60 protein-coding genes and 4 pseudogenes (2 of these 64 running past the window's edge) are annotated in these 55,143 nt (G+C 66.0%); 25 read left to right on the top strand and 39 right to left on the bottom strand.

Annotated features, from left to right (window positions below; genetic code table 11):
- Positions 1–1,425 carry the 3' portion of a glycogen debranching protein GlgX gene (gene glgX / locus M5I08_RS05220; protein ID WP_219066739.1) on the top strand. 693 nt of this gene lie to the left of the window's left edge, so only the last 1,425 of its 2,118 coding nucleotides appear in the window; its start codon lies beyond the left edge, outside the window; the stop codon is at positions 1,423–1,425.
- Between the two features lie 19 nt (positions 1,426–1,444).
- Here glgX and M5I08_RS05215 read toward each other — a convergent pair whose 3' ends face one another.
- On the bottom strand, positions 1,445–2,401 hold the full coding sequence (locus M5I08_RS05215) for an electron transfer flavoprotein subunit alpha/FixB family protein (RefSeq protein ID WP_219066674.1): 957 nt from the start codon (positions 2,399–2,401) through the stop codon (positions 1,445–1,447).
- Between the two features lie 49 nt (positions 2,402–2,450).
- The gene (locus tag M5I08_RS05210) at positions 2,451–3,251 is read right to left on the bottom strand and encodes an electron transfer flavoprotein subunit beta/FixA family protein (protein ID WP_219066675.1); all 801 of its coding nucleotides are present in this window, start codon (positions 3,249–3,251) and stop codon (positions 2,451–2,453) included.
- Between the two features lie 242 nt (positions 3,252–3,493).
- Here M5I08_RS05210 and M5I08_RS05205 point away from each other — a divergent pair, with 242 nt between their 5' ends.
- From M5I08_RS05205 to M5I08_RS05160, 10 genes are all read left to right on the top strand, one after another.
- Positions 3,494–4,282, top strand: a complete 789-nt coding sequence (locus M5I08_RS05205) for a class I SAM-dependent methyltransferase (RefSeq protein WP_219066676.1) — start codon at positions 3,494–3,496, stop codon at positions 4,280–4,282.
- A complete protein-coding gene (locus M5I08_RS05200) occupies positions 4,279–5,823 on the top strand; it encodes a 1,4-alpha-glucan branching protein domain-containing protein (RefSeq protein WP_219066677.1) in 1,545 nt (514 codons plus the stop codon). The genes M5I08_RS05205 and M5I08_RS05200 overlap by 4 nt, the downstream gene beginning before the upstream one ends.
- Positions 5,820–7,043 (top strand): glycosyltransferase family 4 protein, encoded by a 1,224-nt coding sequence (locus tag M5I08_RS05195; RefSeq protein WP_219066678.1) that lies wholly within the window; start codon positions 5,820–5,822, stop codon positions 7,041–7,043. The genes M5I08_RS05200 and M5I08_RS05195 overlap by 4 nt, the downstream gene beginning before the upstream one ends.
- Before the next feature lie 195 nt (positions 7,044–7,238).
- Positions 7,239–8,768 (top strand): phytoene desaturase family protein, encoded by a 1,530-nt coding sequence (crtI, locus tag M5I08_RS05190; protein ID WP_219066679.1) that lies wholly within the window; start codon positions 7,239–7,241, stop codon positions 8,766–8,768.
- Positions 8,765–9,727, top strand: coding sequence for a phytoene/squalene synthase family protein (locus tag M5I08_RS05185; protein ID WP_219066680.1), 963 nt, complete (start codon positions 8,765–8,767; stop codon positions 9,725–9,727). Before crtI ends, M5I08_RS05185 begins: the two co-directional genes overlap by 4 nt.
- The gene (locus M5I08_RS05180; protein ID WP_219066681.1) at positions 9,724–10,047 is read left to right on the top strand and encodes a lycopene cyclase domain-containing protein; all 324 of its coding nucleotides are present in this window, start codon (positions 9,724–9,726) and stop codon (positions 10,045–10,047) included. Before M5I08_RS05185 ends, M5I08_RS05180 begins: the two co-directional genes overlap by 4 nt.
- Positions 10,044–10,355, top strand: coding sequence for a lycopene cyclase domain-containing protein (locus M5I08_RS05175; protein ID WP_219066682.1), 312 nt, complete (start codon positions 10,044–10,046; stop codon positions 10,353–10,355). Before M5I08_RS05180 ends, M5I08_RS05175 begins: the two co-directional genes overlap by 4 nt.
- Positions 10,342–11,067: a class I SAM-dependent methyltransferase gene (locus tag M5I08_RS05170; RefSeq protein WP_249763137.1), complete on the top strand. Its 726-nt coding sequence runs from the start codon at positions 10,342–10,344 to the stop codon at positions 11,065–11,067. The genes M5I08_RS05175 and M5I08_RS05170 overlap by 14 nt, the downstream gene beginning before the upstream one ends.
- Positions 11,064–12,581, top strand: a complete 1,518-nt coding sequence (locus M5I08_RS05165; protein WP_219066683.1) for an FAD-dependent oxidoreductase — start codon at positions 11,064–11,066, stop codon at positions 12,579–12,581. Before M5I08_RS05170 ends, M5I08_RS05165 begins: the two co-directional genes overlap by 4 nt.
- Positions 12,578–13,576: a DUF5914 domain-containing protein gene (locus M5I08_RS05160; protein ID WP_219066684.1), complete on the top strand. Its 999-nt coding sequence runs from the start codon at positions 12,578–12,580 to the stop codon at positions 13,574–13,576. The genes M5I08_RS05165 and M5I08_RS05160 overlap by 4 nt, the downstream gene beginning before the upstream one ends.
- On the opposite strand, the gene M5I08_RS05155 is transcribed toward M5I08_RS05160, so the two are convergent.
- Positions 13,549–15,096, bottom strand: coding sequence for a DUF2867 domain-containing protein (locus M5I08_RS05155; protein ID WP_219066685.1), 1,548 nt, complete (start codon positions 15,094–15,096; stop codon positions 13,549–13,551). The two genes, M5I08_RS05160 and M5I08_RS05155, sit on opposite strands and share 28 nt — an antisense overlap.
- Before the next feature lie 323 nt (positions 15,097–15,419).
- Here M5I08_RS05155 and M5I08_RS05150 point away from each other — a divergent pair, with 323 nt between their 5' ends.
- Positions 15,420–15,908: a MarR family winged helix-turn-helix transcriptional regulator gene (locus M5I08_RS05150; protein WP_219066741.1), complete on the top strand. Its 489-nt coding sequence runs from the start codon at positions 15,420–15,422 to the stop codon at positions 15,906–15,908.
- 172 nt (positions 15,909–16,080) lie between these two features.
- Here the strand turns inward: M5I08_RS05150 and M5I08_RS05145 are convergent.
- A pseudogene (locus tag M5I08_RS05145) lies at positions 16,081–16,335 on the bottom strand (alpha-hydroxy-acid oxidizing protein); the annotation flags it as partial.
- A gap of 292 nt (positions 16,336–16,627) precedes the next feature.
- Between M5I08_RS05145 and M5I08_RS05140 the strand changes: the two are divergent.
- Positions 16,628–17,110, top strand: coding sequence for a TspO/MBR family protein (locus M5I08_RS05140; RefSeq protein WP_219066686.1), 483 nt, complete (start codon positions 16,628–16,630; stop codon positions 17,108–17,110).
- 16 nt (positions 17,111–17,126) lie between these two features.
- On the top strand, positions 17,127–18,146 hold the full coding sequence (locus tag M5I08_RS05135; RefSeq protein WP_219066687.1) for a cryptochrome/photolyase family protein: 1,020 nt from the start codon (positions 17,127–17,129) through the stop codon (positions 18,144–18,146).
- 6 nt (positions 18,147–18,152) lie between these two features.
- Here the strand turns inward: M5I08_RS05135 and M5I08_RS05130 are convergent, their stop codons facing one another.
- Positions 18,153–18,890: an acyltransferase gene (locus M5I08_RS05130; protein ID WP_219066688.1), complete on the bottom strand. Its 738-nt coding sequence runs from the start codon at positions 18,888–18,890 to the stop codon at positions 18,153–18,155.
- Between the two features lie 188 nt (positions 18,891–19,078).
- Between M5I08_RS05130 and M5I08_RS05125 the strand changes: the two genes are divergently transcribed.
- On the top strand, positions 19,079–20,338 hold the full coding sequence (locus M5I08_RS05125) for an outer membrane protein assembly factor BamB family protein (protein WP_249763299.1): 1,260 nt from the start codon (positions 19,079–19,081) through the stop codon (positions 20,336–20,338).
- A 104-nt stretch (positions 20,339–20,442) separates the two neighbouring features.
- Here the strand turns inward: M5I08_RS05125 and M5I08_RS05120 are convergent, their stop codons facing one another.
- The 11 genes from M5I08_RS05120 to ctaD form a co-directional block, all read right to left on the bottom strand.
- The gene (locus tag M5I08_RS05120) at positions 20,443–21,156 is read right to left on the bottom strand and encodes an esterase (protein WP_219066689.1); all 714 of its coding nucleotides are present in this window, start codon (positions 21,154–21,156) and stop codon (positions 20,443–20,445) included.
- A 158-nt stretch (positions 21,157–21,314) separates the two neighbouring features.
- Positions 21,315–21,503, bottom strand: coding sequence for a hypothetical protein (locus M5I08_RS05115; RefSeq protein ID WP_219066690.1), 189 nt, complete (start codon positions 21,501–21,503; stop codon positions 21,315–21,317).
- Positions 21,504–21,748: 245 nt separating this feature from the next.
- The gene (locus tag M5I08_RS05110) at positions 21,749–22,927 is read right to left on the bottom strand and encodes a class I SAM-dependent methyltransferase (protein WP_219066743.1); all 1,179 of its coding nucleotides are present in this window, start codon (positions 22,925–22,927) and stop codon (positions 21,749–21,751) included.
- A 98-nt stretch (positions 22,928–23,025) separates the two neighbouring features.
- The gene (locus M5I08_RS05105) at positions 23,026–23,373 is read right to left on the bottom strand and encodes a hypothetical protein (RefSeq protein ID WP_219066691.1); all 348 of its coding nucleotides are present in this window, start codon (positions 23,371–23,373) and stop codon (positions 23,026–23,028) included.
- 119 nt (positions 23,374–23,492) lie between these two features.
- On the bottom strand, positions 23,493–24,020 hold the full coding sequence (locus tag M5I08_RS05100; protein ID WP_219066692.1) for a hypothetical protein: 528 nt from the start codon (positions 24,018–24,020) through the stop codon (positions 23,493–23,495).
- A 241-nt stretch (positions 24,021–24,261) separates the two neighbouring features.
- The gene (locus M5I08_RS05095; protein WP_219066693.1) at positions 24,262–25,230 is read right to left on the bottom strand and encodes a class I SAM-dependent methyltransferase; all 969 of its coding nucleotides are present in this window, start codon (positions 25,228–25,230) and stop codon (positions 24,262–24,264) included.
- Entirely contained in the window at positions 25,217–25,969 is a 753-nt protein-coding gene (locus tag M5I08_RS05090; protein WP_249763136.1) for an enoyl-CoA hydratase, read from the bottom strand. The genes M5I08_RS05095 and M5I08_RS05090 overlap by 14 nt, the downstream gene beginning before the upstream one ends.
- Entirely contained in the window at positions 25,957–26,436 is a 480-nt protein-coding gene (locus M5I08_RS05085) for an NUDIX hydrolase (protein WP_219066695.1), read from the bottom strand. Before M5I08_RS05085 ends, M5I08_RS05090 begins: the two co-directional genes overlap by 13 nt.
- Entirely contained in the window at positions 26,433–27,266 is an 834-nt protein-coding gene (locus M5I08_RS05080) for an ABC transporter ATP-binding protein (RefSeq protein WP_219066696.1), read from the bottom strand. Before M5I08_RS05080 ends, M5I08_RS05085 begins: the two co-directional genes overlap by 4 nt.
- 117 nt (positions 27,267–27,383) lie before the next feature.
- Entirely contained in the window at positions 27,384–28,619 is a 1,236-nt protein-coding gene (gene serB / locus M5I08_RS05075; RefSeq protein ID WP_219066697.1) for a phosphoserine phosphatase SerB, read from the bottom strand.
- A gap of 22 nt (positions 28,620–28,641) precedes the next feature.
- A complete protein-coding gene (gene ctaD / locus M5I08_RS05070; protein ID WP_219066698.1) occupies positions 28,642–30,369 on the bottom strand; it encodes an aa3-type cytochrome oxidase subunit I in 1,728 nt (575 codons plus the stop codon).
- A gap of 205 nt (positions 30,370–30,574) precedes the next feature.
- On the opposite strand from ctaD, the gene M5I08_RS05065 reads away from it, so the two are divergent.
- Positions 30,575–31,621, top strand: a complete 1,047-nt coding sequence (locus M5I08_RS05065; protein WP_249763298.1) for an iron-siderophore ABC transporter substrate-binding protein — start codon at positions 30,575–30,577, stop codon at positions 31,619–31,621.
- Positions 31,622–31,715: 94 nt separating this feature from the next.
- Positions 31,716–32,756 (top strand): NAD(P)-dependent alcohol dehydrogenase, encoded by a 1,041-nt coding sequence (locus M5I08_RS05060; RefSeq protein ID WP_219066700.1) that lies wholly within the window; start codon positions 31,716–31,718, stop codon positions 32,754–32,756.
- Here M5I08_RS05060 and M5I08_RS05055 read toward each other — a convergent pair.
- From M5I08_RS05055 to nrdF, 3 genes are all read right to left on the bottom strand, one after another.
- On the bottom strand, positions 32,745–33,068 hold the full coding sequence (locus M5I08_RS05055) for a DUF3349 domain-containing protein (RefSeq protein WP_219066744.1): 324 nt from the start codon (positions 33,066–33,068) through the stop codon (positions 32,745–32,747). The two genes, M5I08_RS05060 and M5I08_RS05055, sit on opposite strands and share 12 nt — an antisense overlap.
- A gap of 290 nt (positions 33,069–33,358) precedes the next feature.
- The gene (locus M5I08_RS05050) at positions 33,359–33,904 is read right to left on the bottom strand and encodes a hypothetical protein (protein WP_219066701.1); all 546 of its coding nucleotides are present in this window, start codon (positions 33,902–33,904) and stop codon (positions 33,359–33,361) included.
- Between the two features lie 14 nt (positions 33,905–33,918).
- Positions 33,919–34,893, bottom strand: a complete 975-nt coding sequence (gene nrdF, locus M5I08_RS05045) for a class 1b ribonucleoside-diphosphate reductase subunit beta (RefSeq protein WP_219066702.1) — start codon at positions 34,891–34,893, stop codon at positions 33,919–33,921.
- Between the two features lie 159 nt (positions 34,894–35,052).
- Here nrdF and M5I08_RS05040 point away from each other — a divergent pair, with 159 nt between their 5' ends.
- The gene (locus M5I08_RS05040; protein WP_219066703.1) at positions 35,053–35,499 is read left to right on the top strand and encodes an SRPBCC family protein; all 447 of its coding nucleotides are present in this window, start codon (positions 35,053–35,055) and stop codon (positions 35,497–35,499) included.
- A complete protein-coding gene (locus M5I08_RS05035) occupies positions 35,483–36,022 on the top strand; it encodes a TetR/AcrR family transcriptional regulator (protein ID WP_219066704.1) in 540 nt (179 codons plus the stop codon). The genes M5I08_RS05040 and M5I08_RS05035 overlap by 17 nt, the downstream gene beginning before the upstream one ends.
- On the opposite strand, the gene M5I08_RS05030 is transcribed toward M5I08_RS05035, so the two are convergent.
- From M5I08_RS05030 to M5I08_RS04990, 9 genes and pseudogenes are all read right to left on the bottom strand, one after another.
- Entirely contained in the window at positions 36,012–37,562 is a 1,551-nt protein-coding gene (locus tag M5I08_RS05030) for a flavin-containing monooxygenase (protein WP_219066705.1), read from the bottom strand. The two genes, M5I08_RS05035 and M5I08_RS05030, sit on opposite strands and share 11 nt — an antisense overlap.
- 101 nt (positions 37,563–37,663) lie before the next feature.
- Positions 37,664–38,404, bottom strand: a complete 741-nt coding sequence (locus M5I08_RS05025; protein ID WP_219066746.1) for a TetR/AcrR family transcriptional regulator — start codon at positions 38,402–38,404, stop codon at positions 37,664–37,666.
- 136 nt (positions 38,405–38,540) lie between these two features.
- Positions 38,541–40,721 (bottom strand): class 1b ribonucleoside-diphosphate reductase subunit alpha, encoded by a 2,181-nt coding sequence (gene nrdE, locus M5I08_RS05020; RefSeq protein ID WP_370328577.1) that lies wholly within the window; start codon positions 40,719–40,721, stop codon positions 38,541–38,543.
- A complete protein-coding gene (gene nrdI, locus M5I08_RS05015) occupies positions 40,688–41,137 on the bottom strand; it encodes a class Ib ribonucleoside-diphosphate reductase assembly flavoprotein NrdI (protein ID WP_219066706.1) in 450 nt (149 codons plus the stop codon). Before nrdI ends, nrdE begins: the two co-directional genes overlap by 34 nt.
- A 35-nt stretch (positions 41,138–41,172) precedes the next feature.
- Positions 41,173–41,412, bottom strand: coding sequence for a redoxin NrdH (locus M5I08_RS05010; RefSeq protein WP_219066707.1), 240 nt, complete (start codon positions 41,410–41,412; stop codon positions 41,173–41,175).
- 401 nt (positions 41,413–41,813) lie between these two features.
- Positions 41,814–42,278: an NAD(P)H-dependent oxidoreductase gene (locus M5I08_RS05005; RefSeq protein WP_370328576.1), complete on the bottom strand. Its 465-nt coding sequence runs from the start codon at positions 42,276–42,278 to the stop codon at positions 41,814–41,816.
- A pseudogene (locus M5I08_RS05000) lies at positions 42,223–42,657 on the bottom strand (maleylpyruvate isomerase family mycothiol-dependent enzyme); the annotation flags it as partial. The pseudogene M5I08_RS05000 and the gene M5I08_RS05005, both read right to left, overlap by 56 nt.
- Before the next feature lie 37 nt (positions 42,658–42,694).
- Positions 42,695–43,072: a hypothetical protein gene (locus M5I08_RS04995; RefSeq protein ID WP_219066709.1), complete on the bottom strand. Its 378-nt coding sequence runs from the start codon at positions 43,070–43,072 to the stop codon at positions 42,695–42,697.
- A gap of 25 nt (positions 43,073–43,097) precedes the next feature.
- Positions 43,098–43,463 carry a hypothetical protein gene (locus M5I08_RS04990; protein ID WP_219066710.1) on the bottom strand — a complete coding sequence of 122 codons (366 nt, stop codon included), beginning with the start codon at positions 43,461–43,463 and terminating at the stop codon, positions 43,098–43,100.
- Between the two features lie 249 nt (positions 43,464–43,712).
- Here M5I08_RS04990 and M5I08_RS26580 point away from each other — a divergent pair, with 249 nt between their 5' ends.
- Complete coding sequence (locus tag M5I08_RS26580; protein WP_219066712.1) at positions 43,713–43,892, top strand: hypothetical protein; 180 nt, start codon at positions 43,713–43,715, stop codon at positions 43,890–43,892.
- 48 nt (positions 43,893–43,940) lie between these two features.
- The gene (locus tag M5I08_RS26575; RefSeq protein ID WP_219066713.1) at positions 43,941–44,558 is read left to right on the top strand and encodes a trypsin-like peptidase domain-containing protein; all 618 of its coding nucleotides are present in this window, start codon (positions 43,941–43,943) and stop codon (positions 44,556–44,558) included.
- On the opposite strand, the gene M5I08_RS04980 is transcribed toward M5I08_RS26575, so the two are convergent.
- Positions 44,532–44,942, bottom strand: coding sequence for a hypothetical protein (locus tag M5I08_RS04980; protein WP_249763133.1), 411 nt, complete (start codon positions 44,940–44,942; stop codon positions 44,532–44,534). The two genes, M5I08_RS26575 and M5I08_RS04980, sit on opposite strands and share 27 nt — an antisense overlap.
- Positions 44,943–45,000: 58 nt before the next feature.
- Positions 45,001–45,933, bottom strand: a complete 933-nt coding sequence (locus tag M5I08_RS04975) for a TetR/AcrR family transcriptional regulator (protein WP_249763132.1) — start codon at positions 45,931–45,933, stop codon at positions 45,001–45,003.
- A 13-nt stretch (positions 45,934–45,946) separates the two neighbouring features.
- Here M5I08_RS04975 and M5I08_RS04970 point away from each other — a divergent pair, with 13 nt between their 5' ends.
- Positions 45,947–46,192 (top strand): hypothetical protein, encoded by a 246-nt coding sequence (locus M5I08_RS04970; RefSeq protein WP_219066716.1) that lies wholly within the window; start codon positions 45,947–45,949, stop codon positions 46,190–46,192.
- 195 nt (positions 46,193–46,387) lie between these two features.
- Here M5I08_RS04970 and M5I08_RS04965 read toward each other — a convergent pair whose 3' ends face one another.
- Together M5I08_RS04965 and M5I08_RS04960 are read right to left on the bottom strand one after the other, a co-directional pair.
- A complete protein-coding gene (locus M5I08_RS04965; protein ID WP_219066717.1) occupies positions 46,388–47,257 on the bottom strand; it encodes an SDR family oxidoreductase in 870 nt (289 codons plus the stop codon).
- Positions 47,258–47,284: 27 nt separating this feature from the next.
- Entirely contained in the window at positions 47,285–47,944 is a 660-nt protein-coding gene (locus tag M5I08_RS04960) for a TetR/AcrR family transcriptional regulator (protein WP_219066718.1), read from the bottom strand.
- Between the two features lie 153 nt (positions 47,945–48,097).
- Here M5I08_RS04960 and M5I08_RS04955 point away from each other — a divergent pair, with 153 nt between their 5' ends.
- Positions 48,098–49,579, top strand: coding sequence for a cytochrome P450 (locus M5I08_RS04955; protein ID WP_219066719.1), 1,482 nt, complete (start codon positions 48,098–48,100; stop codon positions 49,577–49,579).
- A gap of 9 nt (positions 49,580–49,588) precedes the next feature.
- Here the strand turns inward: M5I08_RS04955 and M5I08_RS04950 are convergent, their stop codons facing one another.
- From M5I08_RS04950 to M5I08_RS04925, 6 genes and pseudogenes are all read right to left on the bottom strand, one after another.
- Positions 49,589–50,110 carry a 2-isopropylmalate synthase gene (locus tag M5I08_RS04950; RefSeq protein ID WP_249763131.1) on the bottom strand — a complete coding sequence of 174 codons (522 nt, stop codon included), beginning with the start codon at positions 50,108–50,110 and terminating at the stop codon, positions 49,589–49,591.
- Positions 50,111–50,300: 190 nt separating this feature from the next.
- Positions 50,301–50,705: a DUF302 domain-containing protein gene (locus M5I08_RS04945; protein ID WP_219066720.1), complete on the bottom strand. Its 405-nt coding sequence runs from the start codon at positions 50,703–50,705 to the stop codon at positions 50,301–50,303.
- A 14-nt stretch (positions 50,706–50,719) separates the two neighbouring features.
- Positions 50,720–50,989 (bottom strand): metal-sensitive transcriptional regulator, encoded by a 270-nt coding sequence (locus M5I08_RS04940; RefSeq protein WP_219066721.1) that lies wholly within the window; start codon positions 50,987–50,989, stop codon positions 50,720–50,722.
- Positions 50,990–50,997: 8 nt separating this feature from the next.
- Positions 50,998–51,357, bottom strand: coding sequence for a carboxymuconolactone decarboxylase family protein (locus M5I08_RS04935; RefSeq protein ID WP_219066722.1), 360 nt, complete (start codon positions 51,355–51,357; stop codon positions 50,998–51,000).
- A 32-nt stretch (positions 51,358–51,389) separates the two neighbouring features.
- The gene (locus tag M5I08_RS04930) at positions 51,390–52,313 is read right to left on the bottom strand and encodes a FadR/GntR family transcriptional regulator (protein ID WP_219066723.1); all 924 of its coding nucleotides are present in this window, start codon (positions 52,311–52,313) and stop codon (positions 51,390–51,392) included.
- A gap of 22 nt (positions 52,314–52,335) precedes the next feature.
- Positions 52,336–52,648 (bottom strand): annotated as a pseudogene (locus M5I08_RS04925) (thiolase C-terminal domain-containing protein); the annotation flags it as partial.
- Between the two features lie 34 nt (positions 52,649–52,682).
- On the opposite strand from M5I08_RS04925, the pseudogene M5I08_RS04920 reads away from it, so the two are divergent.
- Positions 52,683–53,045, top strand: a pseudogene (locus M5I08_RS04920) (ATP dependent DNA ligase); the annotation flags it as partial.
- A gap of 673 nt (positions 53,046–53,718) precedes the next feature.
- Entirely contained in the window at positions 53,719–54,765 is a 1,047-nt protein-coding gene (locus M5I08_RS04915; RefSeq protein ID WP_249763297.1) for a phosphatase PAP2 family protein, read from the top strand.
- On the opposite strand, the gene M5I08_RS04910 is transcribed toward M5I08_RS04915, so the two are convergent.
- Positions 54,757–55,143 carry the 3' portion of an NAD(P)-dependent oxidoreductase gene (locus tag M5I08_RS04910; protein WP_249763130.1) on the bottom strand. It continues 96 nt past the right edge of the window, so only the last 387 of its 483 coding nucleotides appear in the window; its start codon lies beyond the right edge, outside the window; its stop codon occupies positions 54,757–54,759. The two genes, M5I08_RS04915 and M5I08_RS04910, sit on opposite strands and share 9 nt — an antisense overlap.

Below are 55,143 nucleotides of genomic sequence, written 5' to 3'. Positions count from 1 at the left end.
GCTGATTCCAAGTACACCTCCAGCAGCACACCCGGCGGTCAGGTGCAGGAGTTCAAGACCATGGTCCGCGCACTGCATGCGGAAGGCATCGAAGTCATCCTCGATGTCGTCTACAACCACACCGCCGAAGGAAACCATCTGGGCCCGGCGTTGTCGATGCGTGGCATCGATAACGCCGCCTATTACCGGCTGGTCGATGACGACCGGCACTACTACATGGATTACACCGGGACCGGCAACAGTCTCAACGTCGGTCACCCGCACACGCTGCAACTGGTCATGGACTCGTTGCGGTACTGGGTGACCGAAATGCATGTTGACGGCTTCCGATTCGACCTCGCGGCAACCCTGGCCCGCGAGTTCTACGACGTCGACCGGCTGTCAGCGTTTTTCGAACTGGTGCAACAGGATCCGACGGTAAGTCAGGTAAAACTGATCGCCGAGCCGTGGGATGTGGGCCCAGGCGGCTATCAGGTGGGAAACTTTCCACCGCAATGGACGGAGTGGAACGGCAAATTTCGCGACACCGTTCGCGACTATTGGCGCGGCGAGCCGGCAACGCTCGGCGAATTCGCCTCCCGGCTGACCGGTTCAGCGGACCTCTACGAGCACACGGCGCGGCGCCCGGTGGCTTCGATCAATTTCGTCACCGCGCACGACGGGTTCACTCTGCGCGACTTGGTTTCGTACAACGAGAAACACAACGAGGACAACAAAGAAGGCAACAACGACGGCGAGAGCAACAACAAGTCGTGGAACTGTGGCATCGAAGGCCCAACCGACGATCCGGCGGTCAACGTGCGGCGTGCCCGCCAGCAGCGCAACTTTCTTGCGACGACGCTGCTGTCGCAGGGAGTCCCGATGATCTCACACGGCGATGAACTGGGCCGCAGTCAAAATGGCAACAACAACGGCTTCTGCCAGGACAACGAAATCACTTGGGTGCACTGGGATAAGGCGGATGTGGAGCTGATGGAGTTCACCCGGTCGGTATCCGCTCTGCGGGCCGGCCATCCGGTGTTTCGCCGCCGCCGGTTCTTCAAAGGTGTGCCGGTGCGCCGACGAGGCGCACAGGCACAGCCCGATATCTCGTGGTTCAGGCCGGACGGCTCCGAAATGAGCGACGAAGACTGGGATTCGGGGTTCGGTAAATCGGTCGCGGTCTATTTGAACGGCTTGGGCATCCCCGACCTCGACGCCCGCGGACAACGAGTAACCGACAACTCGTTTTTGCTGTGCTTCAACGCGCACCACGAGCCGATCGAGTTCACCTTGCCACCGCAAGAATTCGGCCGAGCGTGGATGCCCGTCGTCGACACCTCTGCCACAACGCCGAATTCAGAAGATCGCGAGCCGATTCGGGCCGGCAGTACCGTGCCGGTCGGTCCACGCGCAATGGTGGCGCTAGAGGCCGACAGCGAGTAACCGCCGCGCGACAGGCGGGTCAGCCCTTGCGGGCCTTCACCGCCTCGGTGAGCTGCGGCGCGACCTTGAACAAGTCGCCGACCACGCCGTAGTCGGCGATCTCGAAGATCGGCGCCTCCTCGTCCTTGTTGACCGCGACGATCGTCTTGGACGTCTGCATGCCGGCACGGTGCTGGATCGCCCCGGAGATGCCGAGCGCGATGTAGAGCTGCGGCGAGACCGTCTTGCCGGTCTGGCCGACCTGGAACTGGCCCGGGTAGTAGCCGGAGTCCACTGCCGCGCGGGACGCGCCGACCGCGGCGCCCAGCGAGTCGGCCAATTCCTCGACCACGCGGAAATTCTCGGCGCTGCCCACCCCGCGGCCACCGGACACCACGATCGTCGCTTCGGTGAGCTCTGGTCGGTGGCCGACGGTCGCAGGCTCGCGCGCGGTGACCTTGGCCGCGTTCGCCGCCGGCTCGGGCACCTCCACGGCGACCTGCTCGCCCGCGCCGTCGGCCGGTTCGGCGTCGATCGCGCCGGCCCGCACGGTGATCACCGGGGTGTCGCCGTTGGCCTGAGCCTCGACGGTGAACGCTCCACCGAAGATGGAGTGCACCGCCTTGGCGCCGGGCTGGACGTCGACCACGTCGACCAGCAGACCGGAACCGATCCGGGCGGCCAGCCGGCCGGCGATCTCTTTACCGTCTGCATTGGCTGCCAACAAAACGGCTGCCGGACTGGCTGATTCGGCCAAACCGGCCAGCACGTCGACGGCCGGGGTGATCAGGTAGTTCTCTGCGGCGTCGGATTCCGCGACGTAGACCTTGGCGGCGCCGGCCGCCTTCAGCGCGTCGACGAGCGGCGCGGCGGTGCCGGGCTTGCCCACCACAACGGCGGCTGGCTCGCCCAAAACACGTGCCGCGGTGATTAATTCGGAGGTGACCTTCTTCACAGCGCCTCCGGCGTGCTCGGCGAGCACCAGTACTTCAGCCATGGGTTATGCGGTTTCTTTTCTTTAACGGAATTGGTGTTGGATTTGAGACTTAGATGATCTTCTGCGAAACCAGGTACTCGGCGATCTTGCTGCCGCCGTCGCCCTCGTCGGCGACTTTCTCACCGGCGGTCTTGGGCGGCTTGGGATTTGCGCCCAGCACCGTTGACCCGGCGTTCGCCAGCCCAACCTCGTCAGCCTCGACACCGATTTCGGCAAGCGTCAGCTTGGTGACTTCCTTCTTCTTGGCGGCCATGATGCCCTTGAAGGACGGGAAGCGCGGTTCGTTGATCTTCTCGTTCACGCTGACCACCGCGGGCAGCGAGGCCTCCAGGGTGAACACGCCGTCGTCGGTTTCACGCTCACCGCTGATCTTTCCGCCCTCGAGCGACAGCTTGCGCAAATGAGTCAGCTGCGGCAGTCCCAGGTACTCGGCGACGATGGCCGGCACCGCGCCACCGACGCCGTCGGTGGACTCGTTACCCGCGATCACCAGCTCGGCGCCCTCGATGGTGCCCAGCGCACGCGCCAGCGCCCATCCGGTCTGGATGACGTCCGACCCATGCATGCCGTCGTCGAGCAGGTGGACGGCCTTGTCGGCGCCCATCGACAACGCCTTGCGGATGGCCTCGGCGGCGCGCTCCGGGCCCGCGGTCAGCACGGTCACCGATCCCTCGGTGCCGTCGGCGGCCTCTTTCTCCCGGATCAGCAGCGCCTCCTCGACGGCCCGCTCGTTGATCTCGTCCAGCACGGCGTCGGCGGCCTCACGGTCCAGCGTCCAATCGGCGTCGGTGAGCTTTCGCTCGGACCAGGTGTCTGGAACCTGCTTGATCAGGACCACAATATTCGTCATGAGTGTCGGTCGTCCTCCTAGGCAGAGCCCTGCAGCAGCCGGCGCAAGACTTAGGTCACGGCTTGTGCATCCCGCACACGCATGTTACTAGCGGGTAACTTTGCGCGGTTTGCCTTCCCACCATAGCGGGTCGTCCTGCAGGTTCTGCTCGCGCGTCCACCCAGCGAGCGGGAATACCGTCGGTGAACCATTCGCGACGACCGCCCCAGGGGCTAGCCTAGGAGGGCTAGCCTGCCTAATCAATGAGCGCATTTGTCCCCCGCCTTCCCCCCGCGCGTGTCGACGCCGAATTGACGTTGACCGGTGAACGCACGATCCCGGGCCGCGACGTGGAGAATTACTGGTTTCGCCGCCACGAGGTGGCCTATGAGCGGTTGTCGCCGCGCTGCGCGGGACGCGAGGTGCTCGAGGCGGGCTGCGGGGAAGGCTACGGGGCCGACCTGATCTCCCGCGTCGCGCGGCGGGTGATCGCGCTGGACTACGACGAGACCGCCGTGGCGCATGTGCGGGCCCGCTATCCGCAGGTAGAAGTGATGCACGGCAACCTGGCTGAGCTGCCGCTGGCCAACGCGTCGGTCGATGCGGTGGTCAACTTTCAAGTCATCGAACACCTGTGGGATCAGGGCCGGTTCGTCAGCGAGTGCGCCAGGGTGCTGCGCTCATCGGGTCTGTTGATGGTGTCCACGCCCAACCGGATCACGTTCTCGCCGGGCCGCGACACCCCGATCAACCCGTTTCACACCCGAGAGCTCAATGCCGACGAGCTGACCGGGCTGTTGGTCGACGCCGGCTTTGCGTTGGACGGCCTGTACGGAGTTTTTCATGGACCGCGGCTGGCCGAGATGGATGCCCGGCACGGCGGCTCTATCGTCGACGCCCAGATCGCGCGGGCGGTCGCTGACGCGCCCTGGCCGGCGGAGCTGCTGGCCGACGTCGCCGCGGTCAGCACCGCGGACTTCGACATCGTCGACGCTGATGCTCGCAGCATCGATGACAGCCTGGACCTCATCGCGATCGCGGTGCGCAGATGACACAGCCGACCGGTAGCCACGGTAGCCACGTGCCGGGTCTGTTCACCCTGGCGCTGCACACCCACCTGCCGTGGCTGGCCCACCACGGCCGCTGGCCCGTCGGCGAGGAATGGCTCTACCAGTCGTGGGCGGCCGCTTACCTGCCGCTGCTGCAAGTGCTGCGGAAGCTGGCCGGCGAGGACCGCCGTGGCCTGATCACCCTGGGCATGACGCCGGTGGTGGCCGCACAGCTCGACGACCCGTATTGCCTGGACGGGATGTATCACTGGTTGGCCAACTGGCAACTGCGCGCCGCCGAGGCAGCGACGTTGCCGGACTTGCGCTCGTTCGGGATTCGCGAGTTCGCTGAGGCCGAGCGGGCACTTGACGATTTCACCACCTGGTGGCGCCACGGCGGAAGCCCGCTGCTTCGCGGGCTGATCGACGCCGGCACGGTTGAGTTGCTGGGCGGTCCGCTGGCGCATCCGTTCCAGCCGTTGCTGACGCCGCGGCTGCGCGAGTTCGCGCTGCGCGAGGGTCTGGCCGATGCCCGGCAGCGGTTGGCGCACACACCGATTGGCATCTGGGCGCCGGAGTGCGCCTACGCCCCGGGGATGGAACACGACTACGCCGCCGCCGGAGTCGGCCATTTCATGGTCGACGGGCCGTCGCTGCACGGTGACACCGCGCTGGCCCGGCCGGTCGGCGACACGCACGTCGTCGCGTTCGGACGTGACCTGCAAGTCAGCTACCGGGTGTGGTCGCCGAAATCCGGCTATCCCGGCCACGCCGCCTACCGTGATTTCCACACTTACGACCATCGCACCGGCCTGAAACCCGCCCGGGTTACCGGCCGCAACGTGGCCTCGGATGCCAAGGCGCCCTACGATCCCGATCGTGCCGACCGCGCAGTCGATAACCACGTCGCCGATTTCGTCGACGTGGTCCGCGATCGGCTGCTGGCCGAATCCGAGCGCATCGGGCGACCGGCGCACGTGATCGCCGCGTTCGACACCGAGTTGTTCGGCCACTGGTGGTACGAAGGACCGGTGTGGCTGGAACGGCTACTGCGTGCACTACCGGAAGCCGGGGTGCGCATCGGCACGCTGAACGACGCCGTCGCCCAAGGTTTTATCGGCGAATCCGTTGAATTACCGCCCAGCTCTTGGGGTTCCGGAAAGGACTGGCAGGTATGGGCCGGTGACAAGGTGGCCGACCTGGTACAGCTCAACAACGAGGTTGTCGACACCGCGTTGAGCACCGTCGACAAGGCGCTGGCTCAGACGGCATCCCTGGACGGGCCGATCCCGCGCGACCAGATCGCCGATCAGATCCTGCGCGAGACATTGCTTACCGTGTCCAGTGATTGGCCATTCATGGTGAGCAAGGACTCGGCCGCCGACTACGCCCGCTACCGGGCCCATCTGCACGCCCACGCCGCCCGCGAGATCGCCGGAGCGCTGGCGTCGGGCCGCCGGGACACCGCGCAGCGGCTGGCTGAGGGCTGGCACCGGGCCGACGGGCTGTTCGGCGCACTGGATGCACGCAGGCTGCCGCGATGAAAATCCTGATGGTGTCGTGGGAGTACCCGCCGGTGGTGATCGGCGGGCTGGGCCGGCACGTGCATCACCTGTCCAGCGCGCTGGCCGCCGCCGGGCACCAGGTCGTCGTGTTGTCGCGGCGCCCGAGTGGAACCGATCCGAGCACCCACCCGTCGTCCGACGAAATGCAGGACGGCGTGCGGGTGGTCGCCGCCGCGCAGGACCCGCACGAGTTCACCTTCGCCGACGACATGATGGCCTGGACACTGGCGATGGGGCACGCGATGACGCGCGCCGGGCTGGCACTGGACTTGCGCCCTGACGTCGTACACGCCCACGATTGGCTGGTCGCCCATCCCGCCATCGCGTTGTCGGAGTTTTACGACGTGCCCATGGTTTCCACGATCCACGCGACTGAAGCCGGCCGGCATTCCGGATGGGTCGCCGGATCGCTGAGCCGGCAGGTGCACGCCGTGGAATCCTGGCTGGTGCGCGAATCCGATTCGCTGATCACGTGTTCGGCGTCGATGCGCGACGAGATTACCGAGCTGTTCGGCCCGGGACTGGCCGAGGTGAGCATGATCCGTAACGGCATCGACGTGGCCCGCTGGCCGTTCGCGGCCCGGCGGCCGCGTAGCGGGCCGGCGGAACTGCTGTTCGTGGGCCGGCTGGAATACGAAAAGGGTGTGCACGACGCGATCGCGGCGCTGCCGCGGATCAGGCGCGCCCATCCGGGCACCACGCTGACCATCGCCGGCGCAGGCACCCAGCACGACTGGCTCGTCGGGCAGGCTCGTCAACACCGGATGGTCAAGGCAACCCGATTCGTCGGCCGGCTCGATCACGACGAGCTCTTAGCGGCTTTGCATCGCGCCGACGCGATCGTGCTGCCCAGCCACTACGAGCCGTTCGGGCTGGCGGCGCTGGAGGCCGCCGCGGCGGGAACGCCGTTGGTGACGACGAACATCGGCGGCCTCGGCGAAGCGGTGATCGACGGTGAGACCGGGATATCCTGTCCGCCAAGCAATGTGACACGGCTGGCCGAAGCTGTCGGCGCCGTGCTCGACGACCCGTCGGCCGCGCAGCGCCGGGCCCGGGCCGCGCGGGAACGCTTGACCTCCGACTTCGACTGGCGCACGGTGGCCGACGAGACCGCGCAGGTGTATCTGGTGGCCAAACGCCGCGAACGTCAGCCGTTGCCGCGGCTGCCTATCGTCGAGCACGCGCTGCCGGATCGGTAGTCCGCGCGCGAAGGAGCCGGGCAACAGATTCGGGCCGGCCCGGGCTCGCCGGTACCGTCGACGACATGGGAATCGTGTATTCGAGCATCATCGACGCGCCGATCTACGAAGTGTTCGACTGGCACGCCCGCCCCATGGCCGACATCTGCACGAAGCGCACCGAATGACGCCGGCGATCCCGGGAGGCATCCGCTGATGCGGACAGTGCAGGCTCGAAGCGATCGGGTGGTCGTCGTCGGCGCGGGCTTCGCGGGTCTCGCGGCGGCCCTGCACCTGGCCGGCCGCGGCCGCGAAGTGACGGTGGTCGAACGGGAAAGTTGGCCCGGTGGACGCGCCGGGCGGGTCGACGTCGACGGCTACCGCCTCGACACCGGGCCCACCGTGCTGACCATGCCCGACATCATCGACGAGACGTTCGCTGCGGTCGGTGAAACCGCTTCGGCACGAGTAGATCTGCTCGAGGTAGATCCGGCCTACCGCGCGCAGTTCGCCGACGGCAGCAGCCTTGATGTGCACAGCGACGCGGATCGCATGGCCACTGCGATCCGGGATTTCGCCGGTGCCGAGCAGGCCGCGGGCTACCGGCAGCTGCGGGACTGGCTGACACGGTTGTACCGGATCGAGTTCGACGGGTTCATTGCCAGAAACTTCGATTCCCCGCTGTCGATGCTCAACCCGCAGCTGGCCAGGCTGGCGGCGATCGGCGGATTCCGCAAATGGGAGGCGATGGTCAGGCGCCACATCAGCGACCCGCGGCTGCGCCGAGTGTTCACCTTCCAGTCGCTGTATGCCGGGGTGGCGCCGCAGCAGGCGCTGGCGGTCTACGCGGTGATCGCCTACATGGACACCGTCTCGGGCGTGCTGTTTCCGCGCGGCGGGATACGGGCGCTGCCCGACGCGCTGGCCGCCGCCGCCACGGATGCCGGCGTGCGATTCCACTACGGCGCCACGGTCACCGGGCTGGAACGCGCGGGTAACCGGGTGACCGCCGTGCACACCGACTCCGACCAGCGCATCACCTGCGACGCGGTGGTGCTGACCAGTGAACTGCCGCAGACCTATGCACTGCTGGGCCGCGAACCCCGCCGGATCGGCGCCCTGCGGCCGGCGCCGTCGGCGGTGGTCGTGCACATCGGCCGTCCCAGTCGGCCGTCGGCGAATCGCCCACTGGCACATCACAACATCGTGTTCGGCGGCGCGTGGGACCAGACATTCGCCGACATCATCCGCGACGGCCGACTGATGCGGGACCCGTCGCTGCTGGTCACCAGGCCCACAGCCGGCGACCCGAGCCTGGCCCCCGCCGGCCACGACCTGTTCTACGTCCTGGCGCCGGCGCCCAATCTGAGCCGCGGCGTCCTCGACTGGTCTCGGATCGGCGACGCCTACACCGAGCGACTGCTCGACGTCGTGGCAGCACGACTGATTCCCGGTCTGCGCGAGGGGGCCAAGGTGCTGCACGTCGTGGATCCCGCGGACTGGGCCCGCCAGGGCATGATCGCCGGCACCCCGTTCGCGCTGGCCCACACCTTCGCCCAAACCGGGCCATTCCGTCCGGCCAACGTGGTGCGCGGCGCCGACAACGCGGTGCTGGCCGGATCGTCCACCGTGCCTGGTGTCGGGGTGCCGACCGCGCTGATCTCCGGGCGGCTGGCGGCCGACCGCATCACCGGCATCGTCGAGGAGTCGAGGCGGACCGTCGTCAGCGGAGCCGGCCGGCCATGATCCGCAGCGAGCTGGACGCCGCCGGCATCGCGGACCCGAACCTGCGCGAGGCATATCGACGCTGCCGGCAAATCAATGCCGCCCACGGCCGCACCTTCTTTTTGGCCACCAGACTCCTTGCGCCCGAACAACGTCCACCGGTTCACGCGCTGTACGGGTTCGCCCGCTACGCCGACGACATCCTCGACGATCTGGATCCCAACCTGGACACCGCGATCCGCGGGGCGCGGCTGCAGGAGTTGTCCGACAAGTTCTTCGGACGCGTCGGCCACGGTAGCGAACCGGTGCTGGCGGCGGTCAGCCACACCGCGCGCCGCTACGGCATCAGAGACGAACTGTTCGACGACTTTCTGGCCTCGATGCGGATGGATCTGACGATCACCGACTACCCCGACCGCGCTGCGCTGAACCTGTATATGAAGGGCTCCGCGGAAGCTATTGGCCTGCAACTGCTGCCGATCTTGGGTACGGTCGGCCCGACCGAGCAGGCCGCGCCGTACGCCGCAGCGCTGGGCTGGGCCTTCCAACTCACCAATTTCCTGCGCGACATCGACGAAGACCTGACCCGCCGACGGGTCTACCTGCCCGCCGACGAACTGGCCGCCCACGGCGTCGATCGCGACCTGCTGATGTGGTGCCAGGCCAACCGCCGCACCGATCGCCGGGTTCGCCAGGCGTTGGCCGACCAGCACGCCCTGGCCCGAGGTGTCTACCAGTACGCCCAAGGCGGGATTTCGCTGCTGGCCCCGCGGTCGCGGGCCTGCGTGGCCACCGCGCTGACGTTGTACTCGGATATTCTCGACCGCATCGAAGACTGCGACTTTGCCGTATTCGGCCGGCGCGCCACCGTGGGCGCCGCGCGACGGCTCGGCGTCGCCGGCGCCGGGTTGCTGCGGTCGTGGCGGGCGCGGCGCAGGCACCCGGCCCGCTCCGCCGATCGCCGATCCGGTGTGGCGTGATCGACCGCTGGCAGTACCTCATCGTTCTTGCGGCGTGCCTGGTGATCACCTTGCCGTTGGAGTTCTTCGGCGACGGCGTCTACCGTCAGCCCGGGCGGGCGGTGCGGGCTGTCGCACCGGTCGCCGCGGTGTTTGTGCTCTGGGACGAGGTCGCGATCGCCGCACACGTGTGGACCTACAACCCGGCCTACATCGTCGGGGTTTATCTGCCGGTCCGGGTGCCGATCGAGGAGGTCTTGTTCTTCATCGTCGTCCCGGTGTGCGGGCTGCTGACCTACAACGCGGTCAGCGCCATTCTGAAACGGGTCAACCGCCGATGACCGGGCTCGGCTACACCGTGCCGGCCGTGCTCGCCGTCGTCGTCGTATGCGTCTTGGAGCTCACGGCGTTGCGCACCGGGCTTTTTCGACGCCCGGCCTATTGGTTGTCGATGCTGATCGTGGTCGGGTTTCAGATCCTGGTGGACGGATGGTTGACGAAGCTCAGCGCTCCAATCGTGCGCTACGCCGATCGGCAGACCACCGGTCTGCGGTTTGGGTGGGGCATCCCGGTCGAAGATTTCCTGTTCGGCTTCGCGTTGGTCACCGCGGTGCTGCTGGTGTGGGAACGGCAACGTGAGCCTCGGTGACACCGGCCTGCCCCGCCGCGACGTCCCGGCCGCCTTCGACGTCGGCGCCGCCGCCTACGACCGCCTGGTCGGCGCCAGTCCCGGATACCACGCCCAGCTGCGGCTTTCGGCACGCCGGATGCGCCTGCCCGCCGACGGGCAGGGGCTGCGGTTGCTCGACGCCGGCTGCGGCACCGGGGCCTCGACAGCGGCGTTGCGCAGTGTCGCCCCGCAGGCCGACATCGTCGCTGTCGACGCGTCGCGGGGAATGCTCGAGGAGGCGCGGGCCAAGCCCTGGCCCGCGTCGGTGCGGTTCGTGCACTGCCCCGTCGAGGCGCTCGCCGAAAACGGCGTCACCGGGCCGTTCGACGGGATCCTGGCCGCCTATCTGATCCGTAATCTGTCGGATCCCGACACGCAACTACGTGCGCTGCGCAGCCTGCTGCGGCCCGGCGCCACGCTGGCGGTGCACGACTACTCGGTACGCGACTCGCGCGCCGCCACCTGGGCGTGGCATGCGGTGTGCTGGGGCATCATCATTCCGGCCGGCTGGCGGCAGACCGGCGACGCGACGCTGTACCGCCATCTGTGGCGCAGCGTGCTGACCTTCGACGGCGCCCGCCAATTTCGACATCGGTTGCGCGACGCGGGTTTTGCCGCGGTGCACAGTGAAACCATGCCCGGCTGGGAAGCCAACATCGTGCACACGTTCCTCGGAGACGCGCCGCGATGACCGATCGTCGCCGCCGGATGCATCCGGCGCCGCGGGGCCTGCCCGATGCCGGCGCACTGTCGTCTCGGCCGCGCGCGGTCGTCATCGGCGCCGGTATCGCGGGCCTGGCCGCTGCCACCGGGCTGGCCGAACGCGGGATCGCCGTCGACGTCATCGAGCGCGAGGACTACCTGGGCGGGCGGGTCGGCGCCTGGACCGAGCACCACCGTGGCGTCCAGCTCGCCATGAACCGGGGCTTCCACGCCTTCTTCCGGCAGTACTACAACTTGCGGGAGTTGCTGCGCCGCGTCGACCCCCAGCTGTCGATGTTGACCCCGGTCGACGACTACCCGCTGATCGACGGCGCCGGCCGGCGGGACAGCTTCCGGGGGCTGCCTCGCACACCGCCGTTCAACGCGCTGGCGTTCGCGTTGCGCAGCCCGACCTTCCGGCTTCGCGACCTGGCCAGGATCGACGTCCGCGCCGCCGCCCCGCTGGCGGCGGTGTCGTTGCCCGACGTCTATCACCGCCTCGATCACATCGACGCCGAGACTTTTTTGAAGAGTCTGAATTTCCCCACCGCGGCGCGCCACCTGGCTTTCGAGGTGTTCTCCCGCAGCTTCTTCGCCAGCCCGACGCAGCTGTCGGCCGCCGAGCTGGCCACCATGTTCCACATCTATTTCCTCGGCTCCAGCGAGGGCCTGATTTTCGACGTCGCCAACGCCAACTACGACACCGCGCTCTGGCAGCCGCTGCAGGACTATCTGAGCGAGCTCGAGGTGCGGTTTCATCAGGGCACGGCGGTGGCCCGCATCGAGCGCGGCCACACGTTTCGGGTGCACACCGATACCGGTGACCAGTTGGACGCCGACGCCGTGGTGCTGGCCACCGATGTGGCCGGGCTGCAGCAGATCGTCGCGGCGTCGCCGGGTCTCGGTGACGACCTGTGGCGGGCACGAATCGCGCGACTGGGCGCCGCGCCGCCGTTTTTGGTGCACCGGCTCTGGCTCGACCGCCCGGTCGCCGCGCCACGGCCGGCGTTTTTGGGCACCGCAGGCCACGAACCGCTGGACAACATCAGCGTCTTGGACCGCTATGAACGCCAGGCCGCCCGGTGGACCCGCCAACGCGGCGGCTCGGTTGTCGAATTGCACTCCTATGCAGTGGAATCCGCGCAGCCGAAGGACGCCATGTTAAGCCGGCTGCATCAGCTCTATCCCGAAACCGCGCGGGCTGAGGTTGTCTACGAGCGGGTGCTGCACCGCCGCGACTGCCCGCTGTTCGCGCCGGGGACATACGCACAACGTCCCACGGTCGCCACGCCGTTGCCCGGACTGGCGCTGGCCGGCGACGGAATCCGCATCGACCTGCCGGTGGCGCTGATGGAACGCGCCGCAACCACCGGCTGGTCAGCGGCCAACCAGACGTTGGCGCAATGGGGCCTCGCCGGACATGCGTTGTGCACGGTGCCCACCGAGGGCCGCTCGGCGCTGTTGCGCTTTTTTGCCGGACGAGAAAGGCTTTCTCCGCAATGACGATCGGCGACCGGATACGGCGACGCTGGCCGAAGGATTGGCCGCTGCAGGCCATCGCGCCGGTGGCGTGGGCCGGCCAGCGCCCGACGTATCGCGACGCCCAGCCGGCGATCATCAACGCCGCGCTGGACCGCTCGCAGCGCCGGCCGACCGGCAACTGGTATGTGTTCGCCGCCAGCCGCGACGTGGCGACCGGCCGGCCCTTGGGCGCCCGCGTCGCAGGTGTCGAACTGGTCGCCTGGCGCGATCAGCACCGGCGGCTGCGCGTCGGGCCGCGCAGTTGTCCGCATCTGGGCGCCGACCTCGCCACCGCGGTGGTGCACCGCGGCGCGCTGATCTGCCGATGGCACGGTCTGTGCCTCGACGGTGACGGGGATGAATTCCGGTGGAAAACGTTGCCCGCCCACGACGACGGCGTGCTGGCGTGGGTTCGTATGGACGGCGTTGGTGGCGAACCGCCGCTTGATCAGCCGGTGATTACGGCCAGGCCGGCCGGCGACAGCCTGCACGCCGTCGCCAGCCTCACCGGTGCATGCGAGCCGTCCGACATCATCGCCAACCGCTTGGATCCGTGGCACGGCGGCTGGTTTCACCCTTATTCGTTTACCCGCCTCGAGGTGCTGACCACTCCGAGCGAGGAGGCGGACCGGTTTTTGGTCGCGGTGACCTTCAGCGTCGGGCGGCTGGGCGTGCCGACCGTCGCCGAGTTCACCAGCCCCGAGGCGCGGACCGTCCTGATGCGCATCGTGGACGGGGAGGGAACCGGCAGCGTCGTCGAAACTCACGCCACACCAATCGGTCTGGGTTCTGACGGTCGGCCACGGACCGCGGTGATCGAAGCCGTCGTCGCGCATTCCGAACGGACCGGATTCCGGCGGGCACGCTATGGCGCCCCGCTGATTTCTCCCCTGATGCGTTTCGCCGCGGCCCGGCTGTGGCGCGACGACCTGGCCTACGCCGAACGCCGCTACCGGCTGCGCGCCGGAACGCGATGAAAAGCCGCCGCGGCGCCCTGGTGGCGCTCACCGTCGCTGCGCACTTCGCTGAAAACCGCGGCGCCGGCCCGGCGCTGGACCGCCGAGGTGATGTCGCGGGCGATACCACCGAGCAACGCATCCCGAACCGGGCCGGACGCCGCCCACAGTGCTTCACCGGCGAGGCCATGCGGCGCAAACAGCGTGGTCTGTCGAAACGAGGAGCGGCCGTCGCCGTCGTCGTGCGCTGACAGCTCGAGCCATAACCGGCCGGGCAGCGCAATGTCCGCGCGCAGCCGCAGCAGGTGCGGCCGTTGCACATGCTCGACCCGCCACCAGTCCAGCGCTTCACCGGCATGCAGCCGGTGCGGATGCGGTGGCCGCCGGTGAACCTTCGCGGCGCCGCCGAGCCTGCCCATCCACCCCCGCAGCACCCAGGCGAGCGGGGCCGCCGACCAGCCGTGCACGGTGCCCAGCGCCTCGAACGCCTGCCAGAGCGTTTCGGCGTCGGCGTCCAGGCGCCGTTCCCACACATGCTCTTTCAGCGATCCGCCGGCCCACGCCGGGTCGGTGGGCAGCGGCCGCGACGGTGCGTCGTCGTCGCCGCGCCGCGACCAGCGGGTCTGCAGCTCGCCGGCTCGCAGCCGGGCCAGGGCCAGTTCGACGGCCTCTTCATAGTGGGTGAGTCCGCCCGGGGGATCGGGGATGTGTTCGCCGATGTCGTGCTCGGCGCATACCACGTCGTTTTCCAGGGAGTCCATCAGCGACGTGGCGAGCACGCGTGGCAGCGGGGTGATCAGGTTCACCCAGTGCGACGAGAGCCACGGCGTCAACACCGGCACCGGAATCGCCACCCGGCGCACCAGCCCCGCGATCGCGGCGTACTTGCGGATCATCTCGGTGTAGGTGAACGTATCCGGACCGCCGATATCGAAAGTCCGGCTCACCTCGGCCGGCAGTTCTGCCGCGTTGGTCAGGTAGTAGAGCACGTCGCGCACCGCGATCGGCTGGACCCGAGTTCGCAGCCACCGGGGGGTGACCATCAGCGGCAGTCGTTCGGTCAGATAACGCAGCATCTCGAAGCTGGCCGAGCCTGCCCCGATGATCGCCGCCGCGCGCAACTCCACGGTGGGAACTTTGGACTTACCCAGCAGTCGTCCCACTTCTTCCCGGGACGCCAGATGGTCGGACAGCTCCTGCTGATCGGGAATGATGCCGCCGACGTAGACGATGCGCGAAAGTCCGGCTTGTCCCGCCGCGTCGGCGACGATCGAGGCGGCCCGGGCGTCGAAGTCGACGAAATCCGAACGCAGCAGTGAGTGCACCAGGTAGTAGAGAACTTGCTGACCCTCGAGTGCTCCGCGGACCCGTTCGCGATCCGTGACGTCGCCGTCGACCACGTCGACCTGCTGGCGCCACGGCACGTCGTCGAGTTTGGCGGGGGTGCGTGCCATCACCCGAACTTCATGCCCGGCGGCAAGAAGCGCCGGCGCCAGACGCGCGCCCAGGTAACCGGTCGCACCGAAAATGACGCAGCGCATGGTGACACTCCCTCGGCCGCAGTCCCGACGGCGTATAGCCAGCGTAGCAAGGATCTGCTTCAATTGATTAATAGTTAAGATTTTGCTGTCAAATGGCGACCCGGGGGCCGCTTAACCCGCCCAGCAGGTTGTTGCCGGCTCTGCGCCGCCGGTGTGCGGCATTTGAGCGCAACTGTGACACACTTTCCCCGTTAAGGGCGTATCACCGCTGACCCAGCGGGTTTCCTATACGCTCGCGCGACAATCGCCAAGAAGGATGCGATTAGGTGACCAACCGGGGCACTCGAAGTTCACCTGTGAGCCGGGCAGAACTGGAAAAGCTGATGTCTGCCGACATGCGGGCGGTCACAGCGCAGTCTGATCGGGTAGGTCGCCAGTTCGCGCGTCAGAACGAGGTGAGCGGCAACGACTTTCACGCTTTGTTGCACGTGATGGTTGCCGAGACTGCCGGAACACCGTTGACGATGGCGCAGTTGCGGCAGCGCATGGACGTCTCGCCGGCTGCGATCACCTACCTCGTCGACCGGATGATCGACGCCGGGCATGTTCGGCGTGAAGCGGATCCCACGGATCGGCGCAAAGCGCTTCTCCGGTATGAAGACAGCGGGATGGAACTGGCGCACGCGTTTTTCACCCCACTGGGCGTCCATCTCCGGTCCGCGCTTGCCGGTCTGCCCGACCGCGACCTGATGGCGGCCCACCGGGTGTTTGATGCAATGCTCGCCGCGATGTCGAAGTTTGAGAGTGAAATCGTTGCGCGGCAACGCGAGTCGGCAACCAAGCACACATCAGCAGTACAGGTGCGGCGCTAGCCCGTTACTTGACAACCGGCTTGGCGGCCGGCCGCAAAATGTGTTGCTCGACCAGATGCGCCCCAACACCGCATCGGCCTGTTTGATCGAGGAGGTGCTGACCAGCACGATGGGCCGGTCGATCGATGCGAACCAGCCGGTCTGCCGCGCAGGGCCAGCCGAGAAATCGACCCGCCTGCTCCAGCATGATCCGCTGCGAGCCGAGCATCATCCCGAGGCCGAGGTGCTGGGCAGCTGCCGCCAGATTCTTGTTGATCGTGCCGGACAGCTCAGCGCCGCCCGTCATGGCGCCGATCAGTATCGGAGCCTGCAAGGACCCGCCGAGAAACTGCGTGGCCAAGTCGATATGCGCGAGGCTGGTCTGAGTGAGCGCGTTGTATGGCAACCGGTAGCGTTCCAACCCCGTGGTCACGGCCGAATACGCGACCCGGTCGTCGTGCACCACAGCGAAAGCTCGGCCGATCTGCTCAGATTCGGCCGTCAATACCCGCAAATCGGCGGTGATCTGCGACTCCAGCGCGGTGCGCTCGTCGGCGGTCTGATCAGGGCCCATGACCAAGTCCGTATATCCGCGTTTCGGAGAATAATTCAGTTGATTAATACTTAAATCACTGAAACGATCTTGGTCGATGTTCTTCGCCCGCGTGATCGCATCTGGTGGCCCACCGCGGCGCGCGCAAACAAAGTTCCCGTCGAATCGAAATATCAAGGAAGGCAACATGAATAAGCACGCACTGGCCGTCACCGCGCTGGCTGTCACCGCGACTGCGGGCACCGGGAGTGTGGCGAGCAAGAACCGGGCCCCGGTATGGTACGGCCGGTTGCGTAAACCCCGCTACGTCCCGCCGAGCGCGGTGTTTCCGGTGGCGTGGACAACGCTGTATGCCGACATCGCGGTCACCTCCGCGGCGGCCATCGATCGACTGCGCGCCGACGGCCACCATCGCCAGGCCCGCAATTACGCCCTGGCGCTGGGCGCCAACCTGGTTCTCAACGCCGGATGGAGTTGGCTGTTCTTCAAATACCACAAGCTCGGCGCTTCGGCGATCGGCGCGGCAGTTCTGGCGGCCAGCAGCGCCGACCTGGCACGCCGGACCGCAGCCGCCGATCCGCGCGCCGGAGCAGCTCAGCTGGCTTATCCACTCTGGTGTGCGTTCGCCACCGCGATGGCGGGCCATATCTGGGCACTCAACCGATCGTGAGACGGACGGCCCGCTGATGCCGGCATTGCTGTGGTTTCGCCGCGACCTTCGCCTGCATGACCTGCCGGCGCTGCTGCAAGCGGTCGCAGATTCCCAGGACGTGCTTGCCTGCTTCGTGCTCGATCCGCGGCTGGAGGCGTCCTCGGGGGCGCGCCGAATGCAGTTCATGTGCGACTCGCTGCGCCGGCTGCGCGACGACCTCGATGGCCGGCTGCTGGTCACGCGGGGCCGGCCCGAGGAACGGATCCCTGCCATCGACTTGCCCGCCGGCGAGGCGTCCGCGCGACGGCAGTGGAAAACGTTTGTCGACGACGGGCTGGAACGCTATTCCGACGACCGAAACCGGCCGGACCTGATGGCCACCAGCCGAATGTCGGCGCATCTGAAGTTCGGCGCCGTTCACCCGCGAACGATGGCAGCCGACTTGGACCAGCGTCGGGCAGGTGCGCGGGCATACCTGCGGGAGTTGGGATTTCGCGACTTCTACGCCGCGGTCCGCTACCACTGGCCGGATAGCGTGTGGTGGAATTGGAGCCGGGGCTTCGACGCCATCGAGACCGACACCGGGGCCGTTGCCCAGCGCCGCTTCGCGGCATGGAAAGTCGGCGAGACCGGATTCCCGATCGTCGACGCCGGGATGCGCCAACTGCGCGAGACCGGGTTCATGCACAACCGGGTGCGGATGATCGTCGCGTCGTTTCTGGTCAAGGACCTGCACCTGCCGTGGCAGTGGGGGGCCCGCTGGTTTTTAGATCAACTGGTCGACGGCGACATGGCCAGCAACCAGCACGGCTGGCAGTGGTGTGCCGGTTGCGGCACCGACGCGGCACCGTACTTCCGGGTCTTCAACCCGGCTAAGCAAGCCGAAAAGTTCGACCCCACAGGCGGTTACATTCGTCGCTGGATACCCCAGCTTGCCGACGCCGACGACGTCGGCATGACCAACGGTGAGCGGCCGAGCGGGTACCCCGAACCGATCGTCGATCACAACGCCGAGCGCAGCGAGGCCCTGCGCCGCTACCGGGAAATACGCTGAAAACCCTTAGCGGGTGGCCTTTTTGCGTTCGATATCGGCCAGCGCCGCCGCCAGTTCGGCGCGCTGGGCAGCCGAGGTCTCCCAGGCGAGCTGGCGGTTTTTGACCACCTTGGCCGGCGCGCCGACGGCGATCGAATAGTCCGGCACGTCGCCCCTGACCACGGAGTGCGATCCCAGCACGCAGCCCCGGCCGATCGTGGTGCCCCGCAGCACAGTCACCTTGGTCGCCATCCAGGTGTCGGGGCCGATGCGGACCGGACCTTTGATAATCCCCTGGTCTTTGATGGGCCGCGTGATGTCATCCATGCGGTGGTCGAAATCGCAGACGTAGCACCAGTCGGCCATCAGCGCCGAATCGCCGATCTCGATGTCGAGGTAGCAGTTGATCACGTTGTCGCGGCCCAGCACCACCTTGTCACCGAAGCGCAGTGAGCCTTCGTGCGCCCGGATGGTGTTCTTGTCCCCGATGTGCACCCACCGGCCGATCTCGAGTTGGGCAAGCTCGGGGGTCGCGTGGATCTCGACGTCCTTGCCCAAAAAGACCATGCCGCGGGTGATGACGTGCGGGTTGGCCAGTTTGAACTTCAGCAGCCGCCAGTAGCGCACCAGGTACCACGGGGTGTACGCGCGGTGGGCCAGCACCCATTTCAGCGATGCCAGCGTGAGGAATTTGGCCTGGCGTGGGTCGCGGAGCATCGATCCCCGCCAGCGGCGATGCAGAGGTGCCCCCCACATTGTCGTCATGGCCGGAAAGGATAGCCCGTCGACGATGCGCGCCGGAACGGCGGGCTTACCCGGACGCGAGCCGGCGCAGGTTAGTCTCGGCTGTGCCACTCACCCGCTTCTTGCCGCCGGGTGCGCGGGTGGTGCACGTCAAGGGCGCCGGGCATCACCGGCACGCGCGACGCGCAACGGCGGTCACCGCGGTCGTCGTGGCGGCCGCCCTCGCCGGCTGCGGCAACACCGACTCCTGGGTCGACCCCGTGCCCGCCGACGGCTGGCCGGCGCAATACGCCGACGCGTCCAACAGCAGCTACACCGCGACGTCCGGGGCCGCCAGCCTCAGCCTGCGCTGGACCCGATCGGTCAAGGGCTCGCTGGCGGCGGCACCGGCATTGAGCTCGCGAAATTGGATGGCGCTCAACGCGCAGACGCCGGGCGGCTGCTCGCTGATGGAGTGGGAGAACGACGACAACGGCCGGCAGCGCTGGTGCACCCGGCTCTTCCAAGGCGGCGGCCTCTCCGGCCCGCTGTTCGACGGGTTCGACAACCTCTACGTCGGCCAGCCGGGAGCGATACTGTCGTTTCCGGTCACCCAGTGGATCCGTTGGCGCCGGCCGGTAATCGGAATGCCTTCTACGCCAAGGATTCTCGGGCATAACCAGCTGCTTGTTGTCACGCACCTGGGGCAGGTGCAGGTTTTCGACGCACACCGCGGCACCGTGGTGGGCAATGCAATAGATCTGGTGGACAACGTCGATCCGGCCGACTTCACCCGCGGGCTCTCCGATTGCGGACCGGCCCTGGCCGGCTGCCCGGTCGCCGCGGCGCCGGCGTTTGCGCCGTCGAGCGGGACGGTGGTGCTGGGCATCTGGCAGCCGGGCGCCCCCGCGCCGGTGCTGACCGCGTTGAAGTATCAGCCGGGTCAGAGCCCGCTGCTCACGCGCGAATGGACCAGCGATGCGGTGAGCGCGGGGGTGATAGCCAGCCCGGTGCTGTCCGGCGACGGGTCGACGATTTACGTCAACGGCCGCGACGAGCGGTTGTGGGCGCTGCGCGCTGCCGACGGCAAGCCGAAATGGTCGGCGCCGCTGAAGTTCCTTGCCCAGACGCCGCCGTCGGTGACGCCGAGTGGGTTGATCGTGTCCGGGGGCGGCCCGGGCACCCGGCTGGTTGCCTTCAGGGACGCCGGCGACCACGCCGAGCAGGTGTGGCGCCGCACCGACATCAGCCCGCTGTCGACGTCAAGCCTGGCCGGTCGAGAGGCCGGCTACGTCGTGGTGACCGGCGGGCCCGGCGCGGGAGCACGGGGGATGTCGCTGCTGGTCTTCGATCCGGGCAGCGGCCGCACGCTCGCGATCTTGCCGCTGCCTGAGGCGACCGGCTTCCCCGTCGGGGTCTCGGTCGGCCATGACCGCCGGGTGGTCACCGCCACCAGCGGCGGCCAGGTGTACAGCTTCGCGCCGACCTGAGTGGGCCGTTGGCGCCGGACCGAGCTATTCGTCGAGTGTGCGGTTATGTGCGCCACGAGATGCAGCTCGTGACAGATGTAACTGTCGCGGCAGCGCAGGCCCGGTCAGCCCTTGATGGCCAGCGGCGGAATGGCGTTGCGCGGCACATGGGCTTGGGTCGCGCCGGCGATCGCCGGCGGCAGCAGCTCCCCCGGCGCAAAGTAGAAGATCAGCTCGTCGTCGGTGATCGCGAAGTTCTGGTAGTGCGACGAGTCGAGGCCGGAGCCGGGCAGGATCGCGGTGCCGGACCCGGCCTGGTGGCCGACCTCCCGCTGGACGATCGGATAGATGGCGTCCAGCGGTTTGCTGTTGGGCGGGAAGAGGGTGTCGAAGGTGATCGGCTGGTGTGATCCGAGGTCGTAGTTGAAACTCTTGTAGGACGTCGACGGGCGCGGGCCGCCGAGATCCTCGAAGACCTTGAGCACCACGCTTCGGGTGCCGGCGGGAGGCTGCCCGGAGTGATACTGCTGGGAGGTCACCTCCATCTGGTAGGGCACATCGCGGGCGCCCGACGTCTGCGACGACGTCTGTGCGACACTGACGAACCCGTCCCGGTTTTGCGTGACGTAATCGGTCAGCGCCTGCTCGTCGGGGTAGTCAAGTGGGAACTTCATGTCCAGGGTGTAGGCGGCGTTCGCGGCGTGCACGTGGCAGACCTGATCACCCTCGACATCGCCGCCCATGCTGGTGCACGCTGAGTCTGCGGCCGCGACCGGGCCGCCGGCCCAGCCCAGCAAGGCTCCGGCCGCGGCCAGCGCGGCCGCGATCAAGGTGCGCATCGTTCGACTTGTCCTCGCAGGCTGGAAACGGCTGAAATGCCGTCCCGACAGACTACCCAACGCCTCTGGCGCGGGGCGGCAAACGGTCCGCCCCGGCCTGGTGGCGTCAGCCGCCGACGTATTGTCTCACGGGCCTTGCGGCCCGGGAGACAACGCCGTCAGAACAGCGACGCGATCTCGGTCACCAGGTGGCTGGCGTCGGCGGCCGCGCCGGCCGGGTCGAACAGCGACGTGACGTCGGTCATGGTGTTGCTGCTGTCTGCAGCGGCGGTGGCGCCGGACAGCATGTCGGCCGCGTTGGCGCTCTCGGCGGTGGTTGTGGTCGTGCTGTCGCCGTAGAACTTCACGATGCCGATCAGGTGGTCGGCGCCTTGCCGGTCGAGGTCCCCAGGTCGTTGCCTTCGGCGTAGGCGCCGTCGTAACTGCCCGCGTGCGCTGAGGCTCCTTAGTTCATTGACCAGTGTGCAAATGTGCCCACAAATGTGCCCACAAATGTGCCCACAAATGTGCGAACTTCGAATATTTTCGCAGCTTGATGTGGGCTTGTCGGTCTGAAACGACCCTCGTGGGCGGACTTCCGTTACGTCGGCGCTCAACGCGACGGCCGGCACACGAACGCGGTCCCTCGCGCAGTCGCACCCGAGCCGACCCGGGTGATCACCACCGTCAACGATCCGTTGCCGCGCAACGCCAACCGGCGTCGCAGCGCCGTGGGTTCGATGTCGACTCCGCGCACCAGGATCTCCAACACGCCGCAATCGCGCGCCGAAAGCGCCTGCCGCAACCGGCGCTCATCGAAGGGCAGCTGCTGCAGCACTTCAAACCCGCGCATGCCCGTCGGCAAGTGGTCGCCGGACAGGTAGGCGATGTGCTGATCCAGCTGCCAAAGCGCGTGCCGGGCGGCCCAGTGACGCACCAGGCCGGCCCGCACCACGGCGCCGTCCGGGTCGACGATCCAGCGACCGGCGGGCCGGACCGGGCAGTCGTCCGGCTCGGCGTCGGTGATCTGCTCGCCGCGGTCCAGCAAGTTGGCCCGCCGGCGTACACCGTGCTCGGCCAACGCCGGCGACCACAAACAGGCTTCCCGCACCGACCCGCGATACGACGTCACCTCGATCTCGCCGTCGAAGCCCAGACGCTTCACGACATCGAAATCTATTCCGGGAGCGCATTTCACGACCAGATCCCGGCCGCGATAGACCTCAAACAGCCGGTCCAGCGCAGGCTGGTAGTCGCGTGGGTTGACGCGCCGGCGCCCGCTGCCGCGGCGCGCCGGGTCGGCCAGCACCACGGCGTTACGGGTTACCGGGTGCAGCGCGTCGGCGCGGCACAGGTCGACCGTGGCGCCGAGGTTGTGTCGCGCCATCGCCAGCCGCACCGGGTCGATGTCGCTGCCGACGACGCGGGCCGCGGTGCCACGCAGCGCCGCGAGCTCGGTGCCGATCGAGCAGGTCACATCGTGAATCACTGTGCCGCCCAGCCGGTTTGCCCGATGCAGGGCGACCGGTGCAGCGCTGGCCTGCTGCAGCGCCTCGTCGGTGAACAGCCAGTCGCCGGTGCCGGGCAGTTTGTCGGCCGCGCGCCGGCGCAGCAGCGCGGTCTCCACCAATACCGCTGCCCGGCAGGCGAATTTGGCCCGCACTGCCGCGATGTCGGCTATCCGGGTGGCGTCGGTGAAGGCGTAGCCGGCAACGTCGCGCAGGGCAGCCGCCCCCGCCTCGGAGCGCAGATAGCTGACGTCGTCGCCGCTGAAGCCGAACCCGGCGCTCAGGACGGCGTAACTCCGGTGCGCATCACGGCAAAGCTACACCGCCCGCCGGGGTCCGCGGCGCCGACGGCGACCGCGGACCCGCCAGCAGGACGGTAGTGCTACAGCAGCCCCATCAGGTCGGTCAGGAAGTTGCCGAAGCTTTCGGCCGTAGCGGAGGTGCCGGCACCGAACAGGTCCGGCAGGAGGGTGACAAGGTCGTTGCCGTTGGTCGCGGTGGCGGTCACCCCGTCGACGAAGTTGACTCCGGCGAGGTCGGAATTACCGGCGAAGCCGGCGGTAGCGCTGCTGCCTTCGGTGCCGAACGGGTCGAGGACGTAGGCCACGTCGTGGGTGCCGCCGCCCGCGGACGAACCCACGTCGCTGTTGGTCACGTTGCCGAAATAGCTGGCAGTGTCACCGTTGCCGTTGCCGTTGCCCGCGAACGAACCGTCGTTGGTTCCGGTCATGTTGCCGAACTCGCTGGCGCTGTTGTTGTCACCGGCGACGGCGGCGGGGCCGAGACCGAAGCCGTTGAGGTTGCCGACGTTGTAGGCGAAGTCGTTGCTGCCGTTCCCGGTCTCTCCGATCAGGCCGCCGGCGCCGGCGAAGGCGCGCCGGAGTTGCCGGCGTCGGCCGCGTTGTTGCCGATCAGGGTGGCGGCGCCGGAGTAGGCGCCGTCCGGGGCGCCAGGGTAGGTCGAGGGTGCGACGTTGTTGCCGATGTCGATGGCGCTGCCGGAGTTCGAGCTGACGTTCCCGCCGGAGTCGGCAAGGGCGTAGGCGCCGTCGGCCATGGCGAAGTCGTCGGTGCTGCCGCTGCCCACGATGCCAGCATTGGCGCTGGCGTCGTTGCCCATGGCGAAGGCCTCCGAGCCGACGGTCGAGGTGGCGGTCGCGGTGCCGAAGTCGTGACTCACCCCGTTGATCGAGTAGGCGAAATCAAACAATGACGGAGTTGTGGTAGCCGACGCCGCCGCGTCGGGGCCCAGCAACAACGACAACCAGTCGGTGGACGTGTCGGCCGAGGCCACCCCCGGCGTCGAGGCGATCGCCGCGCCAACCCCTAATCCCAGCGCCAGTAAACCGACCCTGCCCATAGCCCGAGCGTTACCCATTGATCGTTCCTTTCTCCACCACACTTTTGACGGTGCGGATTGCAGATTCCCGACCCTTGGTCCATCGAGGGTAACAAACGCTTAAGGCAAAGGTAAGAGCAAGCTGGCAAAAAATGCTCGCTGGCGGGAACCTTCACATGCGAGTCTTACGCATTCGTCGAACGATTCACCGGCGTCGTGCTACCGCACTGGCGGCCGAGAACCTGAAAACCTGACCCTCGGACGTCGTCGAGCCCGACGTTCAGGACGGCTTGGCGCCGGTGACTTCCAGGTTGTAGAACCAGCCCTTCGGCGCCACCGGCCGGCACAGGTTCTCGTCGACCCAACTCAGCGCCTTCCAGCTGGTGAACGCGAACTTGGCCCAGCCCCAGCCCAACCGCCCCGGCGGCACCGCGTGCTCGAAGGTGCGCAGCGTCCAGCCCAGCATCGCGGCGGTGAGCTCCACGGTGGCGGTCTGCACGTCGACGGCGCCGGCACGCGCGGCCATCCGCTCCAGATCGTCGGGTGTGAACGTGTGCAGGTCGACGAGAGCCTCCAGCGCGGCCGCGCGGGAGGATTCGTCGAGTTCGGCCTGCGGGCGCCGCCAGCCGCCCAGACCGGGCAACCTGGTGACATTGGTCGCCATCCGCCAGGTCAGCGCCGAGAGCGCCCGCGCGTAGCCGTCGCCGACCGTGGTCGGCTCGCCGGCGAACACGAACCGCCCACCGGGGCGCAGCACCCGCAGCACCTCACGCAGTGACAGCTCGACATCGGGAATGTGGTGCAGCACAGCGTGACCGACCACCAGGTCGAACGTGTCGTCGTCATACGGGATGCCTTCGGCGTCGGCGACGCGGCCGTCGATGTCCAGGCCCAGCGACTGGCCGTTGCGGACCGCGACTTTGACCATGCCCGGCGACAGGTCGGTGACCGAACCGCGCCGCGCCACCCCCGACTGGATCAGGTTCAGCAGAAAAAAGCCTGTGCCGCAACCCAATTCGAGAGCCCGATCATAGGGCAGCCGGCGGGCCTCGTCGTCGGGGACAATCGCGTCGAAGCAGTCCCGCGCGTAGTCGATGCAGCGCTGGTCATAGGAGATCGACCACTTCTCGTCGTAGTTCTCCGCCTCCCAGTCGTGATAGAGCACCTGGGCCAGCTTGCTGTCGTGGCGGGCGGCCTCCACCTGCTCGGCGGTGGCATGCGGTTGCGGCGCCGGGTCAGTACTCGTCACGTTGGGCCAGCTTAGTGGCGCGGGCGAATACCTCCACAAAGCGGTGGCGTTGCGCGGCCGCCCGCTGAGCCGGGGCCAGGTCGAACACCTCGTCGATGCCGGCCTTGGCCGCAGCCAACAAGTGCTGTGGTCCGTCGACGAAGCGTCCGGCCCAGGTCGCGGCGGCGTCGTACACGTCGTCAGGGGCCACCATCTCGTCGATCAAGCCCAGGGCCAGCGCCTCCTCGGCGTCGAAGAAACGCCCGCTGTAGACGAGTTCCTTGGCCCTGCTCACCCCGACCGTGCGCGTCAGTCGCGCAATACCGACGCCGTCAGGCACCAGCCCGGCCAGGATCTCCGTCGCACCGAACCGCACGTTGTCGCCGCTGACCCGCCAATCGGTGGCCAACGCCAGGCCCACCCCGGCGCCCAGGGCGTAGCCGGTGACCGCCGCCACGGTCGGCTTGGGGATCGCCGCGACGGCGTCGAGAGCGTCATGACGCACCCGTGCCCAGGTCTCGGCTTCGGACACGGCCAGCGTGCGCAGTTGCGGCAGGTCGTCGCCGGCGGAGAAGATGTCGTGGCCGCCGAAGACGATCACCGCGACAATGTCGTCGCGCCGGCAGACCTCGGCGGCCGCCTGGCCGATCTCCCGGTAAACCTGCCGGGTCATCGCGTTGGTGGGCGGTCGCGACAGCACCAGGGTGCCGACACCGGGGGCGCCCACGTGGATGCTGACGAATTCGCTCATAGCCGCCATCCCAGCCCGCCGGCTTTGCGTGCTCGGTGGTAGCGGTCGGAGCCGAAGAACTCGAATACCCAGGTGTCGCCGTCGATTTGCAGGTTCGGTTGCACGGTGACGATCTGACGTTCGACGGCCGACACGTCGGCGACCGTGCGTCCGGCCAGCGAATCCAGCTGCGTCCAGGTCGGCGGCAACAGGAAGCAGCGCCCGCCCGCGAAGTCGTCGATGGCCGCCTGCGGCGTGGTCCAACCCGCGCTGTCGGATTCGGTGTTTTCCCCGTCGGCGCGCTGACCCTCCGGCAACGCCCCGACAAAGAAGTAGGTGTCGCGAAACACCGTCACCCCGGCAGCGAACTCCATCGCCGAGTGGCGGCGCATCAAGAAAACAGAGCTGCCGCCTGGGCTTTCTGGGTCGTCGCGGACCAGCATCACCGTCGCGGCGGGCCGAGGCGTCGGCGGCGGCTGATCGTTCGGTGAGCTCATAACCGCCTCCGGTGGGCCGCGTGGGTGCGAGTGCGCCGGGCGAAGTAACGCCCCGCGATCACGTCGACGGTGATCGCCTGGCCGAACGCCGCGGATAGATTCTCGCCGGTCAACACGTCGGTCAGCAAACCCGCTGCGACAACCTGTCCCGCCGACATCAGCATGCAGTGGCTGAAGCCAGGCGGAATCTCCTCGACGTGGTGTGTCACCAGGACCAGCGCCGGAGCGTCCGGGTCGGCGGCCAGGTCGGTCAGCCGCGCCACCAGCTCTTCACGGCCGCCGAGATCCAGGCCGGCGACCGGTTCGTCGAGCAGCAGCAACTCGGGGTCGGTCATCAACGCGCGCGCGATCAGCACCCGCTTGCGCTCGCCTTCCGACAGCGTTCCGTAGGACCGATCGGCCAGGTGTTCGGCGCCCAGGCTCTCCAGCATGTCGATCGCCCGGTTGTAGTCGACGTCGTCGTAGCGTTCCCGCCACCGGCCCAGCACCGCGTAGCCGGCCGACACGACCAGGTCGCGGACTATCTCATGGCCGGGAATCCGCCCTGCCAACGCCGAAGAACTCAAGCCCACCCGGGAGCGCAGCTCGGACATGTCGACCCGGCCGAGCCGCTCACCGAGCACATAGGCGATGCCGGACGACGGGTGCTCGGCCGCGGCGGCGATGCGCAACAATGACGTCTTGCCGGCGCCGTTGGCGCCGATGATCACCCAGCGCTCGCCGAGTTCGACCGACCAGCTCACCGGCCCAACCAACACATGGCCATCCCGTCGCAGCGCAACGTCTTTGAAGTCGATCAGCAGATCGGGGTCGGCTGCGTCGGTTGTCATGTCGGTTCCACCCTCGGATTCTCCAATCCTCGGGTTCACCTCCGGTTTCCGGTTTCGGCCACCCGACCATCGTGCCGTACCGCGACGCCACGGCTGCCGCCCACCCCGCGAGCCGACCTATTCCGGCGGGATCTCGACGCGGCGCACCATACCGTCGACCGCGTCGGCGGCCTCGATCTCGCCGCGGGTGACGCCGAGCAAAAACAGCACGGTGTCCAGATACGGATAGCTCAGCGACGCGTCGGCGACTTCTCGCAGCGCGGGCTTGGCATTGAATGCGATGCCCAGGCCCGCGGCGGCCAGCATGTCGATGTCGTTGGCGCCGTCACCGACCGCGACCGTCTGCTCCATCGGCACGCCGGCCTGATGCGCGAAGTCCCGTAACGCCTTGGCTTTGCCGGCGCGGTCGATGACCGGGCCGATCACCCGGCCGGTGATTTTGCCGTCGACGATCTCCAACTGGTTGGCGGCGACGAAGTCCAGCATCAGCTCATGCGCCAACGGTTCGATGACCTGCCGGAAGCCGCCGGAGACCACGCCCACGTGATAGCCCAGCCGTCGCAGCGTGCGCAACGTGGTGCGCGCGCCAGGGGTCAGCTCCAACCGGTCGCCGACCTCGTCGAGCACGTCGGCGGGCAGACCGGCCAGGGTGGCGACCCGCTGGTGCAGCGACTCGGCGAAGTCCAGCTCGCCGCGCATCGCGGCCTCGGTGATGGCGGCGACGGCGTCCTGGGCGCCCACCCGGGCGGCCAGCATCTCGATGACCTCGCCCTGGACCAGTGTCGAGTCGACGTCGAACACGATCAGCCGTTTGGCCCGCCGCGACAGGCTGCAGTCCTCGAGCGCCACGTCCACGCCCGCGTCGGCGGCCACTCGCGTCAGCGCGGCCTGTAGCGGGCCACCGACGCCCGGCGGCACGGAAACCCGCAGCTCCAGGCCGGTGACGGGGTAGTCGGAGACGCCGCGGATGACGTCGATGTTGACGCCCAACGTGGCGACCTGCCGGGCCACCGCACCGAACGCCTCGGCGGTGATCGGCCGGCCCAGCACCATGATGGTGTGGGTCGACGGTTCCCGGATGATCGGCAGGTCGTCGCTGCGCTCGATGCTGACGTCCAGTCCGACCGCGTGGATGGCCGCCTCGACTTCCGCCCGCAGCGCCTTGCCGTCGGAGACTTCCAGCGGAGCCGACACCAGCACGCCCAACGTCAGCCGGCCGCGGATCACCACTTGCTCGACGTTGAGCAGTTCGACCTTGTGGCCCGCCAGAACCTCGAAGAGCGCCGACGTCACGCCCGGCTTGTCGACACCGGTGACGGTGATCAGCGCCGACACCTTGCGAGCTCTGGTCACCCGCGGCTGCTGCCCAGCTGCATCAGCTCGACGACACCTCAGCGACCTCCGAGAGACTGTGAGCACGACCCACGTGCGCCTCGGCGCGCAACCGCTCCACCATGTGTGGGTAGTGCAGCTCGAACGCCGGACGCTCGGAACGGATTCGGGGCAGCTCGGTGAAGTTGTGCCGCGGCGGTGGGCAGCTGGTGGCCCACTCCAGCGAGTTGCCGTAGCCCCACGGGTCGTCGACGGTGACCACTTCGCCGTAGCGCCAGCTCTTGAAGACGTTCCAGATGAACGGAATCATCGACACCCCGAGGATGAACGCGCCGACCGTGGAGACGACGTTGTATGTCTGGAATCCGTCGCTGGGCAGGTAGTCGGCGTAGCGGCGCGGCATGCCCATGTCGCCCAGCCAGTGCTGGATCAAGAACGTGGTGTGAAAACCGATGAATGTCAGCCAGAAGTGCAGCTTGCCCAGTCGCTCGTCGAGCATCCGGCCGGTCATCTTCGGGAACCAGAAATAGGTGCCGGCGAACGTGGCGAACACGATGGTGCCGAACAGCACGTAGTGGAAGTGCGCGATCACGAAGTAGCTGTCGGTGACGTGGAAGTTCAGTGGCGGGCTGGCCAGCAGCACACCGGTCAGACCGCCCAGCAGGAAGGTCACCAGGAAACCGACCGTGAAGAGCATCGGCGTCTCGAAGGTCAACTGGCCCTTCCACATGGTGCCGATCCAGTTGAAGAACTTGATGCCGGTCGGCACGGCGATCAAATAGGTCATGAACGAGAAGAACGGCAGCAGGACCGCGCCGGTGGCGAACATGTGGTGCGCCCACACCGCGATCGACAGCGCGGCGATCGACAGCGTCGCATAGACCAGCGTGGTGTAGCCGAAGACCGGTTTGCGGGAGAACACCGGGATGATCTCGGTGGCGATGCCGAAGAACGGCAACGCCACGATGTAGACCTCGGGGTGGCCGAAGAACCAGAAGAGGTGCTGCCAGAGCAGAACCCCGCCGTTGGCCGGGTCATAGATGTGCGCGCCGAGGTGCCGGTCGGCGGCCAGTCCCAACAGCGCGGCGGTGAGCAGCGGGAAGACAATCAGGACCAAGATGGAGGTCACCAAGGTGTTCCAGGTGAAGATCGGCATCCGGAACATCGTCATCCCCGGAGCGCGCATGCACACCACCGTGGTGATCATGTTGACCGCGCCCAGGATGGTGCCGAGGCCGGCGAGCGCGATACCCACGATCCACAGGTCGCCGCCGACCCCGGGCGAGTGGACGGCATCGCTCAGCGGCGTGTAGGCGGTCCACCCGAAGTCGGCCGCGCCGCCGGGGGCGATAAAGCCAGCGTTCGCGATCAGCCCGCCGAACAAAAACAGCCAGAATGAGAACGCGTTCAAGCGTGGGAACGCCACGTCGGGTGCGCCGATCTGCAGCGGCAGCACCAGGTTGGCAAAACCGAACACGATCGGCGTGGCGTAGAACAGCAGCATGATCGTGCCGTGCATGGTGAACAGCTGGTTGTACTGCTCATTCGACAGGAACTGCAGGCCGGGCGCAGCCAACTCGACGCGCATCAGCAGCGCCATCAGACCGCCGGTGAAAAAGAACGCAAAGCAGGTGACCACGTACATCATCCCGATCATCTTGTGATCGGTGGTGGTGATCAGCTTGTAGATCAGGTTGCCTTTAGGGCCTGTTCGGGGCGGGTAGGGACGACTCGCCTCGAGTTCTGCCAACGGGGGCGCTTCGATGGTCAAGAACTCTCCTAACATCGGGCAAAGCAACTGGGATCAGTGGTTCTTGAGTTTAGCCCTTGACGGCGCCCGGCGGGCGACTAGTCCTACAAACTGTCGTATTGGGCGAAATAGCCGTGCGGCCGACCTCAGCGAACCGGGTGTTACCTTCGAACCCGTGCAGTTCAGGGGTGTGCGACCGGTGATTTGCGCTGCCGCTGCGACAGCGATTTCGGCCGTGCTGTGCACGGCCTGCACGACAGCGTCGCCCGGCGGCCCGCCGCCGACGTCGGTGATCACCAGCACCACCCAAATCGCGGGCGCCGGAGTGTTGGGCAACCAGCGGCGGCCCGACGAGTCGTGTGCGCCGCAACCGGCGCAGGTGGATCCCGGCCCGCCAACGCGCATCGCCCACAACGCCGCGGGCGTCGAGCCCGCCTCGGTCCAGGTGAGCCCCGACCCGCAGCGCATCGTCGTGCTCGCCGGCGACCAGCTCGACGCCCTGTGCGCACTGGGGCTGCAGGCGCGGATCGTGGCCGCCGCGCTGCCGGACGGCTCCTCGACGCAGCCGTCGTATCTGGGCGCCGTCGTGCATCGGCTGCCGGGCGTCGGCGCCCGCAGCAGTCCCGACCTGGCGGCTATCGCGGCGGCCAAGCCGGATTTGATCCTCGGCTCGCAAGCGTTGACGCCGAAGTTGTATCCCGCGCTGACCGCGATCGCGCCGACGGTGTTCACCGGGGCGCCGGGCGCGGCCTGGCAGGAGAATCTGCGCGGGGTGGGCGCGGCCACCGGGCGGGCCAGCGCGGCGGGCGGCGTCATCGACGACTTCGCCAAGAAAGCCCACGACGACGGCGCCGCGCATGACGCCGGCCACTACCAGGCGTCGGTGGTGCAGTTTACCGAGAACACCATCCGGGTATACGGCGCCGAAAACTTCCCGGCCAGCGTGCTGACCGCGGTCGGCGTGGATCGTCCTGCGGCACAACGGTTTACCGACAAGCCGTACACCGAGATGGGCAGCACCGACGCCGACTTGGCGGGCAACCCGGACTTCTCAGCGGCCGACGGCGACCTGGTGTACGTGTCGTTCGCCTCGCCGGCCGCCAAAGACCGCGCCGACGCGATCTTCGACAGCCACCCGTGGCGCAGGCTGTCCGCCACCCGCGAAAACCGGGTGTTCGTGGTGAACAACGAAATATGGCAGACCGGCGAGGGCGTGGTTGCGGCCCGCGGTGTCATCGACGACCTGCGGTGGATCAACGCGCCGATCAACTGACTGCCTGCGATATGCGCGGCACCGGAAAGAAAACACATAGTCTGTTGCGTTAACGACACATTGATACCGAAGAGCACACTCAAGAGGACCACCCATGAGCACTGTTTCCGCATATGCCGCCACCTCGGCAACCGAGCCGCTGACCAAGACCACGATCACGCGTCGCGACCCTGGGCCGCACGACGTGGCCATCGACATCAAGTTCGTCGGCATCTGCCACTCCGACATCCACACCGTCAAAGCCGAATGGGGTCAACCCAATTACCCGGTGGTCCCCGGCCACGAGATCGCCGGTGTGGTGAGCGCCGTCGGCCCCGAGGTCACCAAATACCAGGTGGGCGACCATGTTGGCGTGGGCTGCATGGTGAACTCGTGCGGTAAGTGCACCAGCTGTGAGGCCGGTCTCGAGCAATACTGCAAGCCCGGCGCTATCTTCACCTACAACTCGATCGACAAAGACGGCACGCCCACGCAGGGCGGCTACAGCCAGGCGATCGTCGTCGACGAGAACTTCGTTGTGCGCATCCCCGACTCGCTGCCGCTGGACAAAGCGGCCCCGCTGCTATGCGCCGGCATCACGCTGTTCTCGCCGCTGCGGCATTGGAAGGCCGGAAAGGGCACGCGGCTGGCCATCATCGGCCTGGGCGGGCTGGGTCACATGGGCGTCAAGCTGGGCGCGGCGATGGGCGCCGACGTGACGGTGCTGTCGCAGTCGCTGAAAAAGATGGAGGACGGACTGCGCCTGGGCGCCAGCCACTACTACGCCACCGCGGACCGGGACACCTTCCGCCAGCTGCGCGGCAGCTTCGACTTGATCCTCAACACCGTCTCGGCCAACCTCAACCTCGGCGACTATCTGAACCTGCTTGACGTTGACGGCACGCTCGTCGAGCTGGGTATCCCGGAGCACCCGATGGAGGTGCCGGTGTTCCCGCTGGCGCTGGCACGGCGCAGCTTGTCCGGGTCGAACATCGGCGGCATCGCCGAGACCCAGGAGATGCTGAACTTCTGCGCCGAGCACAACGTGTCGCCGGAAATCGAGGTCATCGAGCCGGACTATGTCAACGAGGCCTACGAGCGGGTGTTGGCCAGCGACGTGCGCTACCGCTTCGTGATCGACACGTCAGGCTTGTGAGGCGGCAGCTTCGCCGTTAGACGCGTCGCTTTGCTTCTCGCCGGCGACACCTGCCAGCGGCCAACCAGCGGCGGCAAGCCTGGCGGCCACTCGCGCGATGTTCTCCGGGCCGGCGTCGTATTGCGTCATATCCGAGATGAAGTCCGCGATCACGTCACGGTCGACCTGACCGTCGACTTCCTCGTCGATGGCGTCGACCACTTCGGTGATCTCATCCTCGGTGAGCGGCGTGCTGCGCAGCAGCGCGAGCAGCGGCACGCGGTCCGGGCCGGGAACGCCTTCCGGGTAGCCGACCTGCAGCCACCGGATCACCGAACGGAAGAAAGCGGCCGTAGAAGACGGTGTTATCGCCACCTCCTAAGTGTCACGAAAGGTGAGTCCCCGGCGCCAGTGTGGCGGCGCATCATGCGCACAATTCATGCTCCGTTCATTTCACAGGCCCGCCCGCCGCCTCCCGCGGCCGGTGTCGTCGGCGAAAGTGATTAGCATTCTTAGGCTTTCGAGTGCAGCCGCGGCGGCGGGACTGCGAATACCAGGCGTCGATGGTGTCCGGCGCACCGAGAGTTCATGCGTGCGAGAAGCGGCGACGCCGGCAGCCCCGCCTAGTCGGGCCCCCCGGCGAGCAGCGCGGCATTGCGCTGGATACGCCGCGTGCGGACCGACGAGACGGGCAGCAGGATCGCAGCCAGCACCGCAACTACCACGAAGGGCAGCCTGTCGTTGTGGAACCCGACAGCACCAGCGATGCTGCCGGCGATGAGGACACCAAACGTGACCCAGGTCCATATCTCTGCGTGCTTGAGTTGATCGGGCGTCTTGTTGCGAAGATAGATTTTGCCGAGCCGCGTTGCCGACGCCCGCACATCGGGATCGGCAGGCGCGACGCCCCGCAAGACCCCGTTAATCGCATCGGAAAGTCCCGATTGGTCGAGTCCGGCTACCGCTTCTTGAGCCGCTCGGTGCATGCCTTGCGTCGTAGCCGTCAAATATCCGCCAAGGGCGGCACCGAAGAAGATCGCTGAAAGGAAGGAGCTTTCGAACTCATAGCTCGACTGCAGGCTGGTAAACACACCCCAGCCCACGGCAGAGATAAACCCCCACACCACAAATCGCAGCCACCCGGGTTGCAGGATCAGTCGAATGCCCACCAGTACCCCGTGGTCTAAAAGTTCCAGTCTTCGTCTTCGGTGACGACGGCTTTGCCGATCACGTACGACGATCCGGAGCCCGAGAAGAAGTCGTGGTTTTCGTCGGCATTGGGTGACAGCGCGGACAGGATGGCCGGGTTGACGTCGGTCTCGTCGCGCGGGAACAACGCCTCGTAGCCGAGATTCATCAGTGCCTTGTTTGCGTTGTAGCGCAGGAACTTCTTGACGTCCTCGGTCAGCCCGACTTCGTCGTAAAGATCCTGGGTGTACTCCACCTCGTTGTCGTAAAGCTCGAAAAGCAGCTCGTAGGTGTAGTCCTTCAGCTCGGCCTGCTTGGCAACGTCCTGCAGCGCCAGCCCGCGCTGGAATTTGTACCCGATGTAATAGCCGTGCACGGCTTCGTCGCGGATGATCAGCCGGATCATGTCGGCAGTGTTGGTCAGCTTGGCCCGGCTCGACCAGTACATCGGCAGGTAGAAGCCGGAGTAGAACAGGAAGCTTTCCAATAGCGTGGAGGCCACTTTGCGCTTGAGCGGCTCGTCGCCGCGGTAGTACTGCATCACGATCTCGGCCTTGCGCTGCAAGTTGGGGTTCTCCCCCGACCAGCGGAAGGCGTCGTCGATCTCGGCAGTGGAGCACAGTGTGGAGAAGATGGAGCTGTAGCTCTTGGCGTGCACCGACTCCATGAAGGCGATGTTGGTGTAGACCGCCTCTTCGTGCGGCGTCAACGCGTCGGGAATCAGGCTGACCGCCCCGACAGTGCCCTGGATGGTGTCCAGCAAAGTCAGCCCGGTGAACACCCGCATGGTCAGTTGCTTCTCGTGGTCGGTCAGCGTGCCCCACGACGGGATGTCATTGGACACCGGCACCTTTTCGGGCAACCAGAAGTTGCCGGTCAGCCGCTCCCAGACCTCGGCGTCCTTTTCGTCGTGCACACGGTTCCAATTGATTGCCGAAACCCGGTCGATCAGCTTCAGTTTTTCGGTCACCAGAACCCCACTTCACCAGGACGGGTATTCGAGCATGCTCAGACTTCAAACACTACCCCTGGGGTGCGACAAGACGAGGTAGCACAAGACCTTGTGTTCGCGTGTCGCCGCGCCCCGAACCACTGTTCAGCACCAGACGCTGGATGTACCATTTGGTACATGTTTACCGAAGACAGTGTTGGGATCGACGCGCCGCCACACCTGGTGTGGCAGGTCTTCAGCGACGTCGAACGCTGGCCCGAGTGGACCGCGTCGGTGACTTCCTTGGTCGGCTTGGATGGCGCAGGCCTCGCCGTCGGCAGACGGTTCGCGATTAAGCAGCCCGGCATGTCGAAGCTGGTGTGGAAGGTCACCGAGCTTGAACCGGGCTCATCCTGGACGTGGGTGGGGCGCTCTCCCGGCGCGCGAGTGACTGCCTGCCACGACGTCATCGCCAAACCTGGCGGCCGCACCCTGGTGCGCCAACAAATCGACCTGCGCGGCTTACTCGGTTCTCTCGTCGGGCGGCTGATGGTCAAGAAGACCAGGCGCTTCCTCGAACTCGAGGCCCAAGGGCTCAAGGCTCGCTCTGAGCGGCTCAGCCGGGCCGATGATTCGCACTCCTGACTCACACCGGCGCCGCCAACTCTTCGACGCGCTCGTCGAGGAGTTCGCAGCGGGCGGCGTCGGCGGGCGGTCGCTGCGCGACGTCGCCGAAGCAGTCGGCACCAGCCACCGAATGCTGTTGCACCACTTCGGGTCTCGAGAGGACCTGTTGGTCGCGATTATTGAGGAGGTCGAACGCCGCCAGAAGGGGCTGCTCTCCGAATTGCCCACGAGCCCGGCCGAAGGCTTCGCCGCTATGTGGGCCGACGTTCGACGCCCAGAGCTGCGCCAGTTGGAACGGCTCTTCTTCGAGTGCTACTCGCGGGCGACCCAGGGCGAAAAGCCTTTCACGCGTATGGTTCCCAACGCGGTCAACGGCTGGCTGGCCGAGGTCGCGGCCGCCGCCGGCGATGAATACGATCCCGCGATGGCACGGCTCGGGCTGGCCGTCGTGCGCGGCCTGCTGCTGGACCTGGTCGCCACTGACGACGAGGCCGGCGTGGACGCTGCTGCCAGTGCCTTCACCGATCTGCTCAGGCGCTGACTTTCTGGCGATTTGCCGGCGAGCCGCTGCCCACCCCGAAGAACCGGTATTCCGCGGGTTTGAGCGAGCGAGTCGAGCGCCAGTACTGCCACGTCATGCCGCTCCACAGCGTTCGGTTGACACCGTGCTCGTCGAGGTACCAACTGCTGCAACCACCGGTGTTCCACACCGAGCCGGCCAGCTTGTCCTGCAGCTCGGCGTTGAACCGGTCCTGAGCCGAGCGGCTGGGCGCCAGCGCCTGCGCGCCGGCCTTGTCGACCGCGGCTATCGCCTCGGCCACATAGTGGATCTGCGACTCGATCATGAAGACCACCGAAGTATGACCGAGGCCGGTGTTCGGTCCGAGGAGGAAGAACAAGTTGGGCATGTCGGCCACGGCGATGCCGCGATGCGCCACCACCCCTTCCCGGTTCCAGCGGTCCACCAGATCCTCGCCGCGCGGGCCCTTGATATCGACGTAGGTGTAGGAGTCGGTGACGTGGAATCCGGTCGCGTACACGATGACGTCGACCGCGTGCTCGACACCGTCGTCGGTGAGGATGCCGTCGGGGGTGATGCGGGTGATCCGCTCGGTGATCAGCGTCGTCTTGGGATCCGCCACCGCCTGGTAGTAGTCGGGGGCGTAGAGGATTCGTTTGCAGCCGGCACGGTAGCGCGGTGTCAGCCTGCGGCGCAGGTCCTTGTCGCGAACGTTGCGGCGGATGTTCCACTTGCCGACCAATTCGACAGCACGTAGCAGGCTCGGGCGCCGAGTCATCGCGTAGCCCAAGCCTTCGAGTCCCCAGTAGATCCCAGACCGCACCGCCAGCCGAAGACCGGGCACGTTGGCGAACGCCCAGCGCAACCGATCCGAGAACGGACCGTTCGGCCGCGGCACCACCCATGGCGGAGTGCGCTGGTACAGCTGCACCCCGACCACGCCGGCCTCGCGCACCAGCTCAGGCACAATCTGGATGGCGCTTGCCCCGGTCCCGATCACCGCCACCCGCTTGCCGGCCAGGTCGACACTGTGGTCCCACTGCGCGGAATGGAAAGCGGCGCCGCGGAATTCGTCCATACCCCCGATGTCCGGAAGCCGCGGGATATGCAGCGCACCGGCGCCCGAGATCAGGTACTGGGTCACGTACTCCTGCCCGGACTCGGTGAACACGTGCCAGCGATATTCGCTGTCGTCCCAGTGCGCGCGGTTCACCAGCGACCCGAACCGGATGTAACGGCGCAGCCCGTACTTGTCGGTGACGCCTCTGAGGTAGTCCCAGATCTCCGGTTGCGGGGAGAACAGCTTGCTCCAGGTGGCCTTCGGTTCGAAGGAGAACGAGTACAGGTGCGAGGGCACGTCGCAGGCGCAGCCGGGATAACTGTTGTCTCGCCAGGTGCCGCCGACGTCGTCGGCCTTCTCCAGAATGATGAAGTCCACACCCTGGCGCTGCAGCGCGATCGCCATCCCGAGCCCGGAGAAACCCGTTCCGATGATGACGGCACGGGTATGCACCGGCGGGGCCTGCGCTTCGGGCTGGGTCGTCGACTCGGCAACACTCATCTCAGTCTTTCTTTCCGTCTTTCTTTCCGTTTACCCGGTACCGATGGTACCGCAACGTGGTGTCGACGGCTGCGGCGAGGTCAACGCCGCGCCGCCGATGCTCAGCTCGCCGCAGAATTGCGCGGCACCGCGTTATGGATGGGCTGGTCGGGGTCCATTTTGATACCGAGCAGCTCGGCGGTCCCGACGATGACGCCCAGCATGATCGTGGTGAGGTGCTCGACGAACGTGTCGCGGGCCATCCGTCGCGGGCTGTCCGGGTCCGATCCCAGCCACCAATCGGTGGCCGCCGCGGCCGAACCGAATGCGGCAAAGGCGGTTAGTTCGAACGCGGCGGGGTCGAGGTCCATCTCGCGCAGCTCGTTGCTGAACATCTCGGCCATCGCCAGGGTGATCTCCCGGCCCTCGTTCAGCGTCCGCATCGTCGACTCGGACTGCTCCGGAAAGCGGCCCTGGATGAAAAACCGCAGCACGTTGGGATGCTCGTCGACCAGGTTGACGTACTCCTGTGCGCTACGGTGGATGATCTCGCGAACCGTGTTGGTGCCGAAGTCGATCGACGGGAACACCGCCGCCCACAGCATGTCGCGCAGCCGCTCCCCGATCGCCTGGAACAAGTCGGATTTGTCGGTGAAATGCCGGTAGATCTTGGGTTTGGCGGTGCCGGCTTCTTCGGCGATCTCGCGGACGGAAAGGTCGGACCCCAACCGGTCGATGGCGCGAAACGCCGCCGCGACGATCTCACCGCGCACCTTCTTGCGGTGTTCGCGCCAGCGTTCGCTGCGCGCGTCCACCTTGACCCCGGGCTTCGCGCTGGGGTGGGGCCGAGGAGGTCGGGGGATTCTGACCACGTCAAGCACCATACCTCTTTGCGCTAGCTGACCTGGGCAGACTGACCGCCGAGCGGCCAGTTATGGCACGTAGAACGCCGAGTTGTGTGCGCTAAGTGGCCACTCGGCGGGAAGCGGCCCGCCGGCCCTAGAGCGCGCAGGACACGCAGCCCTCGACCTCGGTTCCTTCCAGGGCCATCTGGCGTAGCCGGATGTAGTACAGCGTCTTGATGCCCTTGCGCCAGGCGTAGATCTGCGCCTTGTTCACGTCGCGCGTGGTCGCGGTGTCCATGAAGAACAGCGTCAACGAAAGCCCTTGATCCACATGCTGGGTGGCCGCGGCATAGGTGTCGACGATCTTCTCGTAGCCGATCTCGTAGGCGTCCTGGTAGTACTCCAGGTTGTCGTTGGTCATGTAGGGCGCCGGGTAGTAGACGCGGCCGATCTTGCCTTCCTTGCGGATCTCGACCTTGGACACGATCGGGTGGATCGAGCTCGTCGAGTGGTTGATGTAGGAGATCGATCCGGTCGGCGGCACCGCCTGCAGATTCTGGTTGTAGATGCCGTGCGCGGCCACCGACTCCTTCAGTCTGCGCCAGTCGTCTTGGTCCGGGATGCGGATCGCTGCCTCGGCGAAAAGCTGACGCACCTTCTCGGTCTTGGGTGCCCAGACCTGGTCGGTGTACTTGTCGAAGAACTCCCCCGACGCGTATTTGGACCGCTCGAAGCCTTTGAACCGCGTGCCTCTCTCAATGGCAATGCGATTCGACGCCCGCAGCGCATGGTAGAGCACCGTGTAGAAGTAGACGTTGGTGAAGTCGATGCCCTCCTGCGAGCCGTAGAAGATGCGTTCGCGGGCCAGATAGCCGTGCAGGTTCATCTGCCCGAGCCCGATCGCGTGCGAGTCGTTGTTGCCCTGCTCGATCGAGGGCACCGACCAGATGTGGGTCTGGTCGCTCACCGCCGTCAGCGCCCGGATGGCGACCTCGATGGTCTGCGCGAAGTCCGGCGAATCCATCGCCTTGGCGATGTTCAGCGAACCCAGGTTGCACGAAATATCTTTGCCCACTTTGGCATAGGTGAGATCCTCGTTGAACAACGACGGCGTGGACACCTGCAGGATCTCCGAGCACAGGTTGGAGTGGGTGATCTTGCCCTCGATCGGGTTGGCCCGGTTCACTGTGTCCTCGAACATGATGTAGGGATAGCCGGACTCGAACTGCAGCTCGGCCAGCGTCTGAAAGAACTCGCGGGCCTTGACCTTGGTCTTGCGGATGCGCGCGTCGTCGACCATTTCGTAGTACTTCTCGGTGACCGAGATGTCGGCGAAGGGCACACCGTAGATGCGTTCAACGTCGTACGGCGAGAACAGGTACATGTCCTCGTTGTTCTTCGCCAGCTCGAAGGTGATGTCGGGAATCACCACGCCCAGGCTCAGCGTCTTGATCCGGATCTTCTCGTCGGCGTTTTCCCGCTTGGTGTCCAGGAAGCGGTAAATGTCCGGATGATGCGCGTGCAGGTAGACCGCGCCGGCGCCTTGGCGGGCGCCGAGCTGGTTGGCGTAAGAGAACGAATCCTCCAGCAGCTTCATGATCGGAATGACCCCGGAAGACTGGTTTTCGATGTTCTTGATCGGCGCGCCGTGCTCGCGAATGTTGGTCAGCAGCAACGCGACTCCGCCGCCGCGCTTGGACAGCTGCAATGCCGAGTTGATCGATCGCCCGATGGACTCCATATTGTCTTCGATGCGAAGCAAAAAGCACGAAACCGGCTCTCCCCGTTGCTTTTTGCCCGAGTTGAGGAACGTCGGGGTGGCCGGCTGGAACCGGCCGTCGATGATCTCGTCGACCAGCTTCTCGGCCAATCCGGCGTCACCGGCGGCCAGGGTGAGTGCGACCATGACGACCCGGTCTTCGAAGCGCTCCAGATACCGCTTGCCGTCGAACGTCTTCAGCGTGTAGGAGGTGTAGTACTTGAACGCGCCCAGGAAGGTCGGGAAGCGGAACTTCTTGGCGTACGCGCGGTCGAGCAAGGTCTTGACGAAGTTGCGCGAGTACTGGTCGAGAATCTCACGCTCGTAATAGTTTTCGCGAACCAGGTAGTCGAGCTTCTCGTCCTGATTGTGGAAGAAGACGGTGTTCTGGTTGACGTGCTGCAGGAAGTACTGATGTGCGGCTTCCCGATCCTTGTCGAACTGAATCTTGCCGTCGGCGTCGTACAGATTCAGCATCGCATTCAGGGCGTGGTAGTCCGTCTCGCCCAGCCCCGAAGACTGGGCTCCGTGCCCAACGGGCGTTACACGCTCTGCAGTTCCGGCGGTTGGTGGCACGTGTCGTCCTTCCAGAAGTCAGCTAGGCCCGCGCGGACGGCTTGCACGTCGTCCTCGGTTCCCATCAGTTCGAAGCGGTATAGATACGGAACGCCGCACTTGCGGGAGACCACGTTGCCCGCATAGGCGAATTCGGCGCCGAAGTTGTTGTTGCCCGCGGCGATGACGCCGCGGATCAACGACCGGTTGTGCTCGTTGTTCAGAAATGCGATGACCTGCTTGGGGACATAGCCACCATCGTTGATGCTCGGAGTCGCCCGGCCGCCACCGTAGGTCGGCAGTACCAGCACATACGGCCGGCCCACCTCGATACGGCCGTGCAGCGGTATCCGCGTCGCCGGAATACCCAGCTTCTTCACGAAGCGGTGGGTGTTCTCCGAGACGCTGGAGAAATACACCAGGTTGCAGGACGGCACCACGGTCTCCTCCTGTCCGCCCGCGCCGCTGCCGGCTACGCGCTCAGCAACGCACCGGCGAGCGCCTTGATCCGGTCCGGCCGAAAACCCGACCAGTGCTCGCTTCCGGCCACCACCACGGGCGCCTGCAGGTATCCCAGCGCCATCACGTAGTCGCGCGCCTCGGCGTCCAGGCTGATGTCGACCTTTTCGTAGGCGACGCCTTGCTTGTCCAGCGCCTTGTGCGTGGCGTTGCACTGCACACATGCCGGCTTGGTGTAGACGGTGACGCTCATCGGGACGACTCCTCTGTCGACGGTCGGGACTGGACACGGACGGGCAACTACTCAGGTCTTGCATGTGTACTGCTATTCAGCAGACCACCGCGCCGCAGAATTCCCATCTCGCCGTTTCGCTTCAGCCTGCGTGCGATGCCGGTTGGGGCGGCGCGGCCGACCTGGTGAACCTGCGGTCTGTCGGTGTCGCAAACACTACACCTAGTGGGTGACAATACGAAGGGATACAAGATGTTCTGAAAAACATTCATGAAATTCCCTGGTCGTAAGCCCCGACGCCGGTGCGGCTCCGGCGTGTCGTAGGTCACAAAATAACGTCGTGCCGGCCTCCACCCATCTCTACCGCCCGGCGCCGACGGCACCCGCCGGCGGATCCGCTCAGCAAACGATCCCGGGCCGCGTCAGCCCACTTCCGCGATCAGCTTGCCCACCGCCTCGCGCACATTGCCCGCCAGCTCCGCGTTCTCCCGCGGTGGCTGTCCGTTCAGCGATCCGAACGGCACCGACAGCTTGATCGCCTCGACGACGCGCGGGCCGGCGATCCCGAAGGACTTGCGTGTCTCGTCGTGCGCCCAGACGCCGCCGAAGCGGCCGAACGACCCGCCGATCACGGCCAGCGGCTTGTCCTTCAGCGCGCTGTTGCCGAACGGCCGCGAGAGCCAGTCGATCGCGTTCTTGATGACGGCCGGGATGCTGCCGTTGCATTCCGGGGTCACCACCAGAGCCGCATCGGCCTCGGCGGCGGCCGCCCGCAACGCGGTGACCGCGGCGGACACGTCGGCCTCGTTGTCGATGTCCTCGTTGTAGAACGGCAGCGCACCGAGCTGATCGAAGACAGTCACGCTGACGCTCAAACGCGAGGCCAAGGGGGATCCTGATGTCGCCGCCATGGATCAAGATATCGGTGAAAGGGGCCACCGGCCCGAACACCGGCGGACTCAACGGGTAATCGGCCCGCTCACGCAGCGTGGCAACGATTTCGGTGACCGGCATCATCTGCGCACGACGCCGTGCGAGCTCGTCTATCGCCCGGGCCAGACTGCCGCGCCGCAGGGCTCTCCTCATGGCCACCGAGAAACCTTCGCCGACAGAGCAGGCCAGCTGTGCGGCCACAGTCTTGACATCCCAGCCCGCACACAGGCTGGGCGTCGTCAACTCAGTGTCGCCCAAGCCGTCGATCAGCGTCGCAATCTGACGCCGCTCGCTGGCGACAGCAGCGACGACACGATCGTGGTCTACTCGCACGAGAATGACCTTATCGTCTAAGTTTAATTGCGGTTAGTTAGGAGACAAGCACTCGGCGCTGCCGGGCGAACGGTGCAAATTCGCGGCGGTTTCGCGTGAGCAAGTCGATGCCCATATCTTCAGCTTTTTCCAGCATTCGGAATGCTGTTTCGACGGTCATGTCACGATCAGGCTCGACGTCGCCGTGCTGGGCTTGCCGAGGCAGGAACTCGCGAATTTCGACCCGTGCCGTGCCTGTGCCGCCCGGCGGAGGATAGACAACAAATACGATCACCCAGCCGGGGTAGCGGCGCGACTTCTCCACCACCTCCCAGTACGGGTCCGTTGGGAGACAGACGATGGCGTGTTCAGCGCGGTCTTCTAACGCCATGCGCTGGCGCATGAACGTGGGATCTTTGAACAGCATCGCCACCATCCGCTGTGCGATGAGGCGATCCTCGTCAGTGGGCACGATGCCACCTATCCACTATCTGCTCCCAGTTCGTAATCAGATACTCGTACTGCATCTGATACGCGGTATCCACAATTCTCTCATCGCCGGGGCTTAGTTCGTATATCTTCACCCGATTCTCGGATCTGTGCTGGTAGAAGCGGTGCCGGTGGAGTTCGCTGTCGCAACAATCGACGCGCTCAAGCTCAAACCTTCCGGCGGTTGACTCCATCCATAGGCCGAGGCAGAACCACCTGATCTGGCCTCGGAACACTTTCACTCGTAGGAAGAGGTCTATGCGGAGGTCGCCGAGCGTTCCAATTTCGAATGTCACATGGTCATCGGAGAGATCCCCAAGCGGTTCATACCCGGCCATCGTTCGTCACCCTAGACTGCGCCGCAGCAGGCGGTGTACATCTTGGGGATGAGCGAGGTCGGTGACATGGTGCTCAGCGTCGATGGCCGCTGGATGATCCGGCCGCCCGAACAATGCGGCAACGATCACACGCTCGCGGGTCGCTGCATCGTCGCCGCGACGCCGTGCTCATGCGGCGACCGCGTGAGGGGCTAGCACGCGCACGCAGCGCCAGTTTCTGCACCGCGCCCACGGGTAGCCTCGGTCGATATGAGCGAAGAGTCCGAGATGCCGAGGGCTCACGAGAGCGTCGGCGGCTATGGTTTCTCGTTTGCGGAATCCGACACGATTGCCGTTGATGCGATCTCAGCGGACGTCCAGACGGCTGTCGTGCCGGTGATGTTCCGCCGCCGTGGCACCGACGTGACGACAGAAGGTACCGCGTTCTGAGTTGCGTCGCTCGGCGGCGGTGAAACGATCTTTGCGACGGCGGCCCACGTGGTCGAATGCCTTGAAGGTGCAGACGACGTCGAAGCGTTCGTCGTCCTGCCACGGGGCACGGACAGCGATGTGGCTCGACGCAATCTGCATGGGCACCGTATCAAACAACTCTCTCTCGCAAGCGGTTTCAGTGATGTGGCTTTGATCAAAGTCACCCTGGAAGGTGGGCCGTCGTCCGAAGAAATGCGACCACACCGCATCTCATTGGCCAGACCCGTTGTGGGGCAAAACTGTGTGGGACTCGGATACCCGCAGACGATGGGAGAACCATCCAGTTACAACATGACGGCGTCTCAGGGTGAAATCGAAGAAATTCATCACCGCCGCCGCGATAACGTGCTCAGCACGTATCCAAGTTTCAGAACGACCGGCAATTACCTGCCAAGTATGAGCGGCGGCCCAATTTTCGGGCAGAACGGCGACGTAATCGGCGTGAGTCATCTGGAGGAGCGTCGGCGATCAAGAGCGGGTCGAGATCGCGCGGGAGGGCCCGAACTGCTGGAACCTCGAATGCACCAGGTTCTCAGCGTCCACATAATGGCCCAGCGAGCCGCGTACGTGCCCTCGCTCGGGGTGAATTGCGAAGTGCTACACGGTCCGGCCAGGATCAGATAAGTCGCTTCCGGACTCTCCTCCGGCAGCAACGCGTGTCCCCAACCCGGCTCGTCTCGCTCGAGGCAGCCCCCGTTCTTCCCGGACTCGGATGATGTCGTCGATGGCTGTGCGCGCGTCGGTGAGCATCTTTTTGTCGATCCGCCTGCTGTACGCGTCACCAGGGTTGTAGTCCCGGGCATACCGGGTGATGACGTCGCCGCACCAGGCGGCGAGCACAGGAATGTGCGAGCAGAGGTTGCTGGTCGCGGTCTCTGCGGCTTGCCGCGCTTGCCGTTCACGTAACGATTCGCGGTCCCGCCATTTCTTGAAAGCGTCCTTGACGGTCAGCTCGCCTTCGACGACTTGATCAGCCAAATCGGGTGCCTTATCACGCAGTTCAGTCATCAAACGCTCTGCTTCCTCAGCTTGCGCTTTGCGGTCCTTCGCCTGCGCGTACGCCGAATCAAGCGCAACCACACCCGATTTCACCCCGTTGACCAAATCGGCCGCGTGCTGAATCACCGTGTTGGCTTGCGAGATACGGGCAGCGCTGATACCCCAGAGATGCGCGCGCTGTGATCGCAGCGGCCAGGGAACGTTTCGCGCGCCGGCGCGTGTCGCCAAGACCCACCATCAAATTGATCGCCAATGGGGCCATGACGTCTTGCAGTCCTTGGGAGTCGATGAAACCGGTCATCGCCAGCAGCACGAATCCGTGTGTGGCACTTAAGATCTGGGTGGCCGCAGGGGTGGGCTCCTGCGGTCGGATCCGGCCGGCTTCAATGACCCGCTCGACCGCACTGACCAGCACTGACAGTGCATCGACTCCTTCGGCGAGATGCCAAGGCGTGGCGCCATCACCTGAGAGCTTGTGGACTGCGGCAAGGTCGGAAAGACCAAACAGCAACCGGTACAGCTGCGGGTTTTGCATCGCGAATTCGCCGTAGGCCAATCCGCCAGCGATGAGATCAGCCATCGGGTCTTCGGTCTGGGGTACCCCGCGAGTGTGCTCGGCGAAGCGCGCAAGCCCCTCACGCATCACCGCTTCGATGACCTTGGGCATGCCCCCAAAATGCGTGTACACCGCCATCGTCGACGCGCCGATCTCGCCCGCCAGTGTTCGCGCTTGAATCGCGGCCGGTCCGTCTCTTTCGAGGACGGCCAAGGCCGCGGCCACGAGGCGGTTTCGTGCGCTCAACGAAGTGTCGGTCGAAGGCATCATTGACATGATGCCATAACAGCAGTTATGTTCCTGACGAGGAATAACAACTGTTATTTTCACGCATGCCGACCACTGGTTCCAGTCGCGAAGGACGGACATGGCTGCTGAAACGCCCGTATACCGACGGCTGATCGCCGGCGTCGGCGGCGCACTGCTCATCGCGTCACTTTTCATGCCCTGGGCAGGTGTGGGCGGCGTCCACCAAGCCGGTTGGCAGTTCAACACAGTGGCCGCCGTGCTGTTCCTGGTCGCTGGCGTATTCGGGATCGCCACGGCGTTCACCGGCGGACAGTACGGCGTGGGCCGCCCTGATCTATCGCTCATCGCCGCAACCGACTTACTCAACACCACCTCAATGTTGCTGCTCGCCTGGCTAATTCCCTTTGACTTCCCCGAACACGCTACCCGCAGCCCGGCGTCTTCTGTGCGCTGATCGCAGCCGGGATAACCGCCTTCGCCGTCGCCGACTACCGCCCTTTGCGGGGAGCGCCGTGGTTTCCACGCATCAACGCCAGCCAACCAGCCCGCGCGGTTGCCCGCCCCGCCAACCACCACACGCAGTGACGCCATGAGGACGCCTGGCGCGAAAGGTAACGCTCCGGGGTCCGGCCAGCCGGGCAACTCGGAGTCAGCGCGACACCGGGGATGGCCGCAACGCCCTGGCGAACAGCACGTTGACTTGGCGCATCACCACGCTGTAGGGCCACCACGCGACTCGTTTGAACGCGTACAGCGCCCGGATGTCGGCCGAGGTGTAGATCAAAAACCGATTCTTGGCGACGCCGGCCAGGATCTTGTCGGCGGCTTTTTCCGGCGACACCGCGTGGCCGCTGAAACGGCCCACCCAGCGACTGACTCCGGGATCATCGCGATCGACGCCGGCGATCTCGACGGTATCGACCAGCGGCGTGTTGACCGCGCCGGGAACAACCACCGACACCCCGATGTGGTGGCGGGCCAAGTCGAAGCGCAGCACCTCGGACAATCCGCGCAACCCGAATTTGCTTGCGCTGTAAGCGGCATGCCAGGGCAGCCCGATCAGCCCGGCGGCCGAGGACACGTTGACCAGATGACCGCCCCGGCGGGCCGCCACCATCGGCGGCAGGAAGCTCTCGATGACGTGAATCGGGCCCATCAGGTTGATCGCGACCATCCTGGTCCACTGCTCGTGGGTCAGTCGATCGACGGTTCCCCACGCCGAAACTCCGGCGATGTTCATGACGATGTCCATGCTCGGGTGCTTGGTGTGGATGTCGGCGGCAAATGAGGCGACCTCGTCATAGTTGGAAATGTCGAGCGCCCGGAATTCAGCCACCCGTGCGCCCAGCGCGCGAGCATCGGCCACGGTCTTCGCCAGCCCGTCGGCGTCGCGGTCGGTCAGATAGAGCTCGGCACCGTGGCCGGCGAGCCGCAATGCCGTCGCACGGCCAATACCGCTGGCCGCACCGGTGAGAAAACACCGCGTACCCGCGAACCTGGAAGGAATCGTCTTCGCCATGGGGTGAGACGATACCGACGGTAACGATCAGCGGTCGGCCGAGCCGCCCCACAGCGCGTTGAGCCACAACGCCTCGAGCACCCGCACGCCCCGCTGCATGTCGCGGTCGGCCCCCAGGAAGGCGGTGTCGCCGGTGAGCATCTGCGCAGTGGTGGCCGCCAGTGTGCGCACCAGGGCCGGGATGTCGTCGCTGATGGGGTGGGCGGTGCCGGCCCGCAGCTCGTCCTCGACGACGCCGAGGATCTGCTCGATCACGTTGTCGACCTGCTGGTCGAGAATGTCGCGTATTTCGGCGTCGGTGCTGCGCGCGGCGTTGCATGCCGACATCACTGGGTCATTGTGCGCATAGACCGCGGCGGCGCTGCCGACCATCCGCTTGGCGAACGCGGCCGGCGATTCGTCCGGCCCGCGGGGCGCGAAGTACTGCGTCAGCTCTTCGAGTTCATGGGTGGCCTCGGCGAGGATCTGGGCCAGCACGGCGTATTTCGAGTCGAAGTAGAAGTAGAAGCCGGAACGGGCTACCCCCGCGCGGTCGCTGATGGTGCTCACCGACAACTGGGCGAACGGCTTTTCCTCGAGCAGCTCGCGCACCGCCTCCACGATGGCGTGTCGCTGCCGATCGCCCCGTCGTCTGGTAGTGGTGGCCGCCTGGTCGTGGTCGGCTCCACCGCGAATGTCCTGCTGCATATGCACACTTCGACCTTGCACCACGCCGCGCCCAAAAGGAAACTTGACAGTCGTCAAATCGCGCCGAAGGATGGCGGTTGGTGACGTCCGCCACAGGGCCGGTCAAGGCCGGTCTCCCCCGTCTGCGCAGGCGTCGCGGGAGGAACGTCAGAGATGTCAAAGGCCACCATCAGCGCCCCGCAGTACCTGCTGGACCAGGCGAAGCGCCGACTGGTACCGACGGTGAACACGATTCCCGGTATGGGCTTGATCGAGAATCGCCTGCTCACCGTCGACTGGAAGCAGCGCCCGCTGGCTGAGCCACCGCCGGGCAGCGGGCTCAAGCCAGTGATGGGCGATTCGGGGTTGCCGATCCTCGGCCACATCATCGAGATGTTCCGCGAGGGACCGGGCTTCCCGCTACACCTCTACGACACCCGCGGCCCGGTGTTTTTTGCCGATTCGCCGATCCTGCCGTCGATCGTCGCAATCGGTCCGGACGCCACGCAGGCGATCTTCTCCAACCGCAACAAGGACTATTCGCAGAAGGGCTGGCATCCGGTGATCGGCCCGTTCTTCGGCCGGGGTTTGATGATGCTCGACTTCGACGAGCACATGTATCACCGGCGCATCATGCAGGAGGCGTTCACCTGTTCGCGGCTGACGGGCTACGTCGCCCACATCGACCGGGTGGCCACGGCTGGGGTGGCCGACTGGCCGACCAACGACGCACGCTTCCTGTTCCATCCCGCAATGAAGAAGCTCACCCTCGACATCGCCTCGGTCGTATTCATGGGCCATGACCCCGGCGCCGACCACGACCTTGTCACCACGGTGAATCAGGCGTTCACCACGACCACCCGGGCTGGCGGGGCAATCATCCGGACCAGCGTCCCGCCGTTCAAATGGTGGCAGGGACTGCAAGCTCGCAAGGTGCTCGAGGATTACTTCACCGAGCGGGTCAAGGAACGCCGCAATGCCAAGGGCACCGACATGTTGACTGTGTTGTGCCACACCGAGGACGACGACGGCAACAGCTTCACCGATGAAGACATCGTCAACCACATGATCTTCTTGATGATGGCTGCTCACGACACCTCGACCTCGACGACAACAACGATGGCCTACAACCTGGCGGCCAACCCCGAGTGGCAGGACCGGTGCCGTGACGAGTCGGACCGTCTCGGCGACGGCCCGCTGGACATCGAGTCACTGAAGAAGCTGGAATCTCTGGATCTGGCGATGGACGAGTCACTGCGGCTCGTTACGCCGCTGCCGTTCAATATGCGCCAGACCGTGCGGGACACCGACTTGCTGGGCTACCACGTGCCGAAGGGAACCAATGTTGTGACCTGGCCCGGCACGAACCACTGGATGCCGGAGCTATGGACCGATCCGATGAAGTTCGACCCGGAGCGGTTCGCCGAGCCCCGGGCCGAGCACAAGAAGCACCGTTACGCGTTCGCGCCGTTCGGCGGCGGCGCACACAAGTGCATCGGGATGGTGTTCGGCCGCTTGGAGGTCAAGACCGTCGTTCACCGGCTATTGCGCCGCTACCGTCTCGAGCTGCCCCGTCCCGGATATCGGCCGCGCTGGGACTACGGCGGCATGCCGATCCCGATGGACGGGATGCCGATCGTGCTGCGCCCGCTGTAACAGGGGTCTCTACGCGCTTTCCCCGTACAGCCGGTTCGCGCAGGCTATGACCGCGCGCAGCGCCGATTGCGTCGGGTCTTCCGACCAGCCCATCGCCCACTCGGCTCGGCAGCCGTCGGTGCCCTGGATGAAGGTCGCCGTCGTGTCCTCCGACCGCAGCTGATGAAACCGCAGCATCTCGACCGCCATGCCGTGGTCGTAGAGCATCGCGGTCAATGCTGCAACCGGGCCTGTCGCGGTGGCGGTCGCGGTCTCGACGCGATCGCCAAACCCGAGGGTGGCCCGAAATGTCTGCCCCCGCGGACCCAATCGCGTCGCCGGACGCTCGGCGTCGGCGCATTCCCACTGGCCCAAACGCAGTGGCCCGGCGCTGGGAGCATAGGTGGCAGTGAAGGTGCTCCACGACATGGTGTCGGCGTCCTCCCGGATGCCCCGCGGTAGCGAAATGCCGTCAAGACGGATCGATGGCGATTTGGGCGGAGCCGGCGCCGTCTCGACGCCGCTCGAAAATCTCAGGTCGGTGATTGTCATGTGCCGGTCTTCTCTGGTCTTCGTGGTGACCGACAGGTAGTAGCTTCCGACCCACAGCGGGGGGTCGGTCTGGATCAGACCCCGCTGCGGGTACTGGCTACTACGAGAAGGCTCTGCACGTGGCCGACAATAGACGCTGAACGGCGGCCGGTGCAACTTCATTAACGCGCCGTCGGGCTACACCGCGGCGCTAAGCCTCCTTGGCGACTTCTTCGAGGGCTTCCCGGAGAAGCCCGGTCACGGCGTCGGCGATCTGAGCCAGTCCGGGTTCCTTGGTCGCGGTGACCATCAGCCGCGGGTCCATCGCATCAACGATGACGGTGTCCGGGGCGTCGGGGTCTTTGCGCACCACGACGTTGCATGGCAACAGCACGCCGATCTGGCGGTAGGCGTTGACCGCTTGGTGGGCGAATTTCGGGTTGCACGCACCGAGGATCAGGTAGTCCTCCATGTCCACATCAAGCTTGGCCTTCAGCGTCGCCTTCACATCGATCTCGCTGAGCACGCCAAATCCTTTGTGCGCAAGCGCTTCCCGAGTCCGCGTGACCGCGTCTTCGAACGAAGTGCGCATGGTCGTCGACAGCGCGATACCCATCGTCTAGTCCTTTGCTAAGCCAGCGCGAGGAACAGTTTTTCCAACTCGGACTCGGACAACGGGGCAGCGCCGTCGCGTCCCACACCGCTGACACACTCACGAAGCCCAGTTGCGACGATCTTGAACCCGGCCCGATCAAGTGCGCGCGAGACGGCAGCCAGCTGCGTCACCACGTCCTTGCAATCTCGGCCCTGTTCGATCATGGCGATCACCCCGGCGAGCTGCCCTTGCGCCCGCCGCAGTCTGTTCAGTACCGCTGACATGCTGTCTTCATCACCGATCATCGGATCTCCTAAGCGGTCGCGGCGACGTCGGCGAACTCGCAGAACGCGTCGTAGGCGCGGGCGCCGTAGATGGTCGCCGGCCCACCCATCATCAAGAAGCTGACCCCGATCGCCTCGGCCGCCTCCTCCTTGGTTGCTCCGGCGCGCGCGGCGCCCTGCGCGTGCGATGCGATACAGCCGTCGCACCCGTGTACGACGCCGATCGTGAGCGCGATGAGCTCTTTGAATTTCGTGTCGAGTGCGCCGGGCGCCAGCGCCGCTTGGCTCAGTTCTCCGAATCCGCGATAGACGTCCGGAATCATCCTGCGCAACGCCCGGTGTTGCGGACGCAGTTCGTTGAGTACCTCGTGGTGGTTGTGATCAGTCATAACCCCGAGTATACCCTGCGGGGTATCATCGTCTACAACCACCACGACTCGGCGGCGTCCAGATGGCGACGAGTGCGGTAACGCACGAGACTGTCGTCGCCATCTGCGATGGCCTCGATGATTCGCAGGTGCGTGTGCTGCACGTCGGCGAGGTCGCGACGGCTTGGGGACGGCTGCCCGCTCGTGCTCCAGTGGCGGCGGAATACCTCGACGAGCTTGCCGTTCGGCGCCTCACGGTCGCTTCCGCGGCTGCGCGCACGGCCGACCGGCTGGTGCTCTTGTAGCCACGCCGTCACCGATTGCGCATGTCGCTCGCTCAGCGTCTTGGCCCGTGCCGAGTCGCCCGCGGTGACCGCGGTGACGATATCGGCGTGTTCTTGATACCTGTGCTCGATTGCCTCGAGAGCATCACTGACCGAATCCAGCTGCGAATCTTGCGCATACCGGACGGTCAACCGCATCAGGATGTCGATGAAAAGCTGCAGCACCGGGTTTTTCGACTGCTTGGCCAGAGCTTCGTGGAACTCGACATGCGGCCCTTCGGCGCACAGCACCGCACGCAGCCGGTCGATGCCGGCTTCGTCGATCTGTTCTGCGGCAAGCGATGCCGCCAACGGCTCCAGGAGCAGCCGGGCATCCAGCAGATCGCCGACCGTGGTGCCCTGGTATTGCAGATAGATGATGACGGCGTGGGTTGCCGGGGCGGCGTCGGGCTCGCAGACGAGCAGTCCACCGTTGGGCCCCCGACGCATACGCGCGACTTGGTGGTGCTCGACGAGCCGAACAGCTTCGCGCAGCACCGATCGGCTCACCCGGTAGCGCTGCTGAAGCGCCTGCTCGGAACCCAGCGAGTGGCCGACCGGCCAGCCGCGCTGAATGATGTCAGCCTCAATGCGACGCGCGATCCGCGAAGCTCGCTTATCAGACCGGTGTTCGGCATTAGCTTGCGCGCTCAATTGCACACTCGCCCAATGCGGCTCAACATGTCAGCAGCATGCATCCGGCGATCGGGCCCACCGCCCACCGCGGCCACCGCAACTTGGGGTCGTTGGGGCACCTGTCGCTGCCCCGCCCCGCCGCGCAACTGCAGACAGGTCTCGTGCAGCAGCCAATCGCCGTGCATGCGGCCCGCCGAAAGCTGGCCGCCATGGGTGTTCAGCGGCAGGCTGCCGTCCAGCGCGATCCGCTCGGCCCGCTCGACGAACGGGCCCGCTTCCCCGTCACCGCAAATGCCCAGGGCCTCCAGCCAGGTGAAGGTGAGGAAGGTGAACCCGTCGTACAGCTCCGCGAGCTCCAGCCCGACGGCGGGCAGGTTTCCCTCCAGCATCGCCGCGCGCCGAGGGTCGGGACGGCGCAAGGGAAAACTGTCCAATATTCATCTGGGTGCCCGCCACCCAGCCACCGGCGGTTATGTGATGCTGGGCAAAACTTTCAAGGGGATGACCGACGCGATGCTGGACTGGCAGACCGCGCGGTTCCAGGAACTGGCGGTCGGTCCGATCGACGGTTATGTCGTGCAGTTGCGCCCCGAGCAGGTGGTCGAGGTGGCTTTCGGCGGCGTGCAGCAGTCTTCGCGATACCCCGGCGGTTTGGCGCTGCGGTTCGCCCGGGTACTTCGCTACCGCGACGACAAGGGTCCCGATCAGGCCGACAGCATCGACACCGTGCGCGCTCTGCACCGGGGTTGAGCAGCGGTCGGGCAACGGTGAACGCCAGGTGCTTCATGAAGATTTTTTCCAGATCCCAAGGTGGGCTGGTGGACTCAGCGTTCCCGGTACGCCGCCGCAAAAGCAGCCGCTAAGACGGCAGGAACATGTTAGTGCGGGGCAAGCTGTCGAGCATCTTCGCGGGCGTGGTTCTGATTGCGGCGCAGCCGCGATCGTCATGGTGTACACCGCAATTCGTGGCTCGCGCAAGCCGCTGACTGAATCAGATTTCAGACGACGCGGACTAATAACACAGTGGGACGAGTAACACAGTGGGACGAGCTAACTGCAGCAGGCATCCGAATCCACAGCTGTCGCATAGGGTCACGCGATCCGTGCGGGGACGGCGACCGCCGCTCGACGAAGCGTCCTCACACCACTGCCCCAAGGCGTTGCGCTACAGCGTTTCCGGCGAAGTGTTTGGCTCAATCGCAAATCCCGTTAAGAATGAACGGATGGCAAACAGTCGCAAACCGATAAGGTTGCGCCGGTGACAGTAACAACTGATTGCAGGATCCGATCCTTCAAGGGTGACCCGCAGGCCGTAGCAGGCCGGCTGCTCCGCCGTCCGAAACTGCCGCAGGCCATGCCGTTGACGCGCCCCGAATCCGACGCCGAGTTTGACCTCGACCCCAGCAAAATTCGGGAGCGTTGGATGACGTTCGCCCGGTGGACGGCGGTCGCGACCTGGGCTCTTGTCGTGGCCTATCGCACCCTGACGGACGGGCTCGCATTCAATCGCGAACTGCTGCTGCTCTACATCGCCACCGGGCTCATCGCCGCCAGCATCGGTCGCGGGCAAAAAGTATTTGCGGTCGTGCGCGACTGGCTGCCGTTCGCCCTTGTGCTGCTGGTATATGACGTCAGCCGGGGAGCGGCGGCACTGGTCGGAGCACCTACCCTGTGGCATTTCCAGCCCCAGGCCGACCGATGGTTGTTCTTCGGCACCGTCCCGACCGTGTGGTTGCAGGAGCGCCTCAAGATGCCGCAACCACCATGGTGGGAAGTGATCATCAGCGGCATCTACATGTCGTTTTTCGTCCTGCCCTACGGTGTCGCCGGAGTGCTCTGGCTGCGCAGTCGAAGCGACTGGGCAGCGTTTGTCAGGCGGTTCGTCGCGTTGTCCTTCGCCGCGCTCGTTGTCTATATCGTGCTGCCGGCAGCACCGCCGTGGGCGGCCGCCCGGTGCACATCGGCCGAGCTCGCCGGTGGGCCGTCCCGCCCCCACTGCATGTTCAGAAGCCCCGCACATGTCCCGCACGGCGGGCTGTTAGGCGCCATGCACCGAAGCCAGCCTGGTGCCCACCTGTTCGTCGAGCGGATCTCGACCCGTGGTTGGGGAACATTGCACCTGCAGTCGGCCGGAGCACTTGTCAACTCCGGACAGGCCAGCGTGAATCTGGTCGCAGCGATTCCCTCGCTTCATGCCGCAGTGACGGCGATGACCTCGCTCTTCCTTTGGCGGCTGGTAACGGCGAGGTGGCGTCCGCTGCTGGTGGCTTACCCGGTGGCAATGGCATTTGTGCTGGTGTACTCCGCCGAGCACTTTGTCGTCGACATCGTGTTGGGCTGGGCGCTCGCATTGATCGTGATGCTCACGATCCGTCCGCTGGAATCGTGGTGGTTCCGGCGCCGCGCGGTGAAGTCAATCGCTGCCGGCTTGCCAAGCCAGCGAGCGATCTTGGCTGCGGCCTCACCGTAGAAGGTCCGATAGACGCGGTCGGCGACGTAGCCGATGTGCGGGATCGCGACCACGCTGTCCAGCGAGCGCAGCGGGCGCCCCGTCGGCAGCGGCTCGGTGTCGAAGACGTCGGAGCCGGCCCCGGGCGAGCCGGCCCGATCGCAGGGCGTCGAGGAGAGCTTGCTCGTCGATGATGGGGCCGCGGGATGTGTTGACTAGCAACGCCGTCGGTTTCATCATTCCCGATTCGGCGGCACCGACCAGACCGCGGGTGCGCTCGCTGAGCACCAGATGGATCGTCAAGACGTCCGCGCGGCGGAACAGCTCATCTCGTGACACGTAGGTCACCCCGGATTGATCGGCGACCCGCGGCGTCAGGTTGGTACTCCACGTGATGAC

It is taken from the genome of Candidatus Mycobacterium methanotrophicum (assembly GCF_023515995.1).
GTDB classification, from domain to species: Bacteria; Actinomycetota; Actinomycetes; order Mycobacteriales; family Mycobacteriaceae; genus Mycobacterium; species Mycobacterium methanotrophicum.
The sequence above is the reverse complement of the archived record's forward strand: the minus strand, read 5'-3'. Positions and strand labels throughout refer to the sequence as shown.

What these genes read in the sequence shown, in the direction of transcription:
- M5I08_RS05200 (WP_219066677.1), top strand. Translation starts at nt 4,279, where the DNA reads ATGACACAGCCGACCGGTAGCCACGGTAGCCACGTGCCGGGTCTGTTC.
- M5I08_RS05080 (WP_219066696.1), bottom strand. Translation starts at nt 27,266, where the DNA reads ATGACAACCGACGCAGCCGACCCCGATCTGCTGATCGACTTCAAAGAC.
- M5I08_RS05085 (WP_219066695.1), bottom strand. Translation starts at nt 26,436, where the DNA reads ATGAGCTCACCGAACGATCAGCCGCCGCCGACGCCTCGGCCCGCCGCG.
- M5I08_RS05165 (WP_219066683.1), top strand. Translation starts at nt 11,064, where the DNA reads ATGACCGATCGTCGCCGCCGGATGCATCCGGCGCCGCGGGGCCTGCCC.
- M5I08_RS05215 (WP_219066674.1), bottom strand. Translation starts at nt 2,401, where the DNA reads ATGGCTGAAGTACTGGTGCTCGCCGAGCACGCCGGAGGCGCTGTGAAG.
- M5I08_RS04915 (WP_249763297.1), top strand. Translation starts at nt 53,719, where the DNA reads ATGACGTTCGCCCGGTGGACGGCGGTCGCGACCTGGGCTCTTGTCGTG.
- M5I08_RS05130 (WP_219066688.1), bottom strand. Translation starts at nt 18,890, where the DNA reads ATGACGACAATGTGGGGGGCACCTCTGCATCGCCGCTGGCGGGGATCG.
- M5I08_RS05100 (WP_219066692.1), bottom strand. Translation starts at nt 24,020, where the DNA reads ATGGGTAACGCTCGGGCTATGGGCAGGGTCGGTTTACTGGCGCTGGGA.
- M5I08_RS04990 (WP_219066710.1), bottom strand. Translation starts at nt 43,463, where the DNA reads ATGGCCGGGTATGAACCGCTTGGGGATCTCTCCGATGACCATGTGACA.
- M5I08_RS05105 (WP_219066691.1), bottom strand. Translation starts at nt 23,373, where the DNA reads ATGACCGGAACCAACGACGGTTCGTTCGCGGGCAACGGCAACGGCAAC.
- M5I08_RS04945 (WP_219066720.1), bottom strand. Translation starts at nt 50,705, where the DNA reads ATGGGTATCGCGCTGTCGACGACCATGCGCACTTCGTTCGAAGACGCG.
- M5I08_RS05060 (WP_219066700.1), top strand. Translation starts at nt 31,716, where the DNA reads ATGAGCACTGTTTCCGCATATGCCGCCACCTCGGCAACCGAGCCGCTG.
- M5I08_RS05010 (WP_219066707.1), bottom strand. Translation starts at nt 41,412, where the DNA reads ATGAGCGTCACCGTCTACACCAAGCCGGCATGTGTGCAGTGCAACGCC.
- M5I08_RS04965 (WP_219066717.1), bottom strand. Translation starts at nt 47,257, where the DNA reads ATGGCGAAGACGATTCCTTCCAGGTTCGCGGGTACGCGGTGTTTTCTC.
- M5I08_RS04940 (WP_219066721.1), bottom strand. Translation starts at nt 50,989, where the DNA reads ATGATCGGTGATGAAGACAGCATGTCAGCGGTACTGAACAGACTGCGG.
- M5I08_RS04950 (WP_249763131.1), bottom strand. Translation starts at nt 50,110, where the DNA reads ATGACAATCACCGACCTGAGATTTTCGAGCGGCGTCGAGACGGCGCCG.
- M5I08_RS04995 (WP_219066709.1), bottom strand. Translation starts at nt 43,072, where the DNA reads ATGGTGGCGATGCTGTTCAAAGATCCCACGTTCATGCGCCAGCGCATG.
- M5I08_RS04955 (WP_219066719.1), top strand. Translation starts at nt 48,098, where the DNA reads ATGTCAAAGGCCACCATCAGCGCCCCGCAGTACCTGCTGGACCAGGCG.
- M5I08_RS04980 (WP_249763133.1), bottom strand. Translation starts at nt 44,942, where the DNA reads ATGACTGAACTGCGTGATAAGGCACCCGATTTGGCTGATCAAGTCGTC.
- M5I08_RS05185 (WP_219066680.1), top strand. Translation starts at nt 8,765, where the DNA reads ATGATCCGCAGCGAGCTGGACGCCGCCGGCATCGCGGACCCGAACCTG.
- crtI (WP_219066679.1), top strand. Translation starts at nt 7,239, where the DNA reads ATGCGGACAGTGCAGGCTCGAAGCGATCGGGTGGTCGTCGTCGGCGCG.
- M5I08_RS05120 (WP_219066689.1), bottom strand. Translation starts at nt 21,156, where the DNA reads ATGCGCACCTTGATCGCGGCCGCGCTGGCCGCGGCCGGAGCCTTGCTG.
- M5I08_RS05210 (WP_219066675.1), bottom strand. Translation starts at nt 3,251, where the DNA reads ATGACGAATATTGTGGTCCTGATCAAGCAGGTTCCAGACACCTGGTCC.
- M5I08_RS05205 (WP_219066676.1), top strand. Translation starts at nt 3,494, where the DNA reads ATGAGCGCATTTGTCCCCCGCCTTCCCCCCGCGCGTGTCGACGCCGAA.
- M5I08_RS04935 (WP_219066722.1), bottom strand. Translation starts at nt 51,357, where the DNA reads ATGACTGATCACAACCACCACGAGGTACTCAACGAACTGCGTCCGCAA.
- M5I08_RS05030 (WP_219066705.1), bottom strand. Translation starts at nt 37,562, where the DNA reads ATGAGTGTTGCCGAGTCGACGACCCAGCCCGAAGCGCAGGCCCCGCCG.
- M5I08_RS05155 (WP_219066685.1), bottom strand. Translation starts at nt 15,096, where the DNA reads ATGCGCTGCGTCATTTTCGGTGCGACCGGTTACCTGGGCGCGCGTCTG.
- M5I08_RS05040 (WP_219066703.1), top strand. Translation starts at nt 35,053, where the DNA reads ATGTTTACCGAAGACAGTGTTGGGATCGACGCGCCGCCACACCTGGTG.
- M5I08_RS04975 (WP_249763132.1), bottom strand. Translation starts at nt 45,933, where the DNA reads ATGAAAAGTGACGCGATGAGCAGTGCGCCGCCGACGCCGGCGATCAGC.
- M5I08_RS05150 (WP_219066741.1), top strand. Translation starts at nt 15,420, where the DNA reads ATGTCTGCCGACATGCGGGCGGTCACAGCGCAGTCTGATCGGGTAGGT.
- M5I08_RS04960 (WP_219066718.1), bottom strand. Translation starts at nt 47,944, where the DNA reads ATGCAGCAGGACATTCGCGGTGGAGCCGACCACGACCAGGCGGCCACC.
- M5I08_RS05035 (WP_219066704.1), top strand. Translation starts at nt 35,483, where the DNA reads ATGATTCGCACTCCTGACTCACACCGGCGCCGCCAACTCTTCGACGCG.
- M5I08_RS26580 (WP_219066712.1), top strand. Translation starts at nt 43,713, where the DNA reads ATGAGCGAAGAGTCCGAGATGCCGAGGGCTCACGAGAGCGTCGGCGGC.
- M5I08_RS05160 (WP_219066684.1), top strand. Translation starts at nt 12,578, where the DNA reads ATGACGATCGGCGACCGGATACGGCGACGCTGGCCGAAGGATTGGCCG.
- M5I08_RS05140 (WP_219066686.1), top strand. Translation starts at nt 16,628, where the DNA reads ATGAATAAGCACGCACTGGCCGTCACCGCGCTGGCTGTCACCGCGACT.
- M5I08_RS05090 (WP_249763136.1), bottom strand. Translation starts at nt 25,969, where the DNA reads ATGGCGGCTATGAGCGAATTCGTCAGCATCCACGTGGGCGCCCCCGGT.
- M5I08_RS05195 (WP_219066678.1), top strand. Translation starts at nt 5,820, where the DNA reads ATGAAAATCCTGATGGTGTCGTGGGAGTACCCGCCGGTGGTGATCGGC.
- M5I08_RS05135 (WP_219066687.1), top strand. Translation starts at nt 17,127, where the DNA reads ATGCCGGCATTGCTGTGGTTTCGCCGCGACCTTCGCCTGCATGACCTG.
- M5I08_RS05175 (WP_219066682.1), top strand. Translation starts at nt 10,044, where the DNA reads ATGACCGGGCTCGGCTACACCGTGCCGGCCGTGCTCGCCGTCGTCGTC.